The organism is Dactylosporangium sp. CA-139066, from assembly GCF_050936175.1.
Lineage (GTDB): Bacteria > Actinomycetota > Actinomycetes > Mycobacteriales > Micromonosporaceae > Dactylosporangium.
Genome location: NZ_JBNJNH010000001.1, coordinates 8623219 through 8679549, shown reverse-complemented (window position 1 = coordinate 8679549; position 56331 = coordinate 8623219). Strand labels below are relative to the sequence as shown.

At 73.3% G+C, this 56331-nt stretch carries 53 protein-coding genes (1 of these 53 only partly in view); 30 read left to right on the top strand and 23 right to left on the bottom strand.

Going from position 1 to position 56331, the window contains the following annotated elements; all coding sequences use genetic code 11:
• Positions 1-151: 151 nt before the first annotated feature.
• Entirely contained in the window at positions 152-883 is a 732-nt protein-coding gene (locus tag ACQEVU_RS39720) for a TetR/AcrR family transcriptional regulator (protein WP_433333017.1), read from the top strand.
• 801 nt (positions 884-1684) lie between these two features.
• Here the strand turns inward: ACQEVU_RS39720 and ACQEVU_RS39715 are convergent.
• The 3 genes from ACQEVU_RS39715 to ACQEVU_RS39705 form a co-directional block, all read right to left on the bottom strand.
• Positions 1685-2248 (bottom strand): TetR/AcrR family transcriptional regulator, encoded by a 564-nt coding sequence (locus ACQEVU_RS39715; RefSeq protein ID WP_433333015.1) that lies wholly within the window; start codon positions 2246-2248, stop codon positions 1685-1687.
• 75 nt (positions 2249-2323) lie between these two features.
• Positions 2324-3193 (bottom strand): helix-turn-helix domain-containing protein, encoded by an 870-nt coding sequence (locus tag ACQEVU_RS39710; RefSeq protein ID WP_433333013.1) that lies wholly within the window; start codon positions 3191-3193, stop codon positions 2324-2326.
• Between the two features lie 39 nt (positions 3194-3232).
• A complete protein-coding gene (locus ACQEVU_RS39705; RefSeq protein ID WP_433333011.1) occupies positions 3233-3688 on the bottom strand; it encodes a hemerythrin domain-containing protein in 456 nt (151 codons plus the stop codon).
• A 116-nt stretch (positions 3689-3804) separates the two neighbouring features.
• On the opposite strand from ACQEVU_RS39705, the gene ACQEVU_RS39700 reads away from it, so the two are divergent.
• The 9 genes from ACQEVU_RS39700 (at position 3805) to ACQEVU_RS39660 (ending at position 13221) form a co-directional block, all read left to right on the top strand.
• The gene (locus ACQEVU_RS39700; protein ID WP_433333009.1) at positions 3805-4389 is read left to right on the top strand and encodes an aldolase/citrate lyase family protein; all 585 of its coding nucleotides are present in this window, start codon (positions 3805-3807) and stop codon (positions 4387-4389) included.
• A gap of 373 nt (positions 4390-4762) precedes the next feature.
• Positions 4763-7519 (top strand): sensor histidine kinase, encoded by a 2757-nt coding sequence (locus ACQEVU_RS39695; RefSeq protein ID WP_433333007.1) that lies wholly within the window; start codon positions 4763-4765, stop codon positions 7517-7519.
• A gap of 36 nt (positions 7520-7555) precedes the next feature.
• Positions 7556-7975, top strand: a complete 420-nt coding sequence (locus ACQEVU_RS39690; protein ID WP_433335254.1) for a roadblock/LC7 domain-containing protein — start codon at positions 7556-7558, stop codon at positions 7973-7975.
• Entirely contained in the window at positions 7972-8550 is a 579-nt protein-coding gene (locus tag ACQEVU_RS39685; protein ID WP_433333005.1) for a GTP-binding protein, read from the top strand. Before ACQEVU_RS39690 ends, ACQEVU_RS39685 begins: the two co-directional genes overlap by 4 nt.
• A 28-nt stretch (positions 8551-8578) precedes the next feature.
• Positions 8579-9769 (top strand): ABC transporter substrate-binding protein, encoded by a 1191-nt coding sequence (locus ACQEVU_RS39680; protein ID WP_433333003.1) that lies wholly within the window; start codon positions 8579-8581, stop codon positions 9767-9769.
• A gap of 4 nt (positions 9770-9773) precedes the next feature.
• A complete protein-coding gene (locus ACQEVU_RS39675) occupies positions 9774-10640 on the top strand; it encodes a branched-chain amino acid ABC transporter permease (RefSeq protein ID WP_433333001.1) in 867 nt (288 codons plus the stop codon).
• Positions 10637-11647 (top strand): branched-chain amino acid ABC transporter permease, encoded by a 1011-nt coding sequence (locus tag ACQEVU_RS39670; protein WP_433332999.1) that lies wholly within the window; start codon positions 10637-10639, stop codon positions 11645-11647. The genes ACQEVU_RS39675 and ACQEVU_RS39670 overlap by 4 nt, the downstream gene beginning before the upstream one ends.
• 174 nt (positions 11648-11821) lie before the next feature.
• Complete coding sequence (locus tag ACQEVU_RS39665; RefSeq protein WP_433332997.1) at positions 11822-12523, top strand: ABC transporter ATP-binding protein; 702 nt, start codon at positions 11822-11824, stop codon at positions 12521-12523.
• Positions 12520-13221: an ABC transporter ATP-binding protein gene (locus ACQEVU_RS39660; protein WP_433332995.1), complete on the top strand. Its 702-nt coding sequence runs from the start codon at positions 12520-12522 to the stop codon at positions 13219-13221. Before ACQEVU_RS39665 ends, ACQEVU_RS39660 begins: the two co-directional genes overlap by 4 nt.
• 246 nt (positions 13222-13467) lie before the next feature.
• Here the strand turns inward: ACQEVU_RS39660 and ACQEVU_RS39655 are convergent, their stop codons facing one another.
• Genes ACQEVU_RS39655 through ACQEVU_RS39645 form a run of 3 tightly spaced genes read right to left on the bottom strand, consistent with a single transcriptional unit; the run spans position 13468 to position 16472 of the window.
• On the bottom strand, positions 13468-14370 hold the full coding sequence (locus ACQEVU_RS39655) for a DMT family transporter (RefSeq protein WP_433332993.1): 903 nt from the start codon (positions 14368-14370) through the stop codon (positions 13468-13470).
• On the bottom strand, positions 14367-15215 hold the full coding sequence (locus ACQEVU_RS39650; RefSeq protein ID WP_433332991.1) for a helix-turn-helix domain-containing protein: 849 nt from the start codon (positions 15213-15215) through the stop codon (positions 14367-14369). Before ACQEVU_RS39650 ends, ACQEVU_RS39655 begins: the two co-directional genes overlap by 4 nt.
• A 54-nt stretch (positions 15216-15269) precedes the next feature.
• On the bottom strand, positions 15270-16472 hold the full coding sequence (locus tag ACQEVU_RS39645; RefSeq protein WP_433332989.1) for a cytochrome P450: 1203 nt from the start codon (positions 16470-16472) through the stop codon (positions 15270-15272).
• A gap of 170 nt (positions 16473-16642) precedes the next feature.
• Between ACQEVU_RS39645 and ACQEVU_RS39640 the strand changes: the two genes are divergently transcribed.
• Entirely contained in the window at positions 16643-17209 is a 567-nt protein-coding gene (locus ACQEVU_RS39640; protein WP_433332987.1) for a PadR family transcriptional regulator, read from the top strand.
• Between the two features lie 441 nt (positions 17210-17650).
• Here the strand turns inward: ACQEVU_RS39640 and ACQEVU_RS39635 are convergent, their stop codons facing one another.
• Positions 17651-18004: a DUF2795 domain-containing protein gene (locus ACQEVU_RS39635; protein ID WP_433332985.1), complete on the bottom strand. Its 354-nt coding sequence runs from the start codon at positions 18002-18004 to the stop codon at positions 17651-17653.
• Positions 18005-18168: 164 nt separating this feature from the next.
• On the opposite strand from ACQEVU_RS39635, the gene ACQEVU_RS39630 reads away from it, so the two are divergent.
• The gene (locus ACQEVU_RS39630) at positions 18169-19038 is read left to right on the top strand and encodes a hypothetical protein (protein WP_433332983.1); all 870 of its coding nucleotides are present in this window, start codon (positions 18169-18171) and stop codon (positions 19036-19038) included.
• A gap of 94 nt (positions 19039-19132) precedes the next feature.
• On the opposite strand, the gene ACQEVU_RS39625 is transcribed toward ACQEVU_RS39630, so the two are convergent.
• On the bottom strand, positions 19133-20221 hold the full coding sequence (locus tag ACQEVU_RS39625; RefSeq protein WP_433332981.1) for an S-(hydroxymethyl)mycothiol dehydrogenase: 1089 nt from the start codon (positions 20219-20221) through the stop codon (positions 19133-19135).
• A gap of 48 nt (positions 20222-20269) precedes the next feature.
• Here ACQEVU_RS39625 and ACQEVU_RS39620 point away from each other — a divergent pair, with 48 nt between their 5' ends.
• Positions 20270-21901 (top strand): RecQ family ATP-dependent DNA helicase, encoded by a 1632-nt coding sequence (locus ACQEVU_RS39620; protein WP_433332979.1) that lies wholly within the window; start codon positions 20270-20272, stop codon positions 21899-21901.
• Here ACQEVU_RS39620 and ACQEVU_RS39615 read toward each other — a convergent pair.
• Entirely contained in the window at positions 21870-24206 is a 2337-nt protein-coding gene (locus tag ACQEVU_RS39615; protein WP_433332977.1) for a putative bifunctional diguanylate cyclase/phosphodiesterase, read from the bottom strand. The genes ACQEVU_RS39620 and ACQEVU_RS39615 overlap by 32 nt on opposite strands.
• A gap of 105 nt (positions 24207-24311) precedes the next feature.
• Between ACQEVU_RS39615 and ACQEVU_RS39610 the strand changes: the two genes are divergently transcribed.
• From ACQEVU_RS39610 to ACQEVU_RS39600, 3 genes are all read left to right on the top strand, one after another.
• Positions 24312-25313 (top strand): glycosyltransferase family 4 protein, encoded by a 1002-nt coding sequence (locus ACQEVU_RS39610; RefSeq protein WP_433332975.1) that lies wholly within the window; start codon positions 24312-24314, stop codon positions 25311-25313.
• A gap of 189 nt (positions 25314-25502) precedes the next feature.
• Positions 25503-26696: a tetratricopeptide repeat protein gene (locus ACQEVU_RS39605; protein ID WP_433332973.1), complete on the top strand. Its 1194-nt coding sequence runs from the start codon at positions 25503-25505 to the stop codon at positions 26694-26696.
• 69 nt (positions 26697-26765) lie between these two features.
• Positions 26766-27317, top strand: coding sequence for a GtrA family protein (locus tag ACQEVU_RS39600; protein ID WP_433332971.1), 552 nt, complete (start codon positions 26766-26768; stop codon positions 27315-27317).
• Positions 27318-27901: 584 nt separating this feature from the next.
• On the opposite strand, the gene ACQEVU_RS39595 is transcribed toward ACQEVU_RS39600, so the two are convergent.
• Both ACQEVU_RS39595 and ACQEVU_RS39590 read right to left on the bottom strand, forming a co-directional pair.
• A complete protein-coding gene (locus tag ACQEVU_RS39595) occupies positions 27902-28246 on the bottom strand; it encodes an STAS domain-containing protein (protein ID WP_433332969.1) in 345 nt (114 codons plus the stop codon).
• Between the two features lie 536 nt (positions 28247-28782).
• On the bottom strand, positions 28783-29388 hold the full coding sequence (locus ACQEVU_RS39590) for a hypothetical protein (protein WP_433332967.1): 606 nt from the start codon (positions 29386-29388) through the stop codon (positions 28783-28785).
• Positions 29389-29582: 194 nt separating this feature from the next.
• Between ACQEVU_RS39590 and ACQEVU_RS39585 the strand changes: the two genes are divergently transcribed.
• Complete coding sequence (locus tag ACQEVU_RS39585; RefSeq protein ID WP_433332965.1) at positions 29583-29981, top strand: subtilase-type protease inhibitor; 399 nt, start codon at positions 29583-29585, stop codon at positions 29979-29981.
• A 6-nt stretch (positions 29982-29987) separates the two neighbouring features.
• On the opposite strand, the gene ACQEVU_RS39580 is transcribed toward ACQEVU_RS39585, so the two are convergent.
• Positions 29988-31346 carry a DUF1501 domain-containing protein gene (locus ACQEVU_RS39580; RefSeq protein WP_433332963.1) on the bottom strand — a complete coding sequence of 453 codons (1359 nt, stop codon included), beginning with the start codon at positions 31344-31346 and terminating at the stop codon, positions 29988-29990.
• A 5-nt stretch (positions 31347-31351) separates the two neighbouring features.
• Entirely contained in the window at positions 31352-33274 is a 1923-nt protein-coding gene (locus ACQEVU_RS39575; protein WP_433332961.1) for a DUF1800 domain-containing protein, read from the bottom strand.
• Between the two features lie 222 nt (positions 33275-33496).
• Between ACQEVU_RS39575 and ACQEVU_RS39570 the strand changes: the two genes are divergently transcribed.
• On the top strand, positions 33497-35515 hold the full coding sequence (locus ACQEVU_RS39570) for an ATP-binding protein (RefSeq protein ID WP_433332959.1): 2019 nt from the start codon (positions 33497-33499) through the stop codon (positions 35513-35515).
• Positions 35512-35904 (top strand): roadblock/LC7 domain-containing protein, encoded by a 393-nt coding sequence (locus ACQEVU_RS39565; RefSeq protein WP_433332957.1) that lies wholly within the window; start codon positions 35512-35514, stop codon positions 35902-35904. Before ACQEVU_RS39570 ends, ACQEVU_RS39565 begins: the two co-directional genes overlap by 4 nt.
• A gap of 5 nt (positions 35905-35909) precedes the next feature.
• Here the strand turns inward: ACQEVU_RS39565 and ACQEVU_RS39560 are convergent, their stop codons facing one another.
• The gene (locus tag ACQEVU_RS39560; protein ID WP_433332955.1) at positions 35910-36980 is read right to left on the bottom strand and encodes a YihY/virulence factor BrkB family protein; all 1071 of its coding nucleotides are present in this window, start codon (positions 36978-36980) and stop codon (positions 35910-35912) included.
• 61 nt (positions 36981-37041) lie between these two features.
• Positions 37042-37431, bottom strand: coding sequence for a response regulator (locus ACQEVU_RS39555; protein ID WP_433332953.1), 390 nt, complete (start codon positions 37429-37431; stop codon positions 37042-37044).
• Between the two features lie 44 nt (positions 37432-37475).
• Between ACQEVU_RS39555 and ACQEVU_RS39550 the strand changes: the two genes are divergently transcribed.
• Positions 37476-38324 (top strand): hypothetical protein, encoded by an 849-nt coding sequence (locus ACQEVU_RS39550; protein ID WP_433332951.1) that lies wholly within the window; start codon positions 37476-37478, stop codon positions 38322-38324.
• Here ACQEVU_RS39550 and ACQEVU_RS39545 read toward each other — a convergent pair.
• Positions 38279-38665, bottom strand: coding sequence for a MerR family transcriptional regulator (locus tag ACQEVU_RS39545; RefSeq protein ID WP_433332949.1), 387 nt, complete (start codon positions 38663-38665; stop codon positions 38279-38281). The two genes, ACQEVU_RS39550 and ACQEVU_RS39545, sit on opposite strands and share 46 nt — an antisense overlap.
• Before the next feature lie 52 nt (positions 38666-38717).
• Here ACQEVU_RS39545 and ACQEVU_RS39540 point away from each other — a divergent pair, with 52 nt between their 5' ends.
• The 5 genes from ACQEVU_RS39540 to ACQEVU_RS39520 all read left to right on the top strand — a co-directional run bounded on the left by ACQEVU_RS39540 (position 38718) and on the right by ACQEVU_RS39520 (position 44479).
• Complete coding sequence (locus ACQEVU_RS39540; protein ID WP_433332947.1) at positions 38718-39686, top strand: aldo/keto reductase; 969 nt, start codon at positions 38718-38720, stop codon at positions 39684-39686.
• A 198-nt stretch (positions 39687-39884) separates the two neighbouring features.
• Entirely contained in the window at positions 39885-41735 is a 1851-nt protein-coding gene (locus tag ACQEVU_RS39535) for an anthranilate synthase family protein (RefSeq protein WP_433332945.1), read from the top strand.
• The gene (locus tag ACQEVU_RS39530; protein WP_433332943.1) at positions 41732-42559 is read left to right on the top strand and encodes a YhjD/YihY/BrkB family envelope integrity protein; all 828 of its coding nucleotides are present in this window, start codon (positions 41732-41734) and stop codon (positions 42557-42559) included. The genes ACQEVU_RS39535 and ACQEVU_RS39530 overlap by 4 nt, the downstream gene beginning before the upstream one ends.
• A 23-nt stretch (positions 42560-42582) precedes the next feature.
• Complete coding sequence (locus tag ACQEVU_RS39525) at positions 42583-43776, top strand: MFS transporter (RefSeq protein WP_433332941.1); 1194 nt, start codon at positions 42583-42585, stop codon at positions 43774-43776.
• Between the two features lie 352 nt (positions 43777-44128).
• On the top strand, positions 44129-44479 hold the full coding sequence (locus ACQEVU_RS39520) for a hypothetical protein (protein WP_433332939.1): 351 nt from the start codon (positions 44129-44131) through the stop codon (positions 44477-44479).
• On the opposite strand, the gene ACQEVU_RS39515 is transcribed toward ACQEVU_RS39520, so the two are convergent.
• Complete coding sequence (locus ACQEVU_RS39515; RefSeq protein ID WP_433332937.1) at positions 44469-45338, bottom strand: NADP-dependent oxidoreductase; 870 nt, start codon at positions 45336-45338, stop codon at positions 44469-44471. The two genes, ACQEVU_RS39520 and ACQEVU_RS39515, sit on opposite strands and share 11 nt — an antisense overlap.
• A 130-nt stretch (positions 45339-45468) precedes the next feature.
• On the opposite strand from ACQEVU_RS39515, the gene ACQEVU_RS39510 reads away from it, so the two are divergent.
• Genes ACQEVU_RS39510 through ACQEVU_RS39500 form a run of 3 tightly spaced genes read left to right on the top strand, consistent with a single transcriptional unit; the run spans position 45469 to position 47559 of the window.
• Positions 45469-46446, top strand: coding sequence for a GlxA family transcriptional regulator (locus ACQEVU_RS39510; protein WP_433332935.1), 978 nt, complete (start codon positions 45469-45471; stop codon positions 46444-46446).
• Between the two features lie 39 nt (positions 46447-46485).
• Positions 46486-47178 carry a GntR family transcriptional regulator gene (locus ACQEVU_RS39505; RefSeq protein WP_433332933.1) on the top strand — a complete coding sequence of 231 codons (693 nt, stop codon included), beginning with the start codon at positions 46486-46488 and terminating at the stop codon, positions 47176-47178.
• Between the two features lie 21 nt (positions 47179-47199).
• Positions 47200-47559 carry a hypothetical protein gene (locus ACQEVU_RS39500; protein ID WP_433332931.1) on the top strand — a complete coding sequence of 120 codons (360 nt, stop codon included), beginning with the start codon at positions 47200-47202 and terminating at the stop codon, positions 47557-47559.
• A gap of 490 nt (positions 47560-48049) precedes the next feature.
• On the opposite strand, the gene ACQEVU_RS39495 is transcribed toward ACQEVU_RS39500, so the two are convergent.
• Both ACQEVU_RS39495 and ACQEVU_RS39490 read right to left on the bottom strand, forming a co-directional pair.
• Positions 48050-49585 (bottom strand): MFS transporter, encoded by a 1536-nt coding sequence (locus ACQEVU_RS39495; RefSeq protein ID WP_433332929.1) that lies wholly within the window; start codon positions 49583-49585, stop codon positions 48050-48052.
• Positions 49586-49686: 101 nt separating this feature from the next.
• Positions 49687-50256 (bottom strand): TetR/AcrR family transcriptional regulator, encoded by a 570-nt coding sequence (locus ACQEVU_RS39490; RefSeq protein WP_433332927.1) that lies wholly within the window; start codon positions 50254-50256, stop codon positions 49687-49689.
• A gap of 189 nt (positions 50257-50445) precedes the next feature.
• Here ACQEVU_RS39490 and ACQEVU_RS39485 point away from each other — a divergent pair, with 189 nt between their 5' ends.
• Together ACQEVU_RS39485 and ACQEVU_RS39480 are read left to right on the top strand one after the other, a co-directional pair.
• Complete coding sequence (locus tag ACQEVU_RS39485) at positions 50446-52683, top strand: glycoside hydrolase family 6 protein (RefSeq protein WP_433332925.1); 2238 nt, start codon at positions 50446-50448, stop codon at positions 52681-52683.
• A gap of 68 nt (positions 52684-52751) precedes the next feature.
• Entirely contained in the window at positions 52752-53621 is an 870-nt protein-coding gene (locus ACQEVU_RS39480) for an SCO6745 family protein (protein WP_433332923.1), read from the top strand.
• On the opposite strand, the gene ACQEVU_RS39475 is transcribed toward ACQEVU_RS39480, so the two are convergent.
• From ACQEVU_RS39475 to ACQEVU_RS39460, 4 genes are all read right to left on the bottom strand, one after another.
• On the bottom strand, positions 53596-53862 hold the full coding sequence (locus ACQEVU_RS39475) for a GNAT family N-acetyltransferase (protein ID WP_433332921.1): 267 nt from the start codon (positions 53860-53862) through the stop codon (positions 53596-53598). The two genes, ACQEVU_RS39480 and ACQEVU_RS39475, sit on opposite strands and share 26 nt — an antisense overlap.
• Complete coding sequence (locus ACQEVU_RS39470) at positions 53863-54843, bottom strand: pirin family protein (protein ID WP_433332919.1); 981 nt, start codon at positions 54841-54843, stop codon at positions 53863-53865.
• Between the two features lie 134 nt (positions 54844-54977).
• A complete protein-coding gene (locus ACQEVU_RS39465; protein WP_433332917.1) occupies positions 54978-56021 on the bottom strand; it encodes a LacI family DNA-binding transcriptional regulator in 1044 nt (347 codons plus the stop codon).
• A gap of 122 nt (positions 56022-56143) precedes the next feature.
• Positions 56144-56331, bottom strand: the 3' portion of a protein-coding gene (locus ACQEVU_RS39460) for a hypothetical protein (protein WP_433332915.1). It continues 58 nt past the right edge of the window; only the last 188 of its 246 coding nucleotides appear in the window; its start codon lies off the right edge, out of view; its stop codon occupies positions 56144-56146.

Below are 56331 nucleotides of genomic sequence, written 5' to 3'. Positions count from 1 at the left end.
GTCAGCGCGTCCCTCGATACCGGGCCTCCGGGTCCGCGGCGCGCCGCGCCGTCCCACGATCGGCGCGGGGTCCCCGCCCGACCGGGCGGTCTCGGCCGTCCATAGGTCCCGTCGTCCGGCGGCGCCTGGCCCAACGATCGATACTTGTCGGATGGCGAAGGAAACGCTGGGCCCGCTGCCCGGAGCGCGCGAGGGCCGCGACCCGTCCCGCGCGATCAAGCGCGGCCCGAGCCGGGTCCCGCCGGAGGAGGTGGCGGCCAACCAGCGCGACCGCCTCTTCGACGCCCTCGTGCACACGGTCGCCGAGAAGGGCTACGCCAACGCCACGGTGAGCGACATCTGCCGCGCCGCGGGCGTGACCCGCCCCGCGTTCTACGCCCTGTTCGCCGGCAAGGACGACGCCCTCATCGCGACGTACCGCCACGGCACCGACCTGCTGCTCAAGCTGATGGAGGACGCGTACCGCACCGAGGTCACCTGGCGCGACGGCGCCCGGGCGGCCCTGCGCATCATGCTGCAGGTCCTGGCCGAGCTCCCCGCCTTCGCCACGACGGCGGTGGTGGAGATCGACGCCGCCGGCCCGCACGGCCGGGCCGAGCGCGTCCAGCTCCTGCGCCGCTTCGACCGCTTCTTCGCCGACGCCCCACGGGCGGCGGACCTGCCGATGCCGGAGGAGCTGGTCGAGACGATCGTCGGCGGCATCTACGCCACGGTGTACCGCTACGTGGCCGCCGGTCGCGTGGAACAGCTGCCGGCGCTGCTGCCGACGCTGTCGTACTTCACGCTCGTCCCGTTCGTCGGCCCGGAGGAGGCGGCCCGCGAGCTGGGCACCCCGTCGTCCTCGTCGCCGGCCAAACCGGCGGAGTGCCGAATCGCGCCGTAATGCGCTTCTCGACAAGTCGGGCGCTCCGCGCCACGACTTGTCGGACTTATACCCCGGCTGGCGCTAAAAAGGATATTTCGGTAACGTCCGATTTGCCGCCCGGACATTTCCCATTTGCGATTTCAAGCGCTCGGCGAAATAGCGACAGTGGTCCCTCCGCCCGTTACGCGATTCGTGAACGCCGTGTTACGCGGCCACGCCGTAACGCGGCGACGTCCCGTTGCGCCGCGACTCCGAGTCGGGCCGGGTGGTCGTCCGGCCGCCCCGCTGGACAAGGCGCGCGGCGGAGGCGAGGCGCGGGGCGCACCTTGGTGGTCGGGCCCGCGGCGGCGGTGGGGCGCGGGGCGATGGTGCGGCGCGGCGGGCGGGCGGCGGCGGTGGGGCCCGCGGCGATGGTGCGGCGCGGCGGGCGGGCGGCGGCGGTGGGGCGCGGGGCGATGGTGCGGCGCGGCGGTCGCGCGGCGGCGGTGGGGCGCGCGGCGATGGTGCGGCGCGGCGGCGGTGGGGCGCGGGGCGATGGTGCGGCGCGGCGGTCGCGCGGCGGCGCGGCGCGAGGTGGTGGCGAGGCGCGCTTCGGGTTCGCGGCGAACGCGCCCTGCGTCACATCGGCGAACGCGCACTCCAGCGATCCGCACACCCGGCGCCGACCAGTGCCGCCACGACCTGCGCGCGGCCGGAAGTCCGGCGCCGCATCCGCCCCCGTCCGGCGCCGGTCGCGCGGCGACCCGTCGCGGCGTACATACGAGGAGAGGTGTCGCGCCGTACATACGAGTAGGTACGGGGCATCGAAACGCGGGCGGTTCAGGTGGACAGGGACGTGACCAGCAGTACCGCACCCTCGGCCGCCGAGTCGAAGGGCTCCCGCGAACCGGCCGCGCGCGCCAGTACATAGCCGCCCTGGATCGTGGCCACCACCGCGGCCGCGATCGCCGCCGGGTCGGCGTCCGGGCGCAGCTCGCCGCGGCGCTGGCCCTCCGCCACGATCCCGGCGAGGCGGCCGCGCAGCCACGCGAACGTCTCCTCGACCGGGGCCCGCAGCTGCGGGTCCGCGACCAGCTCCGGGTCCGCGGCGTGGCGGCCGATCGGGCAGCCGCGCAACGCCTCGCGCTCCCGCCGAAGGTACGCCGTGATCCGCGACAGTGCCGTCCCCGGCGCCCCGAGCACCGACTCGGCGCGCTCGCGCTCCGCGGCCGCCGTGCGGGACAGCGCGGCGACGGCCAGGTCGGCCTTGCCGGCGAAGTGGTGGTACATGCTGCCCTGGCCGGCGCCGGCGCGCTCCTGGATGGCCTTCGGGCTGGTCCCGCCGTACCCGCGCTCCCACAGCAGTTCCTGCGCGCTCTCGACGAGCCGTTCACGTGCGTTCACGCAACGAAGCCTACGAGCCGTTCACGCAGCGGGACCTACGAGCAGGTGCACGCCACGAAGCCTGCGCAGCGAGGGCTATGCCGTGCGCGGGCGCAGGCGGCCGGGCAGCGCCGAGCGCTGATGCGGCACCCGCGGCTGCGGCAGGCGCTGCAGCGCGGCCCGGAACGTCCCGGGCGACTGCCCGGTCTCGCGGGCGAAGAAGCGGCCGAAGTTCGTCGGCTCCTCGAACCCCAGCTCGCGGCCGACGTCGGCGACGGGCAGGGTGCTGGTGGCGAGCACCCGCTTGGCCTCCAGGGCGACCCGCTCGTCGATGAGCTGCTTCGCGCTGCGGCCCGTCACGGCGAGGCTCGCCCGGGTCAGGGTGCGCACGGAGCAGCGCAGGTGCTCGGCGTAGTCCTCGACCCGGCGGTGGCGCACCTCGCGCTCCAGCTCCGCCCGCAGCAGGCCGATGAGCAGGTCGGCCGGCGTGCGCCGGGGCGGCGGCGCGAGCGCGGCGATGCGCATGAGCAGCACCGCCATCGAGTGCGCGAGCAGGGTGGCGCCGAACGGGGTGCCGCCGTAGCGGACCTGGTCGACGCCGATCTGCGCGATCTCGGCGACGATGGCGTCCTCGTCCTCGCCCGTCGGCTGCCAGCACGCGGGCGCGAACGGGTCGGTGACGAGCTCCGGCAGCGGCAGCTCGGGCAGCAGGCGCGGCGAGAACGTCAGAACCGTCGCGTCGAAGCCGGCCTGGACGCCGAACTGGTGCACCTGGCCCGGACGGCCCCACAGCAGCGTGCCCGGGCGGCAGGCGTACGTCACGAAGTCGAGCCCGTGCGTGCCCTGACCGGCGCTGACCAGGATGACGACGTGGTCCAAGGTCCGCACGGGAGATCGGCCCATCGGCAGGTCGCTGAGCCGAGCCGCGCCGACGGGGTCACCGGAAAGCCCGCGGAAACTGACCATGACCAGCCCGACTGTACCGAAGACGGGCCAATCGGCAACTCATACCCTGATACCCGCGACGGCGAGCTCGGCGATGCGGACCTCCTCGAATGCCGAACCCATCTGCGTCAGCTGCTCCGGCGTGAGCGAAGCGTGCAACTTCGGCAGCATGGCCGTCTCCTCGTGCTCCTGGTGACGGCGTACCGCGGCGATGAAATCTTCGAGGCGATCCTCGAACTGCGGCCCCTGGGGTGAGATCCGCTGCAGGTCGTGCAGCAGCCGCTCGGCCTCGTGGTGCTCGTCGGCGCCGTGGTGCGCCTCCTCCTGCGCCTGTGGGTCCAGCTCGGCCAGCACGGGGTACACCTTCTGCTCCTCGGCGTGGCTGTGTGCGGTCAGGCGGGCGGCGCACTCGTCGAGCAGCAACTGGCGGTCGCCCGTGCCGGAGCGCAGCCGCTCGAAGAGCTGCTCCATGATCCGGTGGTCGTTCGTGATCAGCGTGACGGCGTCGGAAGCCATGTCCCCTCCTAAGTTCGTCCCCTCCACGGTCGCGCGTCACGGGGCGCCGTCGCCAGGAAATGGGCGAAACGGTCGCTCGTCGTGCGCCGTGGTGCAGGTGAACCGAAGATCGGAGGATGAGGCGGTACCTGTACGTGCCCGGTCAGCGCCCCCTGGTGATCGACGATGTGGCCATCGGCGAGCCGGACGGCTGGCTGTGGCTGCCGCCGGGCGGGGCGGGCCTGCGCGCGGTGCGCCCGGCGATGCGCCCCGACCTCGCCGGCGTGTGCGCGTCCGCGGCCGAGTCGGCCCCGGAGCTCGCCGCGCTCGCCGCGGCGCTGGCCGAGGCCGAGGACGCGTGCGGGATGCCGGTCGGCCGGGTGAAGGTCATGCCGGTGGTGGAGACGGCCGCCGGAGTGCTCGCCGCCGCCGAGCTGGCCCGGGCCCCGCGGGTCGTGCGGCTGCTGCTCGGCGAGGCGGGCCTGCGCGCGCAGCTGCGCCTGTCGCCCGGCCCGGACGAGCGCGAGCTGCTGTGGCTGCGGTCCATGGTCGTGGCGGCCAGTGCCGCGGCCGGCATCGCCGCCCCGGTGGCCGACGGATGCCCTGATGCGGACCGGTTCGAAGCGTCCGGTGCGGCCCTGGCTAGGCTTGGGTTCGCCGGCCGGCTCTGCGCGGGCGCCGGCGAGCTCGAGCGTACCGAGGGGATATTTGCCGCCGGATGAACATTGTCGGCAGAAAATATTTCTGAGCGACAATGAGTGACGCCACGTGTTGTCGACACTTCAGACAGTGTTGTTACGGCAACGTAAAGTTCATGGCGCACGCCGATCGGATCCATCGGAATCCGTCAGTCGAAAATCCCGCGGAAGCAGCCGTTTGGGTCCGTACGGGTTGGCTAACATCCGGCGAACGGATGAGCGGGAAACAGGCGATCGTCGCTGGACATGGTCCATCGGTATTGACATGGATCGGCCGAGCTGTGATTGTGCACAACGTCGAAGCGAGAGCCGGTGTATGAGGTGCTGATCGCGCCTGTGCCGGCTCGGACCGCTTCCGACGTGCATTGTCAATCTCGGATGCCTGCGGGGACTTTTCGTGACCCAAAGCCAGAGCTCGCTGCCCGTGCCCGCCCAACGGCAGGGTCGCGACCCGCGGCAGAGCACCGAGCGCCGGCCCACCCGACACACCGCCGCCCTGGCCCGCCGCGACGGGCTGCCGCCGCCGCGCACGGGTGAGAAGCGGGGCCAGCGCGCCGGCCGGCGCATCGTCGACCAGCTGCGTCTCATCGTGGCGCTGCCCCTCGTCGCCGTCGTCGCGTTCGCCGGCGTCGCGTTCGTCTCCACCGTGCAGGAGGTGAGCCGGGCGCGCACCCTGCAGGACCTCGCCGCGCTCGCCACCAACGCCGGCGGCCTCGCCCACGCGCTGCAACGCGAGCGGGCCGCCGCCGTCAACTACGTGCTGAAGAACGACGCGACGCTGCTCGACGCCTTCCAGCAGCAGGTGCTGCTGACCGACGACGCGGTGAACGTCTACCAGCAGCAGCGCAAGAGCCTCTCCGGCGGCGGCGACTCCGACACCCTCGGGCGCATCGACACCGGTCTCGGCGCGCTGCACGGCCTGCGCGACCAGGTCCGCAACGACAAGCGCGCCTCGGTGTCCGCGATGGCGTTCAGCTACCGGATCCTCATCGCCGACCTGCTGGCGTACCGCGAGTCGGTGGCCCGCTCCGGCGCCCCGACCGACCTGGCCGACGAGATCCGCGCCGCCGCCGCCCTCTCCCGCGCCGCCGAGGCGGTCGGGCAGCAACAGGCCGCCGTGCTGCGCGCGCTCGCCGCGGGCCAGCTGACGCCGGCGCTGCAGCAGGAGATCATCTCGACCCGCACGAGCTTCATCGAGGCCACGGTCTCGTTCAACCAGCTCGCCCCGGCCGAGTGGCGCACCTGGTACGAGCAGTCCGGCATCGGCGACCAGGTCGTCGTCGCGCAGCGGCTGCAGGACCAGGTCGGGCGCACCCCGGTCGGCACCCCGATCGGCGGCCTGGACTCGGCCACCTGGATCAACGCGATGTCCGGCTGGGAGGGCCTGCTCTACGGGGTCGAGAAGCAGGTCGACCAGAGCATCGAGCAGTCCGTGTCGGTGGTCCACGACGACCAGATGACCCGCGCCGCGGTGCAGAGCGCCGGCGTGGCGGTCGTGCTGCTCGTCGCGATCGTCCTCACCGGTTTCGTCGCCCGGCGCCTGACCCGGCGCCTGCGCTACCTGCAGGACGCGGCCCGCACCGTGGCCTACGAGCAGCTGCCGGCCGTCGTTTCCGAGCTGCGCGCCGCCGCGCCCGGCACGGTCGACCCCGACGAGGTCGCCGACCGGGCGTCCTCGACCCTCGCGGTGGCCGGCGCCGACGAGGTCGCCGACGTGGCGCAGGCCTTCCGCGCGGTACACCGGGAGGCCGTCCGCATCGCCGGCGAGCAGGCCGTCATGCGCTCCAACGTCGCCGAGATCTTCGTGCACCTCTCCCGCCGCGAGCAGCGACTGGTCGACGCCGTGCTCGCCCAGGTCGACAAGGTCGAGCGCGACGAGACCGACCCCGACCGCCTGCAGGAGCTCTACCAGCTCGACCACCTGGCCACCCGGATGGCCCGGATCAACCTGAGCCTGCTGGTGCTCGGCGGCTCCGGCGCCGCCCGCGTGCGCCGCGAGGACGCCCCGCTGGGCAAGGTGCTGCAGGCCGCGATCTCGCAGATCGAGCACTACGTGCGGGTCCGCTTCGGCAGCGTCGACGACGACGTCGCGGTCGTCGCCGAGGCGGTCGACGAGATCGTGCACCTGCTCGCCGAGCTGCTGGACAACGCGACCGGCTACTCGCCGCCGGAGTCGGAGGTCTGGGTCACCGGCCGGGCGCTGGGCGACCGGGTCATCGTGCAGATCGTCGACACCGGCGTCGGGCTGTCCCCGTCCCGGCGCGACCAGCTCAACCAGCTGCTGAACCACCCGCCGGCGATCGACATCGCCGCCGTGCGCGCCATGGGTCTCACCGTGGTCGGGCACATCGCCGCGCGGTACAACATCGCCGTGCAGCTGCGCCCCGGCCAGCACACGGGCACCCTCGCCGAGATCGTCCTGCCCAAGGACGTGTTCCGCCCGATCCTGGCCTCGGAGCGGGGTCCCCAGCTCGCGCCGGTCACCGTCGGCGCCGGGACGCCCGGCAACGGGGCGGGCCGGCCCAACGACCTGTTCACCCCGCAGCCGCGGCCGTCCGAGCCGAGCCTGTTCGAGGTGCCGGCCCAGCAGTGGGCGACCCAGGAGCTGTCCACGGTCCCCGCGGGGCAGAACGGCTTCCTCGCCGCGACCGGCTCCCAGCCGACGCTCGCCGGGCAGCCGGGCGTGTATCAGCCCCCGGCGTACCCGCCGCCGCCCGCGCACGCGACCCCGCCGGGCCCCGGCATGTGGCCGCCATTGCCCGAGCCCACGGTGCCGGCGGTGCTCGCTGCGGCCGAGGACGACGGGATGGAGCTGCCGATCTTCCAGTCGGTCAACGGGTGGTTCCGTACGGAGACGCCGCCCGGGCTCGGCACCGACGACACCGTCGTCGCCGAGCCGATGAACTGGGAGTCGGCCGCCGACGCCGGCTGGCAGGCGGCGGCGCAGGCCGCCACCCCGGAGGTCACCGCCACCACGTCGTCGGGCCTGCCGGTCCGCGCCGCCGGGCGCCACCTCGTGCCGGGCGCCGCGGAGCCGGTCCAGCGGCCCGGCACACCGATCCAGCCGGCGACGCCGAAGCGCGACCCCTCGCGGGTGGCGGCGGCCATGTCGGCGTACGCACGCGGCGTCGCCAACCGGCGCCCGCAGGGCTGAGCCGGCAATCGGGGACCGGGGGGAAGTTGGATGTACATGCAACATCTGGAGAGGACCACGTCTGTGACCGACCCGAGTAATCTCGGTTGGCTGCTGGATAACTTCGCGAGCCGCACCCCCGACGTCGCCCATGCCCTGGCGATCTCCACCGACGGCCTCGTGCTGGCCCACACCCGGGCGCTGCCCCGGGACCGGGCCGACCAGCTCGCCGCCACCGGCAGCGGTCTCGTCGCGCTGCTGGCCGGCGCCGCCCGCTTCTTCGAGGCCGGTCAGGTCATCTCCAACGTGACCCAGCTCGACGGCGGGTTCATGTTCTGCATGGCGTTCAGCGACGGCGCGTCGATGCTCGTGCTCGCCTCGCCCAACGCCGACGTCGGCAAGGTCTCCTACGAGATGACCGAGCTGGCCAACCGCATCGGCGACGCGCTGACGCCGGCGGTCCGGGGTCCACTGTGACCGGTCCTGACCGGCGCGGGCGCCCGACCGCCGTCAAGATCATCATCGCGGGTGGCTTCGGCGCGGGCAAAACCACGCTCGTCGGCGCGATCTCGGAGATCCCGCCGGTGACGACCGAGGCCGTCATGACCACCGCCAGCCTCGGGCACGACGACCTCTCGCTCGTGCCCGACAAGGGCAGCACCACGGTCGCGATGGACTTCGGGCGCATCACGCTGTACTCCGACCTCGTGCTGTACCTCTTCGGCACCCCCGGCCAGAAGCGCTTCTGGTTCATGTGGGACGAGCTGTGCCGGGGCGCGATCGGCGCGGTCGTCATCGCCGACACCCGGCGCCTGGCCGACTGCTTCGGGGCGATCGACTACTTCGAGAACCGTCGCCTGCCCTACGTCGTGGCCGTCAACAACTTCGAAGGCGCGGCGCGCTACCACCTCGAAGACATCCGCGACGCCCTGGCCGTCCATCGCAGCGTCCCGATGCTCGACGCCGACGTGCGCTCCCGGGCGTCGGCCAAGGAGATCCTCGTCCGCGTGACCGAGCACGCCCTCGCACAGCGCGCCGGCGCTCGTCGCTAGCCGCTCGTTACCCCCCTCAAGGAGAAGAATGTCCCTGCAACGACGTTTGGTCAGCATTGCGCTGGCCACCGGCCTGGTGCTCATGGGCGCCGGGTGCGCCAAGGACGACGACACGAAGTCCGACAGCGCCGGTGCGGCGTCCACCCTCAAGATCGGCTTCCTCGGCTCGCTCAGCGGCACGTACCAGGCGGTCGGCACCGACCTGAAGAACGGCTTCCAGCTGTACCTCAAGATGCACGACAACAAGCTCGGCGGCCACCCGATCGACCTCAAGATCGGCGACGAGGGCGACGGCGCTCCCACCGCCGTGCCGGCCGCGACCAAGCTCATCAAGGAAGAGGGCGTCGTCGCCATGACCGGCATCGTCGGCGGTGGCTCGGTCGCCGCCGTCGCGCCGCTGCTGGCCGAGGCGAAGATCCCGCTGATCGGCTCCAACGGCCGCCCGGAGCTCAAGGACCTCTCCGGCGTGTGGACGACGAGCTTCATGTCCTCCGACCCGGGCTCCTCGATCGCGCAGTACATCAAGGACAAGGTCAACGGCCCGGTCTTCGCCATCGGCCCGGACTACCAGGGTGGCTACGACGAGGTCGGCGGCTTCACCAACGAGTTCGCGAAGATCGGCGGCACGCTGGCCAACCCCGGCGGCAAGACGCTGTGGACGCCGTTCCCGCAGACGACCAACTTCCTGCCGTACTTCAGCCAGATCAAGTCCAGCGGCGCCAAGGCGGTCTACACCTTCTACGCCGGCAAGGCCGCGATCGACTTCGTCAAGCAGTACAAGCAGTCCGACGTGAAGGACCTGCCGCTGTACGGCGCCTTCATCACCGAGGGCTCGGTCCTGCAGGCCGAGGGCGACGCCGCCAAGGACGTCTACACCGTCTGCAACTACTCGCCCGACCTCGACAACGAGGAGAACCGCAAGTTCGTCGCCGCGTGGCGCCAGGCCTACCCGGACGCCACCCCGACCACGTACGCGATGGCCTCCTACGACGCCGCCGCGGTGCTCGACCGGGCGATCGGCGCGGCCGGGGCCAACCCGACGCCGGCGTCGATCAACGAGCAGGTCGGCAAGCTCGGGCAGATCTCCAGCCCGCGCGGGCAGTGGCAGTTCGGCAAGAACCACGCGCCGATCCAGAAGTGGTACCTGCGTCAGGTCCGCAACGACGGCCGCGCCCTCGCCAACGTGCTGGTGCAGGACCTCGCGACGGTCGGCGCCTAGTCCCTTGGACAGCCTGCTGATCCCGGCGGTCGACGGCGTGGCCTACGGCCTGCTGCTGTTCGTCGTCGCCGCCGGGCTCACCCTCGCCTTCGGCGTGGGTGACGTGCTCAACCTCGCGCACGGGGCGCTGTACGCGTTCGGCGCGTACGCCGCCGCCCGGATCAGCGACGGCAGCTGGGGTTCCCTCGCGCTCGCGGTGCTTGTCGGCGCCGCGAGCGCGGCCCTCGGCGGCGCGCTGCTCTCGGCGATGCTCGTGCCGCTGGCCGGCCGCGGCCATCTCGCCCAGGCGCTGCTCACGTTCGGCGTCGCGCTCGTCGTCGGCGACCGGCTCACCGCGATCTTCGGCAAGGACGATCTCGGCGTGAAGGTGCCGGCCGCGCTGGACCGGGCCGTGCACATCGCCGGGCACTCCTACCCGGGGTACCGGCTGGCCTTCATCGGCGTCGCCGTGCTCATCGCGGCCGGGCTCGCGCTGCTCGTGGCCCGCACCCGCGCCGGCGGCCTCGTGCGCGCCACCGTCGACGACCGCGACATGGTCGCGATGCTCGGCGTCTCCCCGTTCACGGTGCGCACCAGCGTCCTGGCCGGCGCCGGCGCCCTGGCCGGCCTCGCCGGCGCGCTCGGCGCCCCGATCATCGGCCCCGGCCCGCGCACCGCGGACCTCGTGCTCATGCTGTCGCTCGTCGTCGTGGTCCTCGGCGGCATGGGCTCCATCACCGGCGCCCTCGTCGCGGCCATCGCGGTCGGCGAGATCCAGAACGTCGTCGCCCCGAACTTCCCCACGGTCGCCCCGTTCGCGCTGTTCGGCGCCATGGCCCTCGCCCTGGCCGCCCGCGCCCGCGGCCTGCTGCCCTCGGGACGCTCGGCATGAGCGGCACGAAGCGCCTGATTTCGTACCTCGCGACGGCGGCCCTGCTCGCGCTGCTGACCTCGTTCGCGTGGACCCTGAACGACTACGCCAACCAGATGCTGACCCGCATCCTCATCGTCGGCCTGCTCGCCGTCAGCGTCGCGCTGCTCACCGGCGTCGCCGGCCTGCCGACGCTGGGCCAGACCGCGCCGTACCTGGTCGGCGCCTACACCACCGCGACCCTCGTGCACAACGACGTCGACCTCGGCATCGTGCAGCTGCTCGCCGCGGCCGCCGCCGGCGGGCTCTTCGCGCTGCTGACCGCGCCCCTGGTGGTGTACGCCCGCGGGGTCGTCGTGCTCATGATCACGCTGGCGCTCGGCGAGCTGACCTCGACCGTGGCCGCGCAGTGGAAGTCCGTCACCCACGGCACCGACGGCATGCTCGCGTTCGGCAAGGTCACCCCGCTGCCCGGCCTGGCCGAGCTCGGCGACGACCAGTCCGTGTACCTCTACGCCCTCGCCGTCGTCACGGTCCTCGTCGCCGCGCTGCTGCTCGCCCTGCGCTCCCCGGCCGGCGCCCTGCTGCGCGCCACCCGCGACGACCCGCGCCGGATGCGGGCCAGCGGCCACCCCGTCGCCGGGTACCTGACCGTCGCCTACGCCGTCGCCGGCGCCCTGGCCGGCGTGGCCGGGGCGCTGCTGGTGACGATGCAGTCGTACGTCTCCCCGGGCGACGGCGGCTTCGACGTCGCCGCGCTGATCCTCCTGGCCGTGGTCATCGGCGGCTCGATGTCGATGGTCGGCGCGATCGCCGGCGCCGCCCTCGTCGTCGCCACCCGCGACTGGATCGCGAGCGCCGGCCACGCCCCGCTGGTGCTGGGCTGCCTGTTCATCGCGTGCGTGTACCTGCTGCCCAACGGCCTGGTCGGCGACCGCGCCGCCCTGAGCGCCCTGCTGCGCCGCCGCCCGAGACCGTCCCTCATGCCCGGCGGGCGTCGCGGGTCCGGGAGGATGAAGACGCCATGATCCTTCGGCTGGAGGGCCTGGGTCGCCGGTACGGTGACCTGGCCGCCCTCGACGACGTGACCCTGCGGCTACCGCCGGAGACGCCATGATCCTTCGGCTGGAGGGCCTGGGTCGCCGGTACGGTGACCTGGCCGCCCTCGACGACGTGACCCTGCGGCTACCGCCGGAGACGCCATGATCCTTCGGCTGGAGGGCCTGGGTCGCCGCTACGGTGACCTGGCCGCCCTCGACGACGTGACCCTGCGGCTGGAGCCGGGGGAGCGGCGCGCGCTCATCGGCCCCAACGGCGCCGGCAAGACCACGCTGCTCAACCTCGTCGCCGGGGCGCTGCGCCCGAGCGCGGGCCGCATCCACTTCCACGACCGCGACGTCACCCGCACGTCCCCGGCCCGCCGCGCCCGCCTCGGCATCGGCCGCACCCACCAGCACCCGGCCGTCTGGCCGACGCTGACCGCGCAGGAGAACGTCCTCGTCGCCGCCCGCCGCCCGTGGGGCCGGCTGCGTCCCGGCGCCCGCGAGCGCCTCGCCGCCGTGGGCCTGGCCGACCAGGCGGGCACGAGGGCCGGCTCCCTCTCCCACGGCCAGCGCCGCCAGCTCGAGCTGGCCATGGCCCTGGCCGGCGAGCCGACCCTGCTGCTGCTCGACGAGCCGGCCGCGGGTCTCGCCCCGCCGGAGGTCGAGCTCCTGGCCGCCCTGCTCGCCGATCTCCCGCCCGGCGTCGCGGTGCTGCTGGTCGAGCACCACCTGGACCTGGTGTACGGCTTCGCGGACCACGTCACCGTCCTGCACTCGGGCCGCCACGTCCACACCGGCACCGTGGCCGAGACCCGCCGCTCGCCCGAGGTGGCGGCCGCCTACGCGGGGGTGACACCGTGACGCTGACGGTCCAGGGCCTGCAGGCCGGCTACGGCGGCGGTACGGTGCTGCACGGCGTGGACCTCACCGTCCCGCAGGGCACCGCGCTCGCGGTGCTCGGCCGCAACGGCGCCGGCAAGACCACCCTCGTACACGCCGTCTGCGGCCTGCTGCGCCCGCGGTCCGGCACGGTGACCCTCGACGGCGAGGAGCTCGCCGGCCGCCCCGCGCACCGCGTGGCCCGCGCCGGCGTGGCGCTCGTCCCGCAGGGCCGCCGCGTCTTCGCGAGCCTGACGGTCGCCGAGCACCTGCGCCTGACCCGCCGCAAGGGCGACTGGACGGTTCCGCGCATCCTCGAGCTCCTGCCCCGCCTGGCCGAGCGCCGCCGCCACCGCGGCGACCAGCTCTCCGGCGGCGAGGCCCAGATGCTGGCCATCGCCCGCGCCCTGCTCACCCAGCCCCGCCTGCTCCTGCTCGACGAGCCCTGCGAGGGCCTGGCGGTCGACCTGGCCGACCGCGTCCGCGCGGTCATCGCCGAACTCGTCCGCGCGGGCCTGACGGTGCTGCTGGTCGAGCAGCAGCCGGAGCATGCCCTGGCCGTCGCCGACCGGGTGGCCCTGCTCGCCGACGGCGTCGTGGCGTCCACCCACACCGCCGACGACCTCCGCGCCGACCCCACCCTCACCGACCACGTCCTGCGCGTCGCCACCCACGCCTGACCCGCGCCGCGCTCGCCGTGCTGACGGCCGCCCGTCGTGCTGACGGCCGCTCGCCGTGCTGACGGCCGCTCGCCGTGCTGACGGCCGTCCGTCGTGCTGACGGCCGTCCGTCGTGCTGACGGCCGTCCGTCGTGCTGACGGCCGCCCGCCCGTCAGCCCTCGCCGGCCTCGGCCGCCGCGATCCACTCCCGCACCGCGGCCAGGTCGGCCGCGGTCAGCCCGCGAGCGCGTCGAGGAAGTGGGGGGTCACGCGGCGGCGACGGGTTCGGGGGAGGGCTCGGGGTCGGGGGCGGGCCGCCGCCGGGTGGCCAGGACCGAACCGGCCAGGATCAGCGCGAACGCGACCCCCGTCAGCACCGTCACCCGCTCGCCGAGGACCAGCGCGCCGAGCACGACGGCGACCGCCGGGTTCACGAACGTGATGACCGTCGCGCGCACCCCGCCGACCTCCGCGACCAGCGCGAAGAACAGCACGAAGGCGAGCGCCGTGCAGATCACCGCCAGGGCCAGCGCGGCCAGGGCGGGGCGCAGTGAGACGTGGCGCGCCAGGGCCGGCAGCGACGGCACGGCGACGGGGGCGAACATCAGGGCGCCGGCCACGAGCGACGCCGCGGCGACGCCATAGCGGGGTACATCGGACAGCCACCGCTCGATGATCAGCGGCCCGGCGGCGTAGCACACGACGACCCCGCCGAGCTCGAGCAGCGGCACGGCGCCGGTGCCGGCCGCGTGGAAGCCCAGCAGCAGGGCGACGCCGGCGAAGCCGACGAGGAGGCCGCCGACGCGGGCGGCGGTGAGGCGCTCGGCGCCCTTGCCGAAGCGGGCGATGACGGCGGCGACGAGCGGTACGCCCGCGATGACCAGGCCGGTGAACGAGCTGTCGACGCGCCGCTCGGCATCGGAGAGCAGCAGCCACGGCAGGCCGATCTCCACGACGGTGTACACCAGCAGCGGCAGCCACGGCCGCAGGGAGGCGCGCAGCTCGCGGCGGGCGAGGGCGACCGGCAGCAGCAGCACGGCGCCGAGGGCGGTGCGCAGGAAGACCAGCTCGGCGGGGCCGATCTCGCGGACGGCGACCTTGATCAGCAGGTAGGGGATGCCCCACACGACGCACATGGCGCCGAAGAGGACCCAGCCACGACGACTCATACCGCCGATTGCACGCCGGGCCGCGGGGCGGCGTCTTGAACGCTGTTGCGGAATGCGGCCGGCGTGACCCCCGTCACGCGCTTGAACCAGCGCGTGAGGTGGGCCTGGTCGGCGAACCCGACGGCGCCGGCCACGTCGGCGGGGGAGCGGCCGGCGGCGAGCAGCTGCCGGGCGGAGCAGACCCGCTCGAGCACCAGCCAGGCGTGCGGCGGGAACCCGGTCGCCTCCCGGAATACCCGCAGCATGTGGAACGGCGAGAGCTCCACCCCGGCGGCCAGCTCGCGCAGGCTCGGCGCGCAGCGCAGGTCGGCCAGCAGCCGGTCGCGGATCTCGGCGACCTTGCGCGCCGCCGCCGGGTCCGAGGCCCGCAGCGCCCCGGCGGCGTCCGGCAGCGCCCCGTGCCGCTGGATGATCGCCTCGAACGCCCACACGAGCCGCGACTGCGCGGCGAAGACGTCGGCGCCGGCCGTCAGCTCCTCGTGCGCCGCCCGCACCAGGTGCACGCTGCGCGGGTCGGTGACGATCGGCTCCCGGAAGGACGCCCGCGCGTCGCGGCCGTCGAAGAGCATGGCCTCGGTCGGGTACAGCACCCGGTAGGCCCACCCCTCGGGCCGCGCCGCCTGCCCGTCGTGCGGCTCGCCCGGCTCGAGGATGGCGAGGCTGCCCACCCCGGCCCGGCGCAGCTCACCGCGGTAGTGGAACTGCTCCTCGCCGCACGTGACGACGCCGATCGCGTAGGTGACGTGGCTGTGCCGCGTGAACCGGTGCTGCCGGTAGCTGGCGGTGAGCAGGTCGAGGCTGTGCCGGCCGTCGTCGACCCGCGACCACCGCGCCACCTCGCCCATGCTGCGAACCTAGCCCGGCGACGGCCCGCCGGGCCAGACCCCCTGACCCGACCCCTACCAGGTCACCGGCAGCGTCTCGACGCTGCGCACGATCATCCCCTGCTTGAAGCGCAGCTCGGCGTCCGGCACCGCGATCTGCAGCTGCGGCAGCCGGGTCAGCAGCCCGCGCAGCGCCTCCTGCAGCTCCATCCGGGCCAGCTGCGCCCCCAGGCAGTGGTGCACGCCGGCGCCGAAGCTCAGGTGCGACGCGTCGGGCCGCGCGACGTCCAGGACGTCGGCCGTGTCGGCGTACAGCTGCGGGTCCCGGTTGGCGATCGCCACCCCCGGCAGCACGACCGACCCGGCCGGAATGCTCACCCCGCCCAGCTCCACGTCCTCGGTCGTGACCCGCGGCAGGCTGGTCACGGAGTTGCCGAGCTGCACGAACCGCATGAGCTCCTCGACGGCGCCGGGAATCAGCGCGGGCTCCTTGACCAGCCGGTCGCGCTCCTCGGGGTAGCGCCGCAGCGTCAGCAGGATCATGTTGATCTGGTTGGCGGTCGTCTCGTGCCCGCCGATGAGGATGCCGACGCACATCCGGACGAGCTCCTCCTCAGTGAGCTTGTCCTCCTCGTCGCGCGCGGCGATGAGCGCCGACATGAGGTCGTCGGCCGGCGCGGCCCGCTTGGCGTAGATGAGGCCGCCGAAGTACTCGCCCATGGCGTACAGCGCCGCGCCCATGAGCGCCGGGTCGGAGCCCGGGCCGCCCATCATCGTGTCCGACCAGGCGTGAAACTTGTGCCGGTCGTCGGCCGGCACCCCGAGCAGCTCGCAGATGACCTTGACGGGCAGCGGCAGCGAGAAGTTGTCGACGAGGTCGGCCGGCTGCGGCAGGCGCAGCAGCCCGTCGATGAGCTCGTCCACGATCTGCGCCGCCCGCGGCCGCAGCTCCTCGACCCGCCGCGCGGTGAAGGCCCGCACGACCAGCTTGCGCAGCCGGGTGTGCTCCGGCGGGTCCATCCCGGCCATGGACTCGGTGGCCAGGGCCCCGAGCCCGAAGTCGGCCGCGGCGGCCTCCGAGCGCGCGGCCGCGGCCCGGCTGAAGCGCGGGTCGACGAGGACGGTCCGCACGTCCTGGTACCGCGTCACCAGGTAGGCCGTCCCGCCGTCGGCGGTCTCGACCGGGACGACGGCGGCTTCGCGCTGGGCGTCGGCGAGCGCCGGCAGCGGCGCGTACAGCGTGGGCGGTTCGGGCAGGGGAAACGGCAGCGTCGGCATGCGCGCGACGATATCGAAGTTTCTAGATCAATGGTGTCCCTGTGTCCCGTCGGCGCCACGATCCGTCAACTCTCGCGGAAAGTCGACTATCGGCAGGGGTTGTCGGCGATAGGTTCCCGATATATCGTCGAAGTATCAGACAGGGGTTCCATGAAATGGGGGATGCGATCATGAGGTCGCGACAAGGATTCTTCGACGCCGGCGCCTGGCAACGGGGCTTCGGCAGCTTCATCCCGCCCTTCCCGCCCGGCGGTGGCCGCGGTTGGGGGCATCACGGCGGCCACGGTGGCCGCGGCCGCTCCCGCGGCGGGCGCCCCAACGTCCGCCAGGCCGTGCTCGCGCTCCTGCACGAGCGCCCCATGCACGGCTACGAGATGATCCAGGAGCTCGAGCAGCGCACGGGCGGCATCTGGCGGCCGAGCCCCGGCTCGGTGTACCCGACGCTGCAGATGCTCGAGGACGAGGGCCTCATCACGGCCGAGGAGAGCGGGGGCCGCAAGCGGTTCGTGCTCACCGACACCGGCCGCCCGGAGGCCGAGGCCGCGGCGCAGAATGCGCCCTGGCAGGAGTACGGCGACGAGAACGTCTCGCAGGCCCAGGAGTTCCGCGACGCCGCGTTCGGCATCATGGACGCGCTGCGCCAGGTCGGCTTCAATGGCACCAGCGAGCAGCGCGCGCAGGCCCTTGAGGTGCTCACCGAGACCCGCCGCAAGCTCTACGCCATCCTGGCCGACTGAACCGCCCGCGGCACTGAGCCGCCGCCGTGCTGAGCTCGCCGAGGCGTGAGTCGCCGTTCGTCGAGATGGCTCGTCGACATTGACGCAGACCGTCAACATTGACGTCCCGGCGTCAATGTCGACGAAGTTGCAGAGGGCGGCCGGCGGCATCCACACGTCACCACGGTCGCGGTCGCGGTCGCGGTCGCGTGCGGGCTTCCGGGACCGGCCGGCTCATCGCGGTGCCGCGGCGCGCATCGCGGTGCCTCCGTGCTCATGGCGGTGCCGCCGCGCGCTGGGGGGCGCCGGCGGCACCATCACGTCACCACAGTCGCGGTCCCGGGAGCGTGCGGGCTTCCGGGACCGGCCGCGCCAGAAGGAACTGCGCCATGCGTTGGTGGACCATCCGCCCGGCGCCCCAGCCGGAGCCGGCCGCCGCCCCGCCGCCGAAGCCCCCGGTGGCTACGGCCGGCGCGCCGGATCCTCGTTCGGGCCGCCCAGCGCCGCCCAGACCTGGTTGACCGTCTCGAACACCTCGCCGTCCGGCAGCCGCTCCAGCACGTCGAGCACCTCGTCCGGGGCGTTCATCTCCGTCGCGCCGGCGATCAGGTCGTCGCGGTCGCCCGGCAGGCTCGCCTTCGGGATGTACCGGCCCAGGTTGCTGCGCGCCTCCACGTCGTCGGCGGTCATGCCGACCGGCGCGCCGAACGTGCGCGTGCCCTCGCCCCCCGGGTCGACCCGGCGCGCCTCGTCGGCGTCCGCGCGCCGGAGGCTGTCGTCGAGCACGGCGCCGTGCTTGGTGTTCCCTCGCTGCATGGCATCCATGAAAGCGGAGGTACCCGGGCAAAGCTCCCCCAAACGGCTCACCCTCGATTGGAAACCGGCCCCCGTGGGTAGGCAGGTGGACATCCGCCCGATACACCACACCGCCGAATCCCCCCGGCGGACCGGACCGGGCGCTTAGCAGGAGGTGAGCACACGTGGCACGCATCGGGCAGCTGTTCGGCGGTCGCGGCGCGACCGACCGTGACGGCGACGGCGTGGACGACCGGGCCGAGCGCCGCGTCGACCTCGACCGCGACGGCGTGGACGACCGGGCCGAGCGCCGCGTCGACCTCGACCGCGACGGCGTGGACGACCGGGCCGAGCGCCGCGTCGACCTCGACCGCGACGGCGTGGACGACCGGGCCGAGCGCCCCGTCGACCTCGACCGCAAGGGCGTGGACGACCGCAACGAGCGGGTCGTCGACCGCAACGAGCGGGTCGCCGACCGTGACCGGGACGGCGTGAACGACCGCGCCGAGGCCGCGTCCGAGACGCGGACCTGGCGGCTCGGCCGCCGGCACAACGAGGACGCGGCCCGGGAGCCGGCCACCACCGGCACCGTACCCGCGGCCGTGGTCATGGACCGCGACCGCGACACCACCACCATGCGCCGCACGATCGACCGCGAGCCGTCGACCCCGCCGCCCGCCCTGGAGCCGGCGGAGGTCACCGAGCCGGTGCCGGTGCGCCAGGCCCCCGCGCGGGTCAGCCTGCTCGCGACGCTCGGCCTCATCCTCGGCGTGGCCGGGGTGGGCGCCGCGCTGACCGGCCTGCTCGCCCCGTGGGCGATCGCGCTCGGCGCGCTCGGCCTGCTGTTCTCGTTCGGCGGCATCATCGCCGGCGTGCGCCCCAACGTGGCGGGGCGTGGCCTGGGGACGCTCGGCGTGCTGATCAGCGGCACCGCCGTGGTCTTCGCCATCCTCGCCATGACCGGCCAGGTCAGCTGGCTGGACAGCCACACCGACCAGGTCGCGCGGCTCAACGACTGGCTCGACGCCAAGCTGCCCTGGATGAAGGACTGGTGACCCGGTAGGGACGAGGGCGGCCGCGCACCCGGCATCCAGCCGGCGCGCGGCCGCCGCTGTTCGTGCGGCCGCTGTTCGTGCGGCCGCCGCCGCTTCAGTCCAGCACGACGACCGAGCGCAGCACCTCGCCGCGCTCCATCTTGTGGAACGCCTCCTCGACGTCGCCGAGACCGACCGTCTCCGTCACGAACTTGTCCAGCGGGAGGCGGCCCTGCCGGTACAGGTCGATGAGCATCGGGAAGTCGCGGGAGGGCAGGCAGTCGCCGTACCAGCTGGACTTCAGCGCGCCGCCGCGCCCGAACACCTCCAGGAACGGCAGCGTCAGCTGCATGTCCGGCCGCGGCACGCCGACGAGCACCACCGTGCCGGCCAGGTCGCGGGCGTAGAACGCCTGCTCGTACACCTGCGGCAGCCCCACCGCCTCGACGACCACGTCGGCGCCGAAGCCGCCGGTCAGCGCCCGGATCGCCTCGACCGGGTCGGCCTCGCGGGAGTTGACCACGTGCGTGGCCCCGAACTCGCGCGCCCAGGCGAGCTTGCGCTCGTCGATGTCGACGCCGATGATCGTGCGCGCCCCGGCCAGCAGCGCGCCGGCGATCGCCGCGTTGCCGACGCCGCCGCAGCCGAAGACCGCGACGGTGTCGCCGCGCCCGACGTTGCCGGTGTTGACGGCGGCGCCGATGCCGGCCATGACGCCGCAGCCGAGCAGGCCGGCGACCGTGGCGGGGGCCTGCGGGTCGACCTTCGTGCACTGGCCGGCGGCGACCAGCGTGTGCTTGAGGAAGGCGCCGATGCCCAGCGCGGGGGAGAGCTCGGTGCCGTCGGTCAGGGTCATCTTCTGCTTGGCGTTGTGGGTGGCGAAGCAGTACCACGGCCGCCCACGCAGGCAGGCCCGGCACTGCCCGCACACGGCCCGCCAGTTGAGGATCACGAAGTCGCCGGGTGCGACCTCGGTCACGCCAGGGCCGACCGACTCGACGACGCCTGCCGCCTCGTGGCCGAGCAGGAACGGGTAGTCGTCGCTGATCCCGCCCTCGCGGTAGTGCAGGTCCGTGTGGCACACGCCGCAGGCCTGGACCTCGACCCGCGCTTCGCCGGGGCCGGGTTCGGGTACGACGACGGTTTCCAGGCTGACCGGGCGGCCCTTGCCCAGCGCCACCACGCCTTGCGTCTCGATAGGCATGTCCCCCGTCTTATCAGAGAAACGCAGGCCTATCAGAGAATGGCGGCCATGACGGCGGAACGACTGCGACAGGTTGCGAAAGAGCGGTTCGGGTGGGAGCGGCTGCGCGACGAGCAGCTGCGCGCGATGGAGGCGCTCATGGCCGGGCGCGACGCCCTGGCCGTGCTGCCCACCGGGGCCGGCAAGTCGGCCATCTACCAGGTTCCGGCGCCCCTGCTGCCGGGCCCGACGATCGTCGTGTCGCCGCTGCTGGCGCTGCAGCAGGACCAGATCGCCTCGCTGACCGCCCGCCACCACGAGTCGCTCGTCGCCGTGCGGCTGTCCTCGGCCGAGGGGCGCAGCGAGCGCGAGGAGGCCCTCGAGGCGCTGCGGGCCGGCGACGCAGAGTTCGTGTTCCTCACCCCGGAGCAGTTCGCCGACCCCGACCGGGTCCGCCAGATCAAGACGCTCAAGCCGAGCCTGATCGCCGTCGACGAGGCGCACTGCGTCTCCGCCTGGGGCCACGACTTCCGCCCCGACTACCTGCAGCTGGGCCAGTTCATCCGCGAGCTGGGCCGCCCGCCGGTGGTGGCGCTGACCGCGACCGCCTCGCCGCCGGTGCGCGAGGACATCATCGAGCGCCTCGGCATGCGCGACCCCGAGGTCGTCGTCACCGGCCTGGACCGGCCCAACCTGTACCTCGAGTCGGTCCACTGCCCCGACGAGGAGACCCGCCTGCGCCGCCTGGTGGCCCGGATCAAGGAGTCGCAGCCGCCCGGCATCGTCTACGCCCCGACCCGCCGCTCCACCGAGGAGCTCGCCGAGCGCCTGGCCAAGGAGGGAGTCGAGGCCGTCGCGTACCACGGCGGGATGAGCGCCGGCGACCGCGAGCGGGCCCACGAGGCGTTCCTCGCCGACGAGGTGCCGGTCATGGTGGCCACGACCGCGTTCGGCATGGGCATCGACAAGCCCAACATCCGCTGGGTCAACCACGTGTCGCTGCCCGACTCGCCGGACTCCTACCTGCAGGAGATCGGCCGGGCCGGCCGCGACGGGCAGCCGGCCCACGTGCTGCTGCTGCACCGCACCGAGGACAGCGGCCTGCGCAAGTTCTTCACCAGCGTCGGCGTCGACCGCGAGGAGGTCGCCGCCCTGGCCGCCCTGCTGCGCGCGGCCGAGGAGCCGCTGACCCGCGACGAGCTCGAGGAGCGCACCGGCCTCGGCGAGCGCAAGCTGGGGCAGCTGCTGGCCCTGCTGGAGGAGGTCGGCGGGGCGCGGATGCTGCACGGGGGCAAGGTGAAGGCCCCGCGCTGGGCGCCGACCCCGGCCAAGGCGGCCGAGCTGGCCGAGGCGCAGGCCGAGCGGCAGCAGACGGTCTCCCGCTCGCGGCTGGACATGATGCGCGGCTTCGCCGAGACGGAGCAGTGCCGGGGGCGCACCCTCCTGGCGTACTTCGGCGAACACCTCGACGGCACGTGCGGCCACTGCGACAACTGCACGGACGGCAGCGCCGCCGCCGGGCTCGCCGCCGCCGACGATGCGCCCTTCCCGGTGCACAGCGAGGTCCGGCACGGAGAGTGGGGCAAGGGCATGGTGATGTCCTACGCCGGCGAGCAGATGACGGTGCTGTTCGAGCAGGTCGGGTACAAGACCCTGTCCGTGCCCGTCGTCAGGCGGCACCGGCTGCTGCGGAAGGCGTAGTCCCGCGCAGGACGCCGCCGGAGGCGTTGAGGACCTCGTCGAGGTCGGCGGCCGGCAGCGGCCGCGAGAAGTGGTAGCCCTGCGCCTGCGGGCAGTCCAGCTGGCGCAGGCGCTCGGCCTGCTCGGGGGTCTCCACCGCCTCGGCGATGGCCGACAGGCGCAGGCTGTTGCCGAGCTCGACGATCGCCCTGGTGAACGCCATCTCCTCGGCCAGCTCGCCCTCCGGCGTGAACGCCCGGTCGATCTTGAGGATGTCGACGGGCAGGTGCCGCAGGTACGCCAGCGACGAGTACCCGGTGCCGAAGTCGTCCACGGCGATGCGCACGCCCTCGGCCCGCAGCGTGTGCAGCAGCGCGGTCACGTCGCCGGTCGACGGCCCGGCCGAGACGAGCACGGTCTCGGTGATCTCCAGGATGAGCGCCGAGCCGGGCAGCCCGGCGTCGCGCAGCGCCGAGATCACGGTGGCGGCGAAGTCGGGCTCGCGCAACTGCCGGCCGGAGACGTTGACGGTGACGCAGATGCCGAACCGCTCGTGCCACGCCCGCACGTCCCGGCACGCCCGGCGCAGCACCCACGCGCCGATCGGGACGATGATGCCGTACTGCTCGGCGACCGGGATGAAGTCCAGCGGCGGCACCGGCCGCCCGTCGCGGGTCCAGCGCAGCAGCGCCTCGACGGCGGTGACCCGCCCGGTGTGCAGGTCGACGACCGGCTGGTAGTTGACCGTGAACTCCTCGCCGGCAACGGCCCGGCGCAGGTCGGCGGCGATGCGCATGTGCTCGGTGCGCTCGCTGGCCAGCCTCGGCTCGTAGGCGGCGAGCCGGTTCTTGCCGGCCGCCTTGGCCGCGTACAGCGCCAGGTCCGCGTTGCGCAGCGCCTCGGCCGGCGTGGTCGGGGTGGCGAACAGCAGCGACCCGACGCTCGCGGTCACCGACAGCTCCCGCTCGTGCACGAAGACCGGCCGGTCGAGCTCCTCGATCACCTGTTGCCCGGCGCGGGCGACCCGGGCGGCGGTGGCGTCCTCCATGAGGATCGCGAACTCGTCGCCGCCGAGGCGCACCAGCGTGTCGGAGTTGTCGACGACGCCGAGCAGCCGGGCCGCGACCTCGATGAGCAGCGCGTCGCCGGTCGGGTGGCCGTAGGAGTCGTTGACGTCCTTGAACCCGTCCAGGTCCAGCAGCAGCAGCCCGTGGGCGGCCGACGTGCGGGCCAGGGCGTGCTCGAGCCGCTCCTGCAGCAGCGCCCGGTTGCCCAGGCCGGTCAGCGCGTCGTGCAGCGCCCGGTGGCTGAGCTGCTGGCGCAGCGCCTCCTGCTCGCGCAGCGCCTCGCCCAGGGCCGCGGCCTGGGCGTCGAGGTCGGCGACGCGCCGGTTGGCCAGGCGCACGAGCTGGCTCAGCCGGGCGATGAGCAGCACCACCGTCACCATCGACGTGGCCAGCGGGATGAGCACCCACCAGCGCGACGGCAGCGGGTCGGCGACGAGCAGCATGGTGATGGCCACGACCGGGCCGACGAGGGCCAGCACGGAGTACAGGTAGACCCGGTGCCGCGGGATCACCAGCTGCGCACGCTCCGGCCGGCCGGACGCCTGCGCCATCGTGGGGTGCAGGGCGGCGGTGCCGATCAGGATGTACGCGCACAGGTACAGCACCGTGGAGACGCTGTCCCCCTTGGGGTTGCCCGTCCAGGCCAGGGCCGCGTAGAAGACGACGTCGCCGGTGATGACCGTGCACAGGGCGAGCGACACCAGCGCATGGGCGGCGCTGCGCACGTTGCTGGTGAAGATCATGCGGGCGGTGACCACGACGAGGACGAGGTCGAGCACGGAGTACGTCAGGTAGCTCGCGCCGTGCCCGGCGTCGACGTGCTGCTCGAACAGCAGCGGGTGCACGATGAACGTCCAGGACAGCGCGGCGACCCCGGAGGCGACGATCCCGGCGTCGATGAACCGCTCGGCCCGCGGCCGGTCCGGGTCGGGCCGCACCCAGGCGAGCGTGCCGAGGGCCATGAGCAGGTACGACGCCAGGAACGGCAGGTCCTTGACGGCCGGCGAGCCGACCCGCCCGGCGACGGCGTACTGCACCGCCCAGGCGAACACCGCGGCGACCGTGCACCACAGCGCGGCGGCGAAGATGCGCCAGCTGTGCGGCTCGGCCGGCCGGTAGCGGCGCACCCCGGCGGTCACGGCGACGGCCGCGGACGCGCCGACGAGCGTGTACAGCCCCTGCCGGGCCATCACCGGCAGGAACCCGCCCGCGGCCACGGCGGCGAGCCCCCCGGCCGCATACCAGCGCCATGCGGCCATCGAACTCCCCGGTTTTCACTGGAACGGCTGACGTCCTATCGGCAGCTCGCCCCCGGAGATGAGGCCGGCGGCATAGTGGTGGGGGAACCGGGTAGGGGGCGCCGAATGAAGGTTGCACTGCTCGGCCCGATCGCCTGGCGCACGCCGCCGCGGGCGTACGGGCCGTGGGAACAGGTCGTCTCGCTGCTCGCCGAGGGCCTCGTCGCCCGCGGCGTCGACGTCACCCTCTTCGCCAGCCTCGACTCGATCACCTCCGCCCGCCTCGACGGCGTCGTCGAGCACCCCTACAACGAGGACCCCTCCTACGACGGCCGCGTCTGGGAGGCGATACACGTCGCCCGCTGCTACGCCCGCAGCGGCGAGTTCGACCTGGTGCACAACAACCTCGACTGGCTGCCCCTGGCGATGAGCGAGTTCTGCCGCACCCGGCTGCTCACCACCGTGCACGGGTTCTGCTCGGCGTCGATCCTGCCGGCCTACCAGCGGGCCCGCTCGGCGTACGTGTCCATCTCCGACGCCGACCGCGGCCCCGGCCTCGACTACGCCGCGACCATCTACCACGGCATCGACGTGCGGCAGTTCCCGTTCCGGGCCGAGCCGGGGGAGTCGCTGGTCGCGTTCGGCCGCATCCACCCCGACAAGGGCACCGCGGAGGCGATCCGCATCGCCCGCGCGACCGGCCGGCGGCTGCTCATCTGCGGGCCGGTGCACGACGAGCGGTACCACGCCGAGGAGGTCCTGCCCCGCGTCGACGGTGAGCAGATCGTGTACGCCGGCAACGTCGGCCCCGCCGACCGCGCCGAGATCCTCGGCTCGGCCGCCGCCCTGCTGCACCCGATCGGCTTCGCCGAGCCGTTCGGCCTCTCGGTCGTCGAGGCGATGGCGTGCGGCACGCCGGTCGTGGCGTATCCGCTCGGCTCGATGCCCGAGGTCGTCGACGAGGGCGTCACCGGCTATCTGGCGCACAACGCTGAGGAGGCCGCCGGCCTGCTCGACGACGCGCTCAAGCTCGACCGCACCCGGGTGCGCGCGCGGGCCCTGGAGCGCTTCTCGGCCGAGCGCATGGTCGAGGACTATCTGCGCCTGTACCAGCGAATTGTTGGCTGAACTACTTAAGGCCCAAGCGGGCTGGCCGAACCTTCACAGTGTGCGGCGCCCGCGGTACGACACGCGGTAACGCGGACGGCTCGGCCCCGGCAGCGACGTGGCAGGCTGCCGGGGCCGACGCCTTTGTGTGATCGAAGGCTGGCGTTGCGTCACGGCTATCCCTAAGCTCCCATGGTGCGGAGGGATACTGTGAGTACAGTCGATGTCACCGATCGCTTGGACGAGATCGGGCAGCGGATCGTGGCCTGGGACTTTCCCGGGGCCCGCGACGAGGTCCAGGAGCTGCTGTCCGAGCCCCTCTCCGAGGACGACCGGCTCACCGCCCGCCGCCTGCTCGCCGAGGTCCAGCGCGAGCTCGGCGACCTCGACGCCGCCTACGACCTCGCCGACGCGGTGGTGACCCAGGCCGAGCGCCGCTACGGCCCGTCCGACCCGCGCACCGTCCACGCGGTCGCGGTGCTGGCCGCCGTCCGCCACGACTACGACGAGTGGGACGAGGCCGAGCGGCTCTACCACCGCGTGCTGGACAGCGGTGCCGAGGAGAGCGGACCCGCGCCCGTCACCCGGGCCGTGCGCCTGGCCCGGGTCAACCTGGCCCTGCTACTGCGCGACCGGGGCGAGACGCAGCTGGCGCTGAGCATCCTCAACGCCGCCTACGTGATCCACCGCCGCGAGTACGGCGCCGACGACCTCGACACCATCCGCATCGCCGCGGAGCTGGCCGCGCTGCAGTACGCCACGGGCGACATCCTGGCCGCCCGCCGCCTGTTCACCCTGGCCCACGCCGCGGCCCGGGCCCGGCTCGGCACCCGCCACCCCTTCACGAAGGCCATGGAGTGGGAGCTGGCGGCGGTCGAGCCCCCGATGCCCTCGGCCCCCGTCACGGCGCCCCCGGCGCCCGTCGTCGTCGCTGCCGCCCCTGTCGCCGCGCCTGTTGCGGCCCCTGCCGAGGAGCCTGATCCGCCGCGCCGGGCGCGGTCCGTGTGGCCCCTGGTGTCCGTGGTGGTCCTGCTCCTGGCCGCGTCGGTACTCGCTGTGCTGTTCCTGTGGCCCCCGGTGGGACCGTCGGCGACGCCGGCCGCCGCGTCGCCCACGTTCACCTCGCCTCCTGCGCCGCGCGTGCCGGTCCAGGTCACCCAGTTACGGTTGCGCGACGACGGCACGCAGCTCACGGTGACGTGGCTGCCGCTGCCGGTGACGATGGTCGTCGCCCTGTCCAAGAACGGCGCCCCCGCCGTCGTGATCGCCCGCGTGCCGCCCCGCACCGGCGAGTACGTCATCCGCGGCGTCGACCCGAAGACCCCCTACTGCGTCGTCGTCGGCGCCCTGGACGACGAGCTGAGCGTCACTCCCGCTACGTCGGTGTGCACGCTCGATCGCTGAGCGTCGCGTTTCGCGTTTTCGGTCACCGCGCTAGGCATATCGCAAGCTTGGCCGGGTATAGTCCGGCCGATGCGGCTAACAGACCGGACCCTCAATCGGCTGCCGAAGCCCGTGGCCGAGGCGTTGCGCAAGAACCGCGAGACAGTGAAGTTCATCATCGTAGGCGGTTTCTGCTACGTGGTGAGCCTGGTCGCGAACTACGCGCTTCGCCTTACGGTTTTTGAGTCGAAGCCGGTCACCGCCCTGACGATCGCCAATGTCATCGCGACCGTCGTCTCGTACTTCCTCAACCGCGAGTGGTCCTTCCGCACCCGCGGCGGCCGCCGCCGCCACCACGAGATGCTGCTGTACACCGTCGCGAACGGCATCGGCGTGGCGGTGAACTCGGCCCCGCTGTGGATCGCCCAGTACGTCTTCGGCCTGCACTACCCGAACATCAGCCACGCGGTCGAGGAGATCAGCGACTTCGTCTTCGGCATGATCATCGGTGTCGCCCTGGCCATGGTCTTCCGCCTGTGGGCCTACCGCGTGTGGGTCTTCCCCCACGACGACGTGCGCCCCGCCCCGAAGCGCTACGAGGTCCCGCCGCAGCCCGCGCCCGCCGACTCGACCGGCGGCTGAGCGCCTTCTGCGCGCTGCAAGTTTCCTGGCAGTTCCGGCCCCGCCTTCCTCACCGCGAGCGTTTTCGCTGCTTCGCGTCGGCGGGTCGCCGGCGATCCTGAACGCAATCCCGGCTCCCACTGGGGCGAAGGTGGCCGCCCGCCGTCGTTTTCCCGACAAGTCGGGCACTCCGTGCCACGACTTGTCGGATTTTTCGCCTGTCGGGTTATAAATCCGGCCTGGGTCGATCAGCGCCGCCATTTGGTCGCGACCGCGAGGGTAGGTCGGAAGGCGATCGCAGCCGCGAGTTCGGTCAGGAGGCGATCGCGACCGCGAGGGCGGTCAGGCGGCGGTCGCGAGCGCGAGGTCGGTCAGGAGGCGATCGCGACCGCCGGGGCGGTCAGGCGGCGGTCCCGAGCGCGAGGTCGGTCGGAAGGCGGTCGCGAGCGCGAGGTCGGTCAGGAGGCGATCGCGACCGCGAGGTCGGTCGGAAGGCGGTCGCGAGCGCGAGGTCGGTCAGGAGGCGATCGCGACCGCCAGGGCGGTCAGGCGGCGGTCCCGAGCGCAAGGGCGGTCGGAAGGCGGTCGCGACCGGCGAGGGCCGGTCAGAAGACGATGTGGTCGCTGTCGTGCTCGGCCGGGGCGCCCAGCATCTCGTGCACGCCGGCGATACGCAGCTGCCGAAGCACGAACGGGCTGGCCCGCCACACGACGACCTGTACGCCCTCCGCGCCCGACTCCCGCTGGGCGCCGACCAGCGCGCCGACCGCGGCCGAGTCCAGGAACGTCACCAGGCCCAGGTCCACCCGCAGCACCCGCGGCCGGCGCTCGGTGGCGGCGGACACGATTTCCTGACGGAGCGTGGCCGAGTTGCTGTGGTCGATCTCGCCGCGGACGGAGAGCACGGTCGATCCGTCCATCATGACGTTGGTCGTGACCGACATGCTCATGGCGTACACCAGCTCACGCGAACAGCATAAATGCCCGCCGTACGGTACGCACCGCTCGGCGGTCCCGCATTCACCGCGGAGCGCATGAAGTGTTTGCGAGCACTCCGAGTGCGGTACGGCACCCTGCACGCTGCGTGCGCAGAGATAGGGACGAAATCCATCAAGGTAACCCAACACGAAATATTGTGAAATGTCCGATAAGTCAGGCGCGCCAGCGCCGGACTTATCGTGACCAACACCGAACGGACCCAACTGGCAACGCCGCCGAGCAGCCGACCGGAAACGCCGCCAAGCAACGCCTCCCGGCCACGCCGCCGAGCAACGCCGACCCCGACAACGCCGCCGAGCAACGCCGACCCCGACAACGCCGCCGAGCAACGCCGACCGGCTGCGCCGCCAAGCAACGCCGACTGGCAACGCTGCCAGGCCGCCGCCCGGAAACGCCGACAGGCAACGCCGACGCCGACAACGCGGCCAGGCAACGCCAATCGGCGGCGATCCGAGCCGGCTCAATCAAGGGCCGGCAGAGGTGCCGCCTACAGGGCCGGCTTCGGCGGTGCGCCGGGAATGTGGTCCGGACAGTGCAGCCGCAGTTCGCGATACCCAAACGGCGCGTCCACGAACCAGCAGTGATGCGGCGTGGGCGTGCCCGGGTGGCGGTACCCGTCGAAGAAGCGGCACGACAGGCACATCCGGGTGATCGGAATGCTGTTCTGCTGCTGCATCAGCCCGATCTTCGCCGTCACCATCCGCAGCAGCCGGGCCTGCTGGTTGTCCGTCAGCGTCTCCACCTCGGCCAGCAGCTTGTCGGCCCAGTTGGCCGGGGCGGGCGTCGTGGCCAGGCCCTTGTCGGTGGCGGCGACCCGCATATCGCGGGCGGCGTAGGACGGCGCCGGGCGCATCTCGACGAGGCCCTCGGCGATCAGCGGCGACAGCAGCGCCATGGTCGCCGCGACCGACGAGCCCAGGTCGCCGGCGAGGTCGGAGAGCCGGTACTCCCGGTCGCGCCGCCCCAGCAGCAGCATCACCTGCCGATGGGCGGGTGGCAGGCCATGGTCGGGCTCCGGACCGTCCGTGGGGGCCATCACGGCCACCCGGACGAGCCCGGCCACGAGCTTCTGGGCCTGCGCTTCGAGCGTCACGGGGCAACCTCCCAAAAGGAGTATGCGTACCAGCACCCTAATCCCGCTCGTCGATCAACGGGGGACGTTCCGCGGCCGATTTCCGACTCCCGGGGTACCGGATAAATTGCGTTTGTCGGATAAATCGGGTGAATCGGCGTAGGCTCTGCGGGCCAAGCAAGGTGCGACGGGGGTCGGCGATGGGTGCAACAAGGGTGGTCACTGCGGCGGTCACGCTGCTGGCGGCGGTCGGCGCGGCGGCGGCGGCGGGGCCGGGCGTGGCGAACGCGGCGGCCGGGCGGTACGGGGCGACCGAGATGGTGCTGACCGTCGCCAAGGGGGAGTCGACGAAGCCCGCGCAGCGGCGGGCGTCGCTGACCTGCCAGCCCGCCGGCGGGACCCACCGGCAGGCCCGCGGGGCGTGCACGGAGCTGGCCAAGGTCGGCGGGCGGTTCGACCGGCTGCAGCTCAACGGCGGGATGTGCACGATGCAGTGGGACCCGGTCACGGTGACCGCGACCGGGCGCTGGAAGGGCCGCAAGGTGGCCTACCAGCACACGTTCGGCAACTCCTGCACCCTTACGACGACGACCGGGCCGGTCTTCAGCCTGTAGGAGGCGTCAGCCCTTGAACACGCCCAGCTGCTTGAAGTCGTGGTTGGGGAAGATCGTCGCCGAGTCGCCGACGCCGAAGCGTTTCTTGAGCATCTCCGCGAGCACGTCGCGGTAGTCGTTGGCGCCGGCGACGTCGCCCTGGTCCAGCGCCGACGGGGCCAGGCCGGGCCAGTTGCCGTGGACCTTGCCGCCGTTGAGGCCGCCGCCGAAGAGCAGCATCGCGTTGCCGTGGCCGTGGTCGACGCCGACGTTGCCGTTCTCCTGCACGCGGCGGCCGAACTCGCTCATCGTGACGACGGTCGTGGTGTCCAGCAGCGGGCCGATGTCGGTGCAGAACGCGCCGATCGCGTCGGACAGGTTGGTCAGCGAGTTCTTCATGTCGCCGCCGTCGACCCGGCCGAGGTTGGTGTGCATGTCCCAGCCGCCGACGTCGAGCGCGGCCACGCGCAGGCCGACGCCGGCCTTGAGCAGCTGGGCGATGTCGCGCAGGCTGTTGGCCAGGCCGCCGCCCGGGTACTGCACCCCGTCCGCCGGCCGGTACTGCGTGTTGGCCAGCTTCTGCGCGGTGCTGATCGCCTGCAGCGTGCTGCCCGCCGTGGTGGCCAGGGGGTGGTCGAGGCCCGTGTACAACGTCTTGAGCGCGTCCATCGTCTGGGTGCGCATGTTGTCGTTGTCGATGCGGAAGTCGCGCATCCCGTTGAGCACGATCGCCTGCTCGCCGCCGACGAGCGAGCGCGGCAGCGCCGAGCCCTGCGCGATCGCGCGGAACGTCGTGCCCGGGCCCATCTGCGCCAGGACCCGGTCCAGCCAGCCGGTGCGCACCGCGACCGACGAGGCGCCGCGCTCGAGCGCGTCCTGGGCCTGGAAGTGGCTGCGGCTGGCGTCGGGGGAGGCGACGGCGTGCACGGCCGCCATCTTCCCGGCGTCCCACAGCGGGTAGAGCGACGTCATCGCGGGATTGAGGCCGAAGCCGCGCCCGACCGCCTTCATGGCCGCCATCGGTACGGCGATGTTGGGCCGCATCTGCCTGTAGTTCGGGTCGTCGCCGGGCGCCACGACGGACAGCCCGTCCATCCCGCCCCGCAGGAAGATCACGACGAGCGTGTTCTTGTTGTCCTCCGGCGCGGCGAACGACACGCGGCTGGTCACCAGCTGCGTGCCGAGCGCGGCGACCCCGACGAACCCGGCGCCCTGCACCAGCCGGCGGCGGGTGAAGCCCTTGCTCCACCGGTCGCGCTCGGCGGCGAGCTCGTCGGCGACCTTGTCCGCGTGCACGCGGATGGCCGCCTCGCACAGGTTCGGCCCGTGCCGGCGCAGCTGCTCGAGGTCGGCCGGCCGGCGTTCTCCGGCAGGAAAGTCGCTCATCGGCCTCACCGCAGGGCGTGGTAGACGGAGTCGAGGATCAGCGGCGCGAGCAGGGGCAGCTTGCCGCCGAGGTTGTTGTCGGTGATGCGCGTGTCGGCCTTGGCGCCCATGAACTTGATGAGCGCGTCCTTCTCCGCCGGCTGCATCGGCTGGAAGATCAGCCGGTTGCACAGCACGTCCAGGTAGGTGCCCAGCGTCGCCGCGGGCTGCGTCACCAGGGAGTCGGCCTTCGGGTTGTTGAGGCCCTTCCACTGCTGCATCATGAACGCCCGGTGCGCGTTCCACGTCTCGAGCATGCCGGCCGCGGAGCTCCACGCCGTGGCGACGTCGGGGTAGCCGTCCGGCGGCCCCCAGCCCAGCGGCGGCTGGCCGAGCTTGTTCGTGAAGTTGTACATGTCGTCGAGCGCCTTCGCCGTGTCCGCACCCGGCGTCGTGCCGACGACCCGCGCCGTGGCCACGAAGTTCTCCAGCGGCCGGCGCGTCTTGAGCCCGCCGGCGATCCAGAACTCCAGCGACCGGAACAGCACCTTGAGCACCGGCACGATCGCCGAGCCGCTCTCCTGGTACGTCTTGGCCAGCCGGTCGACGAGCCCCTGCGGCGGGGTGTCGCACACGAACCGCACGCACAGCTTGCGCGCCACGTAGCGCGCGGTGGAGGGGTGCGTGGCCAGGTACAGCAGGTAGGCGTCGCCGACGGCCAGCCCGTCCTTGGCGGACTTGTTGGCGTGCTGGAACCCGAGCACTTTGACCGCGCCCGTCCAGTGCTTGTTCTGGTCGTACTTGAACGTGCCGTCCCGCGTCGCGGTGCGCCCGGTCATGAGGTACGCCGAGTTGCGCACGTCCTTCTCGTTGTACCCGCCGTCGATGCCGACGGTGTGCAGCTCGAGCAGCTCGCGCCCGTAGTTCTCGTTGACGTTGCGCTTGTCCGACGAGGTGTTGTCGAGGTACCGCATCATCGCCGGGTCCCGCGCGGACGCGATGAGCATGTCGGAGAACTTGCCCAGCGCGTTCTTGCGGATCGTGCCGACGTCGTACGGCCCGCGCACGTCCCAGCCGCCGTCGAACGGGCTGGTGATGTTGAGGTGGTTGTTCCAGAAGTCGACCATGACCTCGAACAGCTGCCGGCTGCTCCACATCTGCCGGGCGAGGACGGCGCGGGTCAGCTCGTACTGCGGCTTGTTGTCCCCGTCCTTGACCGTCGCCCGGATGTCCGCGGTCGACATGGTCGCCGTCGGCACCGCCTTGAGCGCCGCGTCGGCGACCGGGTCCGCGATCTTGTCCGGGTCGAGCTGCTGGTCGATCCACGCGTCGATGCCGATCTGCTTCACCAGCGCGATGTCGGCCGGCGTCGGCCCGAACGTCGCGCGGCGCAGCAGGTGCAGCACGGGGTCGCGCTGCAGCGGCGTCGGGAACCGCGGCGTGGCCCGCATCGCGGCGACGGCCGCGGCCGAGGGCGTGTCGGCCACGCCGGACGCGCCGAGGTCGTTGAGGTCGCCCTGGCCGCTGGTGTAGCTCGAGTCGCGGTTGGAGAACGACCCGGCGTCGCGGGGCGAGACGTTGCCGCCGCCGTTGCCGGTCTTGACGAACTCGTCGGGGTCGCTCCCGACCGGCCCGAACACCGCCGCCGCCCCGGTCCCGAGGGCCCCGAGCGCGACCGCGCCGCCGCCGAGGGCCATGAGCGCCTGCCGCCGGTTGCGCATGAGCTCGTGCAGCGCCGGCCGCCCGGTGCGCAGCCACGCCGGCGCGGGTCCACCGGCCTTGCGGGGAAGCTTGGCACCTTCAGTTTCTTCGCCGGTACGCTCCGTGGCCTCCGGCGGCGCCTGCAGGACGCGCGGCATCGGAAACTCGCCGGTGTAGTCCGAGAAGAACGCGCCCTTCACCTTCTTGGGCGCGTCGCCCGGGTCATCCGAGAAGAGCCGTTCTGGCACGCTAGGGAATCTAGTGACCCCCCGAACCCCCCTCAAGCCGCGCGGCCCGGCGGCGCCTCAACTTTGTCTTTCTTCTTGCTTAAGTGACCGTTTTTCTTCGCGAAGCCCATGAAAGCCGACATGTTCACCATGATCAATGGTGGTTACCAAAAGTCATCTCTTCCGCACGGATTGCTCAGGGTGTACGCATAGGTGACCGGACGAGGGCAGGGGGTAGCGGCTGTGGACAACGCTGCGCCCGGCCGCCCGGTCGCCACCCGGGTCGGCCTCGTCCTCCTCGTGCCCCTGCTGGGCCTGCTCGGCCTGGCCGGCGTGGCCGCCTACGGCTATGCGACGCAGATGAGCGCCGCCGCGACGCTGCAGGCCGCCGTCGCCGCCGGCGCGGCCGCGGACCGGGCCGCCACCGAGTTGTCCCGCGAGCGCTACGCCGCCGCCGAGTACCTGCTCACCGGCACCGACCAGGCCCGGGCCGCGTTCACCGCCCGCTTCGCCGCCGTCGACCGGGCCGTCGCCGCCCTGCCCGCGGCCGCCCCGCTCCCCGCGCTGCGCGCCGAGGCGCTGGGCGGCGCCGAGGTCGGCGCCGCGGAGGTGCTCATGGGGTACAACCAGCTGGAAAGCGACCTCGTGGCCTTCCGGCAGTCCGTCGCCGCCCGCCCGGGCCCCGCGACGGTGCTGGCCGCCGCCCGCGCGTCGGGCTGGCTCGCCGTGGCCCGCGAGGAGCTCGCCCAGATCCAGCTGCTCGACCTGCGCGGCGCCGACACCCCGGCCCGGCGCGAGGCCCTGGCCGCGCACCGCGCCACCCACCTCGACGCGCTGCGCCGCTTCGCCGACGCCGCGCCCGCCGCGCTGCGCACCCGCCTGGAGCGGGTCCCGTCCGGCCTCGCCGGCGACGCCCAGCCCGCCCTCGACGCCCTGGCCGACCTGGCGGCGGCGTCCGGCGCCGGGGAGTCCGAGTCGGCGCGGGCGGCCCGCGACCGCGGGCAGCGCATCGCGATCGGCGGCCTGGCCGTCGTGCTGCTCCTGGCCGCGGCCTCGGTCACGCTGACCGCCCTCGTGGCGCGCTCGCTGCGCCGCCGCCTCACCGCCTCCCGGTCGCGGGCCGCCGCCCGGCCCTCGCCCGACGGCGCCGGCTACTTCCTGGCGCCCAACCGCTCCCGCCAGCGCCCGCCGGCCACCGGGCTGGACCTGGTACAGCTGACCGTCACCCCGGTGCCGACCGCGGACCGGCCGCCGCTGCGTCCCGAACCCGGCGCGCCCGCGCGGCGCGCCGACGACCCCGGCGGACCGGCCGGGCCGCGGGCGGAGAGCCCGGCCGCCCTGGTCGCCCTGGCGCGGCGCAGCCAGCGCCTGGCCGACGCCCTGGTGGAGCGCCTCGACGCGGCCGAGCGCGACGAGGCCGACCCCGACCGCCTGGCGGAGCTCTTCGCCTTCGACCACCTGGCCACCCGCATCCGCCACGACACCCAGAGCCTGCTGGTCCTGGCCGGCGCCGACAGCGCCACCGGCCGCCGTGACCCGGTGGGCCTCCTGGACCTCCTGCGGGCCGCGCAGTCGCGCATCGAGGACTACCGCCGCATCGAGTACGCCATGATCGCCCCCGACGTCCGCATCGCCCCCGAGGCGGCCGACGACGTGGTACACCTCCTGGCCGAGCTGTTCGACAACGCCGCCCGCAACGGCCCGCCCGACCGCCCCGTGCTGGTCGAGGGCCGCCGCGCCGCCGACGGCGCCGAGGTGGAGATCGCCGACCGCGGCCCGGGCCTGTCCCCGGCCCGCCGGTCCGAGCTCAACGCCCGCCTGGCCGCCGACCGCGCCGGCCCCGCCGAGGGGCGCCCGGCGGCCGACGCCCGCCGCACCGGCCTGGCCGTGGTGGGCCGTCTCGCCGCCCGCCACGGCGTCGTCGTCACCCTGCGGCCCCAGCCGTCCGGCACCGGCCTGCGGGTCCTCGTCGCGCTGCCGGCCGCGCTCGTCCTGCCCGCCCCGGATGCGTCGGCAACGCCCGCGGTGCGCCGGACGCCCGCCGCCCGGCGCCGGCCCCTCCCCGGCGGGGAGCCGGTCGACGTCCCGCACCCCCGTTCGACCCTCGTCCCGGTCGTACGGGGTCCCGTCCCCACTCCCGACGGCCCTACGGTTGACGTCGAGCCGCAGGCCGTCCGGAACCTTCTGACCGGCTACCAGCAGGCGATCACCCAACACCCGGTGACCGCGTCCACGAACACGGAAGGACGTCCTTCGGCATGACACCGACCACGGGGCTGGACTGGCTGCTGAGCGGCTTCACGCAACGCGTCGTCGGCGTGCGGCACACGGTCGCCGTCTCGGGCGACGGCCTGCTCGTCGCCGCGTCCAGCGAGCTGCCGCCGGAGCGTGCCGACCAGCTGGCCGCGATGGTCGCCGGGGTGGTGTCGCTGGCCCAGGGTCTGTCCGCCTGCACCGCGGCCGGCCCGGTGCAGCGCACCATCGTGGAGATGGGCCGCAGCCTGCTGTTCGTGATGGCCCTGGGCGAGGGCGGCAGCCTCGCCAGCCTGGCCGCCATGGTCCAGCCCGGCTGCGACGTCGGCCAGGTCGCCTTCGAGATGACGGGCCTCGTCGAGCAGGTCGGCGCGGCCCTCACCCCCACCACGCGCTGAGGCGGTCAGCCCAGGCCGATGTCGTGGTCCTTCTTGACGTTGCGGTCGTCGCGCAGCGGGACGTACGGCTCCGCGGTCGGGGACTGGCCGGCCTCGATCGCCCGGCCGCGCTCGAGCTCGGCGTCGAACTCCGCGCCCAGCAGGATCGCGATGTTCGAGATCCACAGCCACACCAGGAACGCGATGATGCCGCCCAGCGTGCCGTACGTCTTGTTGTAGGAGCTGAAGTTCGACACGTACACGGCGAAACCGCCCGACGCGACCAGCCAGATGAACACCGCCAGCGCGCCGCCCGGCGTGATCCAGCGGAAGCCGTGCTGCCGGGCGTTCGGCGACGCCCAGTACAGGATCGCCAGGATCAGCATCACCACCACCAGCAGCAGCGGCCACTTGGCGATGTCGAACACCTCGACCGCCTGTTTCGACAGCCCGACCCAGCCGCCCGCCTGCTCGGCGAACCGGCCGGTGAAGACGACGCTGAGCGCCGCGATGGCGATCAGGGTGCCGACCGCGACCGTGATGCCGAGCCGGATCGGCAGCACCTTCCAGATCGGGCGGCCCTCCGGCACGTCGTAGATGGCGTTCGCGGCGCGCATGAACGCGCCCACGTAGCCCGACGCGGTCCACAGCGCGCCGAGCAGGCCGACGAGCGCGAACAGGCCCGCCGAGTGGGAGCCCTTCTTCAGTTCGTCGACCGCGCCCGTGACCGGGCCGGCGATGGAGGCCGGGAACAGGGCCTGGGCATTCTTGAGTACCGCATCCTGGGTCGTGCCCGTCAGCAGCATCCCGGAGACCGACAGCAGCACGAGGATCCCCGGGAACACGGACAGCACGCCGTAGTACGTCAGCGCGGCCGCCCAGTCGCTGAGGTTGTCGTTGTTGAACTCCTTCACCGTCCGCTTGAACACGTCGATCCAGGAGCGCCGGCTCAGCTTGGTGGGGGAGTCGGGCCCGGCCTCGGCCGGGCCGGGGGCCGGTTCCTTGGCGGCCGCCGACTTCTCGGCGGCGCGAGCCGCGGCCGAATGCGCCGCGGCGGCCGCGGAGGAACGCGCAGGGTGATCCGCTGAAGAAGTCATCGCGCACCTCGTCGGGGTCGGTGTTGCCGTCTCTATGCCCCACGAGCGCTGCCCGTTAACGTTACGGGGCGACCCTTCCCGCCCGGATGAGTGCGGTCTGCACCGTGTCGACCAGTTCCGTGGCCCGGAACGGCTTGGCGATCACGGACGCCTCCGGCCCGAGCTCGATGACGGCGGCGTCGAAGTAGGGCAGCCCCGACATGTACATGATCATGGCATCGGGGCTGCTGGCCCGCACCGCGTCGGCGACCTGCACCCCGGAGCCGTCGTTGAGCTTCAGGTCGGTGATCGCCAGGTCGATGCCCTTCGGGTGCTCCGCGCAGCACCGCTCGGCCCCCGCCAGCCCGGACGCGGTCAGCACCTCGGCCCCCGCCCGGCTGAGCACCCGCCGCACGATCTCGCACAGGTCCGGCTCGTCGTCGACGACCAGGATGCGCAGGTGCTCGAGCATGTGACCACGATATGCCGCGCACGGGGGTGCTAGCGTGCCGTTCCATGAACGGCGACGGGCGTTCGATCGGTGACCTGCTGCGGTTCGAGCGCCCGCCGCCGCCGACCCCCGCCAGCCGCCGCCTGCGCCGGCTCCTGCTGGCCACCGCCCTGGCCACCGTCGCCGTGGACGTCGTCAACCTGCACTACGCCGCCGAGGCCGGCCTGTCCCTGGCCGTGCGCACCGCCTGGGCCGTCCTGCGGGCGATCGGCTTCCTGTTCCTCATGCGCGAGGTGCGCTTCGGCCGCCTCACGGCGCGCCCGCTGGGCCTGATCCTCGCGGTGACCACGGTCTTCGCCTCGGCCCGGCTGGTGCAGCCCAAGCACGGCGCGCTGCTGCCCCGCTGGCCGGTGATCGCCGGCCTGGTCGTGGTCGCCGTGCTGTGCTCGGCCGTAGTGTGGCAGTTGTTCCGCTCGCCCGGCATCGAGGCCCACCTGACCCGGCGCAAGCCCCGCCGGCCGGTCCCGCCGTGGGTGCTCACGGCGAGGGTGGCCGCGCTGTCGTACTCCGCGCTGATGTTCGTCCCGTGCCTGGTCGCGCTCGGCACCCTGTTCGACGCCCCCCGCCTGCGCCAGGAGGTGGCCGTCCCGCTGGTCGTGTCCTGGTTCGCGCTGTCGTTCGCGACCGGCCTGGTGGCCGGCATCATCAGCTTCGTCACGCTCTTCGGCCACGGCTGGGCCCGCCTGCTGCTGGCCCTGGTCTCCGCGTTCGTACTGCTGGTCCAGCCCATCCTGTGCTGGCTGCTGCTGGGCGCTGACGGCCTGATCCGCGACGGCACCCCGATGGTCCTGGCCGCCCTGGTCTGCCTCTACGGCCTGGCCAGATCCCGCCCGGGCGCCTCCCCCGCCGCGTAGATCTTGATCTTGTGCTCGATGGCCTGGAGGTCCTCCTGCAGCGCCGCGATGCGGTCGAGCACGAGCTGGCGGTGCTCTTCGAGCAGCACCCGCCGCGCCTCGTACGTCTCGGGCCCCACCCGGCACAGCTCGGCGTAGCGGCGCATCTCCTGGATCGTCATCCCGGTGCCCTTGAGCCGGGTGAGAATGCGCAGCATCCCCATGTCGCCGTCGGAGTAGCGCCGGTGCCCGTTGCTGCCGCGCCCGGGCGGGCTGAGCAGCCCGGCGCGCTCGTAGTACCGCAGGGTGTGCGCGGTCAGCCCGGTCTGCTCGGCGACCTCGGCGATGGTGTACCCGTCCACCTTGCCCAGTCTATTTGACTTAGAGTGCGCTCGAAGGGGCAACGTAGTTGGCATGCGAACGAGAAACCTCGGTGCCCTGACCACGTCCGCGCTCGGCCTCGGGTGCATGGGGATGAGCGAGTTCTACGGCCCCGGCGACGACGCCGAGTCGATCGCCACCATCCACCGCGCGCTCGACCTCGGCGTCACGCTGCTCGACACCGCCGACATGTACGGCCCCTTCACCAACGAGCAGCTCGTCGGGCGCGCCATCAAGGGCCACCGCGACGAGGTCGTCCTGGCCACGAAGTTCGGCATCCAGCGCGACGACGGCCACCGCCGGATCAACGGCCGCCCGGAGTACGTCCGGCAGGCCGTCGACGCGTCCCTGCAGCGCCTCGGCGTGGAGCACATCGACCTGTACTACCAGCACCGCGTCGACCCGACCGTGCCGATCGAGGAGACCTGGGGCGCCCTCGCCGAGGCGGTCACCGCCGGCAAGGTCGGCCACCTGGGGATCTCCGAGGCGGCCCCGGCGACCGTGCGCCGCGCCCACGCGGTGCACCCCGTGGCCGCCGGCCAGTACGAGTACTCCCTGTGGAGCCGCGACCCCGAGGCCGAGATCCTGCCCCTGTTCCGCGAGCTCGGCATCGGCCTGGTCGCCTACAGCCCGCTCGGCCGCGGCTTCCTCAGCGGCGAGATCACCAGCCCCGACCAGTTCGCCCCGGACGACTTCCGGGCCAGCAACCCGCGCTTCCAGGGCGAGAACTTCCAGAAGAACCTCGACCTGGTCAGCGAGGTGAGGCACCTCGCCGAGGCGAAGGGGGCCACCCCGGCCCAGCTGGCGCTGGCCTGGGTGCTTGCCCAGGGCGACGACGTCGTGCCGATCCCGGGCACCAAGCGCCGCCCGTACCTCGAGCAGAACGTCGCCGCGCTCGACGTCGAGCTCACGGCCGACGACCTCGCGGCGATCGAGAAGCTCTCCATCGGCCGCGACGTCGCCGGGGCCCGGTACGCCGAGATGGGTTCCCTGGGCAGGTAACGCTGGCGCGCACGGGGGAGAGCCCGTACGCTCTCCCTCGTGACCGCGCGACCCAGTAACCAGTGGTGGCCCGCCTGACGAGGCGGCCCACTTCCGCGCGACACCATCCGCGGCCGCCCATCGAGGCGGCCGTTCTGCTTTCCCGGGGAGCCGGGGCCGCCTGAAGAGACGCGGCACCGATCCCGAAGGGAAACCCAGATGCTCATCGACCCGAAGGCCCCGTTCGCGCTCCTGCGCCGCGAGGGCCGCGCCGCCGTCGAGGTGCTCACCGGCCCGGTGTCCACGGTGGACAGTCTCGCCGACATCCCCGGCGAATGCCTGGCCCTCGTGCCGTTCCGGCAGGTCCGCGAGCGCGGCTTCGACTGCGTCGACGACGGCACCCCGCTGGCCGTGCTGCGCATCGAGGGCCGCCGCGAGGTCGCCGTCGACGACGTCCTCGCCGCGCTGCCCGACGCCCCGATCGAGCTGGCCGGCGCCGGCTTCGACGTCGCCGACGACGAGTACGCGTCCATTGTGGACACCGTGCTGCGCGAGGAGATCGGGCGCGGCGAGGGCTCGAACTTCGTCATCCACCGCGTCTTCGAGGCCGACCTCGGCGGCGACCCCGTCGCGGCCGCGCTCACCGTCTTCCGCCGGCTGCTGACCCGCGAGCGCGGCGCGTACTGGACGTTCGTCGTCCACACCGGCGCCCGCACCCTCGTCGGCGCCACCCCCGAACGGCACGTCAGCGTCGACGACGGCCTCGTCATGATGAACCCGATCAGCGGCACCCTGCGCGGCGCCCCGTCCAAGCCGGCCGTCCTGGCGTTTCTCCAGGACCGCAAGGAGATCGACGAACTGTCGATGGTGCTCGACGAGGAGCTCAAGATGATGGCCACCGTCGCCGACCTCGGCGGCCAGGTCATCGGCCCGTACCTCAAGGAGATGGCGCACCTCGTCCACACCGAGTACCTGCTGGCCGGCCGCGGCTCCAAGGACGTGCGCGACGTGCTGCGCGAGACGATGTTCGCCCCGACCGTCGTCGGCAGCCCGATCGAGAACGCCTGCCGGGTCGTCGCCCGCCACGAGCGCCGCGGCCGCGGCTACTACGGCGCCGTCCTCGCCCTCGTCGGCCGTGACGCGCAGGGCAACCAGACGCTCGACGCGCCGATCCTCATCCGCACCGCCGACATCGACCACAGCGGGCGGCTGCGGGTGCCGGTCGGGGCGACGCTGGTCCGCCACTCCACGCCGGACGGCGAGGTGCTGGAGACCCACACCAAGGCGGCGGCGGTACTGCGGGCGCTCGGCCTCTCCGGCCCGTCGCCCACGGCGGACACGCCGCGGCCGCCCGCGCCCGACGTGCGCCTGGCCGCCGACCCCGAGGTGCGGGCGGCGCTCGTGGCCCGCAACGCGACCCTCGCCCCGTTCTGGCTGCAGCCCCGCGACGCGCTGAGCGCCGACCCGGCGCTGGCCGGCCGGCGGGCCTTGGTCGTGGACGCGGAGGACACGTTCACCAGCATGCTCGTACACCAGCTGCGGGTCCTGGGTCTGTCCACGACCCTCGTGCAGCACGACCGGCCGTTCGACCCGGCCGCGTACGACCTCGTGATCCCCGGCCCGGGCCCGGGCGACCCGCGCCGGCTGGACGACCCGAAGATGGCCCGGATGCGCGGGCTCATCGCCGGGCGCCTCGAGGCCGGCGCCCCGATGCTGGCCATCTGCCTGAGCCACCAGATCCTGTGCGGCCTGCTCGGCCTGCCGCTGCGGCGCAAGGCGTCGCCGTACCAGGGCATGCAGCGCGACGTCGACCTGTTCGGCCGCCCGGCGAAGGTCGGCTTCTACTCCACGTTCGCGGCCACGCACGCCGGCACCGGGCTCGACACCCCGTACGGCCCGGTCGAGGTCGCCCGCGACCCCGCCAACGGCGACGTGCACGCGCTGCGCGGGCGGACGTTCGCGAGCCTGCAGTTCCACCCCGAGTCGGTGCTCAGCCAGGACGGCCTGGGCCTGCTGCGCGACCTGCTCACGGTTCTGCTCGACGCCCCGGTGGGTACGTCACCGGAGTGATCGTCCGGCTCGCCCGCCTCGTCGCCCGGTCCTTTCGCGGCCGCGACCTCAACCTGCACGCCGCGGCCGTCACCTTCTACGGTGCGATCGCGGTCGTGCCGGTCGCGCTGCTGGTGATCCGGGGCGCGGGCGCGCTGGCCGGCCCGGAGCTGGTGCGCCACCTGGCCGCGCCCGTGCTCGCCGCCATGCCGGAGCGCATGGCGGCGGGCGCGGGCGTGCTGCTCGGGGCCGGCCTGGCCATGTCGTGGTGGCTCACCCTCGTCGCGCTCGTCCCCGCCACCCTCTACGGCGAGGGCCTGCGCCGCGCCCTCGCCTCGCTGTCCGGCGCCCCCGGCGGCGCCGCGGCGGGCTGGGCCGGCCGCCTGCTCGTGCTGCCGCTGCTCGCCGCCGGCCCGGTGCTGCTCGTCGCGCTGCTCGCCGCCCTGCGCGGCCCGGCCCGCCGGCTGGAATCCGGCGGCTGGTCGGCCGTGTGGGCGGTCGTGCTGTCCTTCCTCGCCGTCTGGCTGGTGCTCAGCCCGGTGCTCGTCATGGTGTACCGCATCATCTCCCCGGAGAAGCCCGGCTGGGCGGTGACGTGGGTGCTGGGCTCGTTCACCGCGGCGAACGTCTCCGGCTTCGCGCACGGGTTCGTGCTGTTCTGGTCGCTGCCGCTGGACCTCGGCGCCCCGTTCGGCGGCCTCGCCGGCGTCGGCGCCGCCGTGGCCGTGGGCCTGTGGCTGTACCTCTTCCATCTGCTGACCCTCGTGGGCTACGCGGCGACGCTCCAGGCGCACCGCGCGCGGCTCTTGCGTTCCGCCGCGCGAACGACAATGCTTCCGAAATAATTTCGGGTTTAAGGAGCCGGCCAGTGGATCAGCGCGACCGCCGGGCACGCGTCGCCGTCGCCGGCGCCTACTTCGTGCAGGGCTTCTGCTTCGCCGGCCTGCTCACGCAGGTGGCCACCCTGCAGAAGAAGTTCGGCTTCGACGACACCCAGCTCTCCCTGGTCCTGCTCGCCGTCCCCGTCGTCGCCGGCGTCGGCAGCGTCGTGGCCGGCCTGCTCAGCGCCCGCCTCGGCAGCTCCCGGGTGCTGCGCGCCGGCGGCCCCGGCGTGTGCCTGGCCATCACCCTGACCGGCCTGGCCGCGCGGCAGTGGCAGCTGTACCTCGCCCTCGCCTTCGTCGGCCTCATGCTGGGCCTGGTCGACGCCACCATGAACATGCAGGGCGTCGCCGTGGAGCGCCGCTACCGCCGCCCGGTCCTCAACTCCTTCCACGCCGTCTGGAGCGCCGGCGCCATCCTCGGCGCCCTGGCCACCTCGGGCACCGCCCACCTCGGCTGGTCGATCGCCGCCTCGCTGGCCACGGTGGCCGCCTGCGGCCTCGTCCTGGCCCTGCTCGCCGGTCCCGGCCAGCTCCGCCGGGCCGAGGAGGCCGCCGTCGAGGTCAGCGAGTCGCAGTCGGAGGCGGCGGCCGCCCGGATCCCGTGGCGCCCGATCGTCCTGATCGGCACCGCGATGATGCTGATGTACATCGCCGACTCCGCCGTGTCGAACTGGAGCTCGGTCTTCATCGAGAAGACCCTGGACGCGACGACGAGCGTGGCCGCGCTGGGCCTGGCCGCGTACCAGGCGACGATGCTCGTGGGCCGCACCGCCGGGGACCGCCTGGTCAACCGCTTCAGCCCGACGGCCGTCGTCTCGGTCGGCGGCGTGGTCGGCGGCCTGGGCCTGGTCCTGGTCGCCGCGTCGGCCACGCCGGCGCTGAGCATCGCGGGCTTCGCGATCGTCGGCCTGGGCCTGTCGTTCGTGGTACCGCAGTCCTTCTCGGCCGCCGGCCGCCTCGACCCGTCGGGCTCGGGCGTCGCGATCGCCCGCGTCAACCTCTTCAACTACGTCGGTTTCGTGGTCGGCGCCGGCCTGATCGGCGCGGTCGCGGAGGGCTGGTCGCTGCGCTGGGCCTTCGTGGTACCGGCGGTGCTGGCCGCCGGCATCGTGGCGCTCGCCCCGTCGTTCCGCACCCATGCCCCGTCACCGACCGCGGAGACGGCCCCCGCCACCTGATTCGTGGGCGACTTTGCCGGCCGCGGGGACGGTCCGCCCCCTGATCCGAGCCGAAAAGTCGGGCGCTCCGCGCCACGACTTTTCGGATTTATCCCCCGACAGGCGATAAATCCGATTCGGTGCACGGCGCCTCACGCTCCGTGACGTTGTGCCCGTTCCCGCGCCGCGGTGTGATGACGCCTGGGTCACGCACCGCCGGCTACAAATGCGTGCCGTGCTGCCGATGGAACGGGCGCGATGATCGAGGCCGCCCGGCCCGGGCGAGGGCTTCGGCGCGGTCGCCAACGAGGTCAAGAACCTGGCCGCCCAGACCGCCTCGGCGACGGGCCGCATCGAGACGGCCGTCGGCCAGGTGACCGCGGGCGCGGCCGCCGTCGCGGCGGCCGCCGCGGGCGTCGCCGACCGCCTGGGCGTGGTGGCGACCGCGCAGCGCGAGGTCGCCGCGTTCCCGGCGGCCGCTGCGGGCGTCGCCGACCGCCTGGGCGTGGTGGCGACCGGGCAGCGAGGGGTCGCCGCGTTCCCGGCGGCCGCTGCGGGCGTCGCCGACCGCCTGGGCGTGGTGGCGACCGCGCAGCGCGGGGTCGCCGCGTCCCCGCACGAGCGGACGAGCCTGGCCGCCACCCAACGCGGCTCGGTGGCCGCCGCGGCGCGGAAGGTCAGCGCGACGGCCCACCGGACCCGACCGGAGCCCTCTAGACCGTGAGCACGATCTTGCCCGTGGCCGAGCGCCGCTCGCCGAGCTCGTGCGCCTCCGCGGCCTGCGCCAGTGGCAGTACCGTATCCAGGGTGGGCTTGAGCAGCCCCCGCTCGACCAGGTCGGCGATCGCGAGCATGCCGGCCCGGTCGGCCTCCACGACCATGAACATCGCGCGGCGGCCCTGCGCCGCGGCGACCGCCGTCAGCGCGGCCTCCGCGGGCGAGGCCAGGGACACGACGAGCCCGCCGGGGCGCAGCGTGCGCAGCGACCGCGGCCCGTACTCGCCGCCGATCGGGTCCAGCACGACGTCCACGTCCGACACCGTCTCGGCGAAGTCCTCGGTGGTGTAGTCCACGACCCGGTCGGCCCCGAGTGAGCGCACGAACGCGTGCTTGGCCGCGCTCGCCGTGCCGACGACCTGCGCGCCGAGGGCCTTCGCGATCTGTACCGCCACGTGCCCGACCCCGCCCGCCGCCGCGTGCACGAGCACCCGCTGCCCCGGCCGCACCCCGGCGACGTCGACCAGCGCCTGCCACGCGGTGAGCGACACCAGCGGCAGCGCGGCCGCCTCGGCGTGCGAGAGGCCCGGCGGCTTGCGGGCCAGGTGCCGGGCGGGCGCGGCGACGTACTCGGCGTACGTCCCGGCGGGCTCCGGCTGCCGCGGCATCCCGAACACCTCGTCGCCGGGCGCGAAGAGCGTGACGCCGGGACCGACCGCCTCGACGACGCCGGACACGTCCCACCCGAGCGGCACGATGCGCCCCTGCAGCCCGCCGCCGGCCCGGTGCCAGAAGTCGGTGGGGTTCACGCCGGCGGCGTGGACCCGCACGAGCACCTGCGCGAACCCGGGCTCGGGCGTCGCCACGTCGGCCAGCCGCAGTACCTCGGGACCGCCGAAAACATCCTGGGTGATGGCTTTTCATGCGCTCGATCCTGCGGCCCGCCCGCGCCGCCCATCGAGTGGCTGGATTGCCAACATGTGGAAGGATCTGGCCATGCCTGCGCGCCGTCATCGTGTGGTCGTGGTCGCGCTCGACGGGGTGTACCCCTTCGAGCTCAGCATTCCCGTGCGCATCTTCGGCACCGCGACCGGGCCGGGCGGCGAGCCGCTGTACGAGGTGCTGACCTGCAGCCTCGACGGCGCCGCGGTGACCACCGACGCGGACTTCACGGTGGCCGTCGCGCACGGCCCGGAGCTGCTGGCGACGGCCGCCACGGTGGTCATCCCGCCGTTCGTGGGCTGCGCCGACGACACCGACGAGGCCTGGCTGCCGCCGCGCCTGGCCGCGGCGCTGGGCACCGTGCGCCCCGGCACGCGCATCGTCTCGCTGTGCACCGCGGCCTTCGCGCTGGCCGCCGCGGGCCTGCTCGACGGCCGCCCGGCGACCACGCACTGGAACCGCAGCGAGCAGTTCCGCCGCGCGTTCCCGGCCGTGGACCTGCGCCCCGACGTGCTGTTCGTCGACGACGGCGACCTGCTCACCGCGGCCGGCGTCGCCGCGGGCGTGGACCTGTGCCTGCACCTGGTGCGCCGCGACCACGGCAGCGAGGTCGCGAACCGCGTCGCCCGCCTGTGCATCGTCCCGCCGTGGCGCGACGGCGGCCAGGCCCAGTACGTCGACCGCCCGGTCCCGGCCCCCGCCGAGGCGAGCACGGCGACGGTACGCGCGTGGGCCCTGGAGCGCCTGCACGAGCCGCTGTCGCTGGCGCACCTGGCGGCCCGGGCCCGCATGAGCGTGCGCACGTTCAGCCGCCGGTTCCGCGACGAGGTCGGCCTGACGCCGCTGCAATGGCTGACCCACCAGCGCATCGAGCACGCGCGGCGGCTGCTGGAGACCACGGACCTGCCGGTCGACCGCGTCGCCACAGCCGCCGGTTTCGGCACCGCCGCGTCCCTGCGCCAACACCTGGCCGCGACCCTCGGCGTTTCCCCTATGGCGTACCGCAACACCTTCCGCGCCGCCGCCAACTGATGCCGCCCCGAGGCACCGTCGACGATATACGATCCGCGAGTGCCACTGGCGGGCTTCCAGACGAAGGCGGAGCTGGTGTACGAGCGGCTCCGCGACGCGATCCTCACCGCCGAGCTGCGCCCAGGCGAGCGCGTCAACATCGACGCCCTCTCGCGCGAGCTCGGCATCAGCAAGATCCCGCTGCGCGAGGCCGTGCAGCGCCTCGCCGGCCAGGGCCTCGTCGTGCAGCCCAACCCCCACGCCGGCGCCCAGGTGGCACCGCTGACACTGCGCGAGATGCGCGGCGTGTACCTGGCCCGCGCCGCCCTCGAGGGCCTGGCGGCCCGCGTCGCCGCGACGAGCATCGGCGACGCCGAGCTCGCCGCCCTGCAGGAGCTGCACGAGCAGATGCGCTTCCAGTTCGACGCCGCCGAGGTAGCGTCGCTGCCGGAGCTCAACCGCCGCTTCCACACCGCCATCGCGACGGCGACGCACTATGCGACGCTGCAGGAGCTCGCCGACCTGACCCTCCTGCGGGTACGCCACTACCGCGTCGGCGTACGCGCCGAACCCGCCTGGACCCAGGTCATCGCCGAGCACTCGGCGATCCTGGACGCACTGCGCCGCCGCGACGCCGCCGCCGCCGAGCGCGCGGCCCGCGACCACGTCGAGTGGCAGCTGCCCGCCGACCCCCGCGCGACGCTCGACCCCACGCTCATCGACCTCGACGACGACCACCCGTCGCCCGTCTGAGGGACCCTGAGAAGGACAGCGGTGCAGGACTTCGACGAACTGCTCGCCGGCCGGCCGCTCGTGGCCATCCTCCGCAGCGTCCCCGCGCCCCGGGCGAGCCAGCCACACCTGCCGGGCGTGGCCACCGCGTCCGAGGTCCATCACGCCCTCAACGCCGGCTGCCGCTGGCTCAAGGCGTTCCCGGCCGGTTCGCTCGGCCCCGGCTGGCTGCCCGAGATGCGCGGCCCGTTCCCCGAGGCCCGCTTCGTACCCATGGGCGGCATCGACGCCGGCAACGCCCGCGCCTACCTGGCCGCGGGCGCCGCCGCCCTGGGCGTGGGCAGTGCCGTGACCCACGAGGACACCCTCGCCGTGCTGCTGGCGGTCCTGGCCGCCACCTGACGCTCCCGCCCCGGCCCTCGCATACCGCACGACGACACTGCGCCGCGTCCCGGCGCCCGGTGCGGCCGTGGCCGGCGCGGCTGATGGCGAGCGGCCGCGCTGAATGGCGGCGTCGCGGCGCAACAGGTGCGACTGAGGCGGGGTGGCACGGTGCGAGCGGGCGTTGCGACGGGCGCGATCACAGCGAATGGCGCGGGCGGCGGGTGGTCGTGCGGCGCGGCGGCCTCGCGGCGCAACAGATGCGGGCAGCGCGGGCGGTGCGAGCAGCGCGGGCGGTGCGAGGCGGCGCAAGGCGGCGCGGGCGGTGCGAGGCGGCGCAAGGCGGCGCGGGCGGTGCAAGGCGGTGCGGGCGGTGCGGGCGGTGCGGGCGGTGCACGGCGGTGCGACCGGCCGGGCGGGCGAAACGGGCGCGGGCGGCGAGCCCAGGGGACGGACGGCCGCGCTGGCCGCCGTGCCCCCGGGCTCGCCGGGGCGTGCGTGCGTAACGGCGTCAGCCGATGTGGACCGGGACGTTGTCGCCGGACTGCGCCGCCGAGCGGTCGCCGCTGTTGTTGCGCACCATCAGCACCACCACCGCGGTCGCCACGGCCAGCAGGACCGCGCTGGCGGTGAAGGCCACGTTGTACCCGTGGATGGCGGCGTGGGCCTGCAGGATCTGCTGGCCCGCGGCGCCGCCCGGGGCGGCCTCGCGCGCGTGGTCGGTCACGTAGCCGGTCACGGCCGTGGTGAAGATGGTGTTGAGCAGGGCCGTGCCGAGCGAGCCGCCGACCTGCTGCGTGGTGTTCACCATGGCGCTGGCGACGCCGGCGTCGTGGTTGGCCACGCCCTGCAGGGCGAGGCTGCTCAGCGGGACGAAGACCAGGCCCATGCCGAAGCTCATCGCGATGAACGACGGGAGGATGGCCGTCACGTACGACGAGTCGAGGTCCAAGCGCGTCAGCCAGACCATCGACGCGGTGGCGAGCAGGCCGCCGATCGCCATGAGGACCTTCGGGCCGGTGCGCGGCAGCAGGCGCGAGGCGACGATCGCGGCGGCGATGATGCCGCCGGAGAACGGCATGTAGGCCACGCCGCTCTTCATGGCCGACCAGCCGAGGGTCTGCTGCAGGTAGAACGTCATGAACAGGAACATGCCGAGCATGCCCGCGCCGAGCAGGATCGAGACCAGGTAGGACGCGCCCCGGTTGCGATCGAACAGCACGCGCAGCGGCAGCAGCGGGTGCGCGGTGCGCGCCTCCCACACGAGGAACGCGCCGAGCAGCACGACCGCCGAGGCGAGCCACGAGATGGTGACGCCCGAGCCCCAGCCGTCGGTGGCGGCCTTGGTGAACCCGTACACCAGGGCGACCTGGCCGGCCGTGGCGAGGACCGCGCCCGGGATGTCGTAGCGGGTGTCGCCGGTGGCCTTGCTCTCCTTCACGACCGCAATGGCCGCGGCGAACGCGAGGATCGCGATCGGGATGTTGACCAGCAGGCACCAGCGCCAGTCCGCATACTCGGTCAGCACGCCGCCGGCCAGCAGACCGATGGCCGCGCCGCCGCCGGAGATGCCGCCGAAGACGCCGAACGCCTTCGCCCGCTCCCGGGCCTCGGTGAACGTGACCGTGATGAGCGACAGGGCGGCCGGGGCGAGCAGCGCGCCGAAGAGGCCCTGCAGGCCGCGGGCGGCGAACAGGGTGCCCGCGTTGACCGCGGCGCCGCCCAGCGCCGAGGCGCCGGCGAAGCCGAGCAGGCCGATGAGGAACGTCCGCTTGCGGCCGAAGTAGTCGGCGATGCGCCCGCCGAGCAGCAGCAGGCCGCCGAAGGTGAGCGTGTAGGCGGTGACGATCCACTGCCGGTCGGCGGTGGAGATGTCCAGCGCCTGCTGCGCCGACGGCAGCGCGATGTTCACGATCGTGGCGTCGAGCACCACCATGAGCTGCGCGATCGCGATGACCGCGAGGGCCAGCCAGCGCCTGGGATCGGGAGGAACCGAAGATGATGATGTAACGGATATGTCGGGAGCAACGACAGCGTCGTTCGCCATGTAAGCCAGCCTCCAAGGCAAGGGGAACCCTCGGTCCGCACACTACGGACGGGGTACGACACTTTTTCTGACTCGCACGGGTGCGAGGAGGTGACAGCGCCTCAGCACTGCCTGAGGATCGGCAGCAGGACACCGTCGACGAGCCGCGTGACGAACGCCTCGTCCAGCGGCCCGCTCTGCCACATGCGCCGGCTCGTGACCATGGCGTGCAGCACCTCGTGGAGCAGGTCGGCGCGGGTGCCCTCGGGCACCTCCCCGCGTTGCGCCGCCCGCGTGAGCATCGACTCGTACATTCCGTGCTTGGTCTCGTACGCGCAGCGGTACATGACCTCGGCCAGTTCCGCGTTGTGCGTCGCCGCGGTCAGCAGGCCGGTGAAGACCGCCCCGTCCTCGCCGCTGGCCGCCGCGCACACGGTGCTCAGCTGCGCGAGCAGGTCGCCGCGCAGCGATCCGGTGTCGGGGGGCTCCATCGCCCCGCCGTAGCGGTGTTCGATCGCCTCCATCACCAGCTCCGGCTTGCTGGGCCAGCCCCGGTAGATGGTCGCCTTGCTGGCGCGGGCCCGCGCCGCCACGGCGTCCATCGTCATCCGGTCGTAGCCCACCTCACCGAGCAGCTCGAACACGGCGTCACAGATCGCCGCGCGCCGGTCGGACTTGGTCGACACCCCCACGAGAGCGACCGTAGCGCGAAACGAAACCGTTTCGTACACCCTCGGGTGTGAACGCGGCCACACCGTAACTTTCACGTCCTTTACCAGGTCCGACGCGCGCAAACGCGAGGAACCTTGACGCTGCGAAACGCCACCGCGCACGGTGACCGGGCCAGTACGCCCCAACACCCGTCATAGAGGAGCACCAGGATGAGGCGGAAACTCGCCATCGTCTCGATCGCCGCCGTCGCGGCAACCGGCGGCGCCATAGCCGTCATCCAGCCGGCATTCGCCGCCACCGGCTGCAGCGTGAAGTACACCGTCACCAACCAGTGGCCCGGTGGCTTCGGCGCCAACGTGGAGATCACCAACACGGGCGACGCGCTGACCAGTTGGAGCCTCGGCTGGGACTTCGTCGCCGGCCAGGGCATCCAGCAGATGTGGCAGGCGCTGCCGACCGTGTCGGGCCTGCACGTCACCGCCAAGAACGAGAGCTACAACGGGTCGGTCCCGTCCGGCGGCAAGGTCGCGTTCGGGTTCAACGGCTCGTGGACCACCGCCAACCCGGTCCCGACCGCGTTCACCCTCAACGGCACGGCCTGCAACGGCGGCACGACGACCAACCAGGCCCCGACGGTGAGCATCACCAGCCCGGCCTCCGGCGCGTCGTTCACCGCACCGGCGACGGTCAACATCGCCGCGAACGCCGCCGACGCCGACGGCTCGGTGGCCAAGGTCGAGTTCTACAACGGCTCGACGCTGCTGGGCACCGACACCACGGCCCCGTACAGCTTCGCCTGGTCCGGCGTCGCGGCCGGCAGCTACTCGCTGACCGCCAAGGCGTACGACAACGCGGGCCTGTCGACCGCCAGCACCGCGGTGCCGATCACGGTCACCACCGGCGGCGGCAACGGCGCCCCGAGCGTCGCGCTGACCAGCCCGACCGCCGGCTCGACGTTCACCGCCCCGGCGACCATCGCGCTGGCCGCCACCGCTTCGGACTCCGACGGTACGGTGACGAAGGTCGACTTCTACAACGGCACCACGCTGCTGGGCACCGACACCACGGCGCCCTACACGTACTCGTGGACCAACGTCGCGGCGGGCAACTACACCGTCTCGGCGAAGGCGACCGACAACTCGGGCAACACCACGAGCACCAGCGGCACCGCGATCACGGTGACCACCGGCGGCGGCACCGACCCGACCCACGTGGACAACCCGTACGTCGGCTCCAAGGGCTACATCAACCCGGACTGGTCGTCGAAGGCGGCCGCCGAGCCGGGCGGCAGCCGGGTCGCGAACAACTCGACCGCCATCTGGATCGACCGCGTCGCCGCGATCGCCGGCGCCAACGGCGCCATGGGCGTCCGGGCGCACCTCGACGCCGCGCTCGCCCAGGTGTCGGGCGGCACGCCGGTCACCGTCGAGTTTGTGATCTACGACCTGCCGAACCGGGACTGCGCCGCGCTGGCGTCCAACGGCGAGTTCAAGGTCTCCGAGAACGGACTGGCGCGGTACAAGAGCGAGTACATCGACGTGATCGCCCCGATCATGACGGACCCGAAGTACAACTCGCTGCGCATCGTCAACGTGGTCGAGGACGACTCGCTGCCGAACCTGGTCACCAACCTGAGCATCCCGGCGTGTGCCGAGGCCAACAGCAGTGGCGCCTACGTGCAGGGCATCCAGTACGCCCTGAACAAGCTGCACCGCGGCAACATCTACAACTACCTCGACATCGGCCACCACGCGTGGCTCGGCTGGGACTCGAACTTCGGCCCCGCCGTCACGCTGCTGACCAACACCGTGAAGGGCACCACCGCCGGCCTCGCCAGCGTGGACGGCTTCATCAGCAACACGGCGAACTACTCGTCGCTGACCGAGCCGTACTTCACGATCAACACCCAGGTCGGCGGCCAGTCGATCCGGCAGTCGAAGTGGGTCGACTGGAACATGTACGTCGACGAGCTCAGCTTCACCCAGGCGTTCCGCAACGCCCTGATCACGGCGGGCTTCCCGTCGACGCTGGGCATGCTCATCGACACCTCGCGCAACGGCTGGGGCGGCTCGGCCCGGCCCGCCGGCCCGAGCACGTCGACGGACGTCAACACCTTCGTCAACAACAGCCGCATCGACCGGCGCATCCACGCCGGCAACTGGTGCAACCAGAGCGGTGCCGGCATCGGTGAGCGCCCGCGGGCCACGCCCGCGACGGGCATCGACGCCTACGTGTGGATCAAGCCGCCGGGCGAGTCCGACGGCTCGAGCCAGGCGGTCGTCAACGACCAGGGCAAGGGCTTCGACCGGATGTGCGACCCGACGTACACCGGCAACAGCCTCAACGGCAACAACATGACCGGCGCGCTGCCCAACTCGCCGCTGGCCGGTGCGTGGTTCTCCGCGCAGTTCCAGCAGCTCATGACGAACGCGTACCCGGCCCTGTAACAAGTTGCACTGCACGGAGCGGGTCCCGGCGGTACTGCCGGGGCCCGCTTCGCCATATCGTCAGGGGCATGACAGAGCTGTCGACCGAGCGGCGCATGTGGTCGCTCTTCGAGCCCGTGCACGGCGTCACCTACTTCGCACCGCAGGCGCTGCGGGCGTTCGAGGAGGCGGGGCTGCGCGGCTTCTGGCGCGGGTACTTCGCCGGCCGCTGCGCCCCGCTCGGCGCCGTCGCCGCCGGGCCGGTCATCGGCGCCTTCTACGGCTTCGCCCCCGCCATGGTCCACCGGGCCCTGCCCGACGTGTGGACGCGGATCACCCCCGAGGCGGCCCTGGCGGCGCGCCTGGCCGGGGCGCGCCGGGTGCTGGAGGTCGCCACCGCGGGCCTGCCCGGCCTCGAGGAGGCCGCCGGCCTGCTGCGCACCGCCGCGCAGGCCACCGAGCCGCACGGCCGCGTGCTCGGCGCCGCCAACGCGGCGCTGCCGTGGCCCGACGAGCCGCTGGACGTACTGTGGCAGGCCTCGACGATCCTGCGGGAGCACCGCGGCGACGGGCACATCGCGGCGCTGCTCGTCGAGGGCCTCGACGGCTGCGAGTCGATGGTCTGGCGCGACGCCTTCACCGGCGGCGCCGCGCGCGCGACCGCGCAGCCGGCCCGGGGCTGGACCGACGAGGAGTGGGACGCCGCCCGCGGGCGGCTGCACCAGCGCGGCTACCTCGACGGCGAGGGCTCGCCCACCGAGAAGTCGCAGTGGGCGTACCGGACGATCGAGGAGACCACCGACCAGCTCGCCGCCGGGCCGTGGCAGGCGCTCGGCCCGGAGGCGACCGAGCGCTGCGCCGCGCTGCTCACCCCGATCGCCACACGGATGGCCGAGCAGCTCGCGAAGTTCTATCCCGTGTGGCTCCAGCTGCCTACGCCAGCTCGGGATGCTTCTTGAGGTAGGCCGCGATGAACGGGCACTGCGCCACGATGTGCAGGCCCCGCTCCTTGGCCAGGGTCAGGGCGCCGTTGGCGAGCTTGCTGCCGACGCCCTTGCCCTCGTACTGCGGCTGCACCTCGGTGTGGGTGAAGACGATCCGGTCGTCGTGGATGCGGTAGTACGCCGCGCCCGCGCGCTCGCCGTCGACGGCGATCTCGAACCGGTTCTCCTCGGCGTTGTCAACGACCTGGAAGTCCACTCAGGACGCCTCTCCCCGAACGTCCGCGTGCGCCGCGGGGATGCTGCCGAGCCGGCCGGCCTGGTAGTCCTCGAACGCCTGCATGACCTCGGCCTTGGTGTTCATGACGAACGGACCATACGCCACGACGGGCTCGCGGATGGGCCGTCCGCCGAGGAACAGCACGTCCATCGTGGGGTGGCGCGGGTCCTGCTTGGCGTCGGCGGTCACGGTGATCGTGTCGCCCTCGCCGAACACGGCCAGCTGCCCCAGCTCGACCGGCCGCCCCTTCGGCCCGACGGTGCCCTTGCCCGCGAGGGTGTAGGCCAGCGCGTTGAAGTCCTTGCGCCACGGCAGCGTCAGCGACGCCCCCGGCGAGATCGTCGCGTGCACGAGGGTGATCGGCGTGTAGGTGATGCCGGGCCCGGCGTGCCCGTCGAGCTCGCCGGCGATCACCCGCAGCAGTGACCCGCCGTCGGGCGAGGTGAGCAGCGCGACCTGCCCGCCGCGGATGTCCTGGTAGCGCGGCGCGGCGAGCTTGTCGGCCTTCGGCAGGTTCACCCACAGCTGGAAGCCGTGGAACAGCCCGCCGCTGACGACGAGGTGCTCGGGCGGCGTCTCGATGTGCAGGATGCCGGAGCCGGCGGTCATCCACTGCGTGTCGCCGTTGGTGATCGTGCCGCCGCCACCGTTGGAGTCGTGGTGCACGAACTCGCCGTCGATGATGTAGGTGACCGTCTCGAACCCGCGGTGCGGGTGCCACGGGGTGCCCTTGGGCTCACCCGGCGCGTACTCCACCTCGCCCATCTGGTCCATGTGGATGAACGGGTCGAGCGCTCGCAGGTCGACGCCGGCGAAGGCGCGCCGGACGGGGAAGCCCTCGCCCTCGTACCCCTTCGGCGCCGTCGTCAGGGAGACGACGGCCCGGGGCCGGGCCGCGACGGGGTCGGGCGTGGCCACGCGCGGCAGCGCAAGAACGTTGTCGACGGTGATCGCAGGCATGAGACGCCTCCAGTGGTGCGGTGCCGGATGTTCCTTGACGCCTGCCACAACAGTACTTGCGAAGCAAGTATTCCGCAAGTCAACAATCACCCTATGAAGCGGCCCCGGACGGCGCGAGATGCGATGTGCCGAGCTCAGCGGGGCGGCGCGGTGCTCCCGCGCACGATGAGCTCGGTCGGCAGGCACAGGTGCTCGGCCGGGGCCGGGGTGTCCGCCCGCGCCGCCTCGATCGCCTGCGTGAGCGCCGCCGCGGCCGCGTGGCCCTTGGCGTGGATGTCCTGGCGCACCGTGGTCAGCGGCGGCCGCAGCCGGGCCGAGCCGGGGCTGTCGTCGAACCCGACCACGGACAGATCCTCGGGCACGGCCAGCCCGGCGTCGACGGCCGCGGAGATCACGCCCTGGGCCATCGCGTCGGAGAAGCACAGGATCGCGGTCGGCGGCTCGTCGGCGGCCAGGAGCAGCCGGGCCGCCTGGTACCCGGCCTCGGGATGCCCGTGCGGCTGCCGCGCGATGGCGGGCGTGATGCCGGCCGGGGTGAGCGCGTCGAGCCAGCCGGCGAGCCGCTGCGAGCCGACGAAGCCGTCGATCATGTCGTCGGGGTGCACGACGCCGTGGCGGCCGCGCACGCCGGCGGTGACGATGCCGATCCGGCGGTGGCCGAGGCCGACGAGGTGCTCCGCCGCGGCCCGGGCACCGTCGCGGTCGGCGACGTTGACCGCGGGCACGCCGTCGGCCGGGACCTGGTCGATGAAGACGAGCGGCATCTTGCGGCGCAGCAGCCACTCCACGGCGGTGGACTCGGGGTCGCAGGAGTACACCAGGGCGCCGTCCATGGCCACGTCGCGCGCGGGCACGACGGAGCCGGCGGTGTCGGTGCTCAGCAGCGTCAGGCCGAGCCCGGTCGGCGCGAGCTCGTCGGCGATCGCGCCGAGGAACGTGGTCGCGACCTCGTCGGCGAACGCCCCGCTGAGCGACTCGGTGAGCAGGATGCCCACGGCCCCGGTGGTGCCCCGGGCCAGCGCCCGGGCGGCGGGGTCGGGCCCGACGTAGCCGAGCTCGTCGGCGATCGCGAGGATGCGGTCGCGCAGGGTGGGCGAGAGCTGGTCCGGCCGGGAGAACGCGTTGGAGACCGTCATGCGGCTCACCCCGACCCGGTCGGCGATCGTCTGCAGGGTCACCCTCCCCACGGCAATGCCTCCCACGCTCGTCGTCCTCCCTTCCCGTGACCTTAACCCGCGTGCCGTATGGAAGCGCGCGACGGGGCCGCCACGTGGCGGCCCCGTCGCGGATCGCGTGATGGTCAGCGGGCCAGGCGCGAGTGCCGGCCCGGTGCGGGCGAGACCGCTTCGGCGGCGCGGCGCAGCGTCGCGGCCAGGGCCGTGCGGGTGCGGTACGCCCGCGGCGGGCGCACCGGGACTTCGTACTCGACCACCGGGGCGCCGGGCAGGGCGCTGGCGTACTCGAACGTCTCGCCGTTGAACGTGGGGC

Coding starts and splice junctions, on each gene's coding strand:
- ACQEVU_RS39720 (WP_433333017.1), top strand. CDS start 152: ATGGCGAAGGAAACGCTGGGCCCGCTGCCCGGAGCGCGCGAGGGCCGC.
- ACQEVU_RS39710 (WP_433333013.1), bottom strand. CDS start 3,193: ATGGTCAGTTTCCGCGGGCTTTCCGGTGACCCCGTCGGCGCGGCTCGG.
- ACQEVU_RS39705 (WP_433333011.1), bottom strand. CDS start 3,688: ATGGCTTCCGACGCCGTCACGCTGATCACGAACGACCACCGGATCATG.
- ACQEVU_RS39700 (WP_433333009.1), top strand. CDS start 3,805: ATGAGGCGGTACCTGTACGTGCCCGGTCAGCGCCCCCTGGTGATCGAC.
- ACQEVU_RS39690 (WP_433335254.1), top strand. CDS start 7,556: ATGCAACATCTGGAGAGGACCACGTCTGTGACCGACCCGAGTAATCTC.
- ACQEVU_RS39680 (WP_433333003.1), top strand. CDS start 8,579: ATGTCCCTGCAACGACGTTTGGTCAGCATTGCGCTGGCCACCGGCCTG.
- ACQEVU_RS39670 (WP_433332999.1), top strand. CDS start 10,637: ATGAGCGGCACGAAGCGCCTGATTTCGTACCTCGCGACGGCGGCCCTG.
- ACQEVU_RS39665 (WP_433332997.1), top strand. CDS start 11,822: ATGATCCTTCGGCTGGAGGGCCTGGGTCGCCGCTACGGTGACCTGGCC.
- ACQEVU_RS39655 (WP_433332993.1), bottom strand. CDS start 14,370: ATGAGTCGTCGTGGCTGGGTCCTCTTCGGCGCCATGTGCGTCGTGTGG.
- ACQEVU_RS39650 (WP_433332991.1), bottom strand. CDS start 15,215: ATGGGCGAGGTGGCGCGGTGGTCGCGGGTCGACGACGGCCGGCACAGC.
- ACQEVU_RS39645 (WP_433332989.1), bottom strand. CDS start 16,472: ATGCCGACGCTGCCGTTTCCCCTGCCCGAACCGCCCACGCTGTACGCG.
- ACQEVU_RS39640 (WP_433332987.1), top strand. CDS start 16,643: ATGAGGTCGCGACAAGGATTCTTCGACGCCGGCGCCTGGCAACGGGGC.
- ACQEVU_RS39635 (WP_433332985.1), bottom strand. CDS start 18,004: ATGCAGCGAGGGAACACCAAGCACGGCGCCGTGCTCGACGACAGCCTC.
- ACQEVU_RS39625 (WP_433332981.1), bottom strand. CDS start 20,221: ATGCCTATCGAGACGCAAGGCGTGGTGGCGCTGGGCAAGGGCCGCCCG.
- ACQEVU_RS39620 (WP_433332979.1), top strand. CDS start 20,270: ATGACGGCGGAACGACTGCGACAGGTTGCGAAAGAGCGGTTCGGGTGG.
- ACQEVU_RS39615 (WP_433332977.1), bottom strand. CDS start 24,206: ATGGCCGCATGGCGCTGGTATGCGGCCGGGGGGCTCGCCGCCGTGGCC.
- ACQEVU_RS39610 (WP_433332975.1), top strand. CDS start 24,312: ATGAAGGTTGCACTGCTCGGCCCGATCGCCTGGCGCACGCCGCCGCGG.
- ACQEVU_RS39600 (WP_433332971.1), top strand. CDS start 26,766: ATGCGGCTAACAGACCGGACCCTCAATCGGCTGCCGAAGCCCGTGGCC.
- ACQEVU_RS39595 (WP_433332969.1), bottom strand. CDS start 28,246: ATGAGCATGTCGGTCACGACCAACGTCATGATGGACGGATCGACCGTG.
- ACQEVU_RS39580 (WP_433332963.1), bottom strand. CDS start 31,346: ATGAGCGACTTTCCTGCCGGAGAACGCCGGCCGGCCGACCTCGAGCAG.
- ACQEVU_RS39565 (WP_433332957.1), top strand. CDS start 35,512: ATGACACCGACCACGGGGCTGGACTGGCTGCTGAGCGGCTTCACGCAA.
- ACQEVU_RS39560 (WP_433332955.1), bottom strand. CDS start 36,980: ATGACTTCTTCAGCGGATCACCCTGCGCGTTCCTCCGCGGCCGCCGCG.
- ACQEVU_RS39555 (WP_433332953.1), bottom strand. CDS start 37,431: ATGCTCGAGCACCTGCGCATCCTGGTCGTCGACGACGAGCCGGACCTG.
- ACQEVU_RS39550 (WP_433332951.1), top strand. CDS start 37,476: ATGAACGGCGACGGGCGTTCGATCGGTGACCTGCTGCGGTTCGAGCGC.
- ACQEVU_RS39540 (WP_433332947.1), top strand. CDS start 38,718: ATGCGAACGAGAAACCTCGGTGCCCTGACCACGTCCGCGCTCGGCCTC.
- ACQEVU_RS39535 (WP_433332945.1), top strand. CDS start 39,885: ATGCTCATCGACCCGAAGGCCCCGTTCGCGCTCCTGCGCCGCGAGGGC.
- ACQEVU_RS39510 (WP_433332935.1), top strand. CDS start 45,469: ATGCCTGCGCGCCGTCATCGTGTGGTCGTGGTCGCGCTCGACGGGGTG.
- ACQEVU_RS39495 (WP_433332929.1), bottom strand. CDS start 49,585: ATGGCGAACGACGCTGTCGTTGCTCCCGACATATCCGTTACATCATCA.
- ACQEVU_RS39485 (WP_433332925.1), top strand. CDS start 50,446: ATGAGGCGGAAACTCGCCATCGTCTCGATCGCCGCCGTCGCGGCAACC.
- ACQEVU_RS39480 (WP_433332923.1), top strand. CDS start 52,752: ATGACAGAGCTGTCGACCGAGCGGCGCATGTGGTCGCTCTTCGAGCCC.
- ACQEVU_RS39470 (WP_433332919.1), bottom strand. CDS start 54,843: ATGCCTGCGATCACCGTCGACAACGTTCTTGCGCTGCCGCGCGTGGCC.